The sequence below is a fragment of the Pseudomonas sp. BF-R-26 genome (genome assembly GCF_019947395.1).
In the GTDB taxonomy this organism is placed as follows: domain Bacteria; phylum Pseudomonadota; class Gammaproteobacteria; order Pseudomonadales; family Pseudomonadaceae; genus Aquipseudomonas; species Aquipseudomonas farris.
On sequence record NZ_JAGYGK010000004.1, the window covers coordinates 286,990 to 344,660 of the forward strand.

General features: G+C 60.5%; 50 protein-coding genes, 1 tRNA gene and 2 pseudogenes (2 of these 53 only partly in view). 40 read left to right on the forward strand and 13 right to left on the reverse strand.

Annotation, left to right across the window (positions count from 1 at the left end; all coding sequences use genetic code 11):
- Window positions 1-75: the 3' portion of a hypothetical protein gene (locus KGB18_RS07270; protein WP_223569604.1), read on the forward strand. Its footprint begins 300 nt before the window's first position; 75 of the gene's 375 nt are visible here — the last part of the coding sequence; its start codon lies off the left edge, out of view; its stop codon occupies window positions 73-75.
- A 231-nt stretch (window positions 76-306) separates the two neighbouring features.
- Here the strand turns inward: KGB18_RS07270 and KGB18_RS07275 are convergent, their stop codons facing one another.
- On the reverse strand, window positions 307-1,233 hold the full coding sequence (locus tag KGB18_RS07275) for a 2-hydroxyacid dehydrogenase (protein WP_223569652.1): 927 nt from the start codon (window positions 1,231-1,233) through the stop codon (window positions 307-309).
- A 272-nt stretch (window positions 1,234-1,505) separates the two neighbouring features.
- Here KGB18_RS07275 and gabT point away from each other — a divergent pair, with 272 nt between their 5' ends.
- From gabT to KGB18_RS07305, 6 genes are all read left to right on the forward strand, one after another.
- Complete coding sequence (gene gabT, locus KGB18_RS07280) at window positions 1,506-2,798, forward strand: 4-aminobutyrate--2-oxoglutarate transaminase (RefSeq protein WP_123722814.1); 1,293 nt, start codon at window positions 1,506-1,508, stop codon at window positions 2,796-2,798.
- Between the two features lie 95 nt (window positions 2,799-2,893).
- Window positions 2,894-3,550, forward strand: a complete 657-nt coding sequence (locus tag KGB18_RS07285) for a 2-haloalkanoic acid dehalogenase (protein WP_123722813.1) — start codon at window positions 2,894-2,896, stop codon at window positions 3,548-3,550.
- A 45-nt stretch (window positions 3,551-3,595) separates the two neighbouring features.
- Window positions 3,596-4,084 (forward strand): Lrp/AsnC family transcriptional regulator, encoded by a 489-nt coding sequence (locus KGB18_RS07290; RefSeq protein ID WP_008055821.1) that lies wholly within the window; start codon window positions 3,596-3,598, stop codon window positions 4,082-4,084.
- Window positions 4,085-4,593: 509 nt separating this feature from the next.
- Entirely contained in the window at window positions 4,594-5,367 is a 774-nt protein-coding gene (locus tag KGB18_RS07295; protein ID WP_223569605.1) for a DUF4198 domain-containing protein, read from the forward strand.
- Between the two features lie 39 nt (window positions 5,368-5,406).
- The gene (locus KGB18_RS07300) at window positions 5,407-6,612 is read left to right on the forward strand and encodes a DUF1624 domain-containing protein (protein WP_223569606.1); all 1,206 of its coding nucleotides are present in this window, start codon (window positions 5,407-5,409) and stop codon (window positions 6,610-6,612) included.
- Between the two features lie 114 nt (window positions 6,613-6,726).
- Window positions 6,727-8,070 carry an OprD family porin gene (locus KGB18_RS07305; protein WP_223569607.1) on the forward strand — a complete coding sequence of 448 codons (1,344 nt, stop codon included), beginning with the start codon at window positions 6,727-6,729 and terminating at the stop codon, window positions 8,068-8,070.
- 205 nt (window positions 8,071-8,275) lie between these two features.
- Here the strand turns inward: KGB18_RS07305 and KGB18_RS07310 are convergent, their stop codons facing one another.
- Both KGB18_RS07310 and KGB18_RS07315 read right to left on the reverse strand, forming a co-directional pair.
- Window positions 8,276-8,989, reverse strand: coding sequence for a cupin domain-containing protein (locus tag KGB18_RS07310; protein WP_223569608.1), 714 nt, complete (start codon window positions 8,987-8,989; stop codon window positions 8,276-8,278).
- Between the two features lie 69 nt (window positions 8,990-9,058).
- Window positions 9,059-9,916: a GNAT family N-acetyltransferase gene (locus KGB18_RS07315; protein ID WP_123722808.1), complete on the reverse strand. Its 858-nt coding sequence runs from the start codon at window positions 9,914-9,916 to the stop codon at window positions 9,059-9,061.
- A 240-nt stretch (window positions 9,917-10,156) separates the two neighbouring features.
- On the opposite strand from KGB18_RS07315, the gene KGB18_RS07320 reads away from it, so the two are divergent.
- The 13 genes from KGB18_RS07320 to KGB18_RS07380 all read left to right on the forward strand — a co-directional run bounded on the left by KGB18_RS07320 (window position 10,157) and on the right by KGB18_RS07380 (window position 26,368).
- Window positions 10,157-11,629 (forward strand): aldehyde dehydrogenase family protein, encoded by a 1,473-nt coding sequence (locus tag KGB18_RS07320; protein WP_123722807.1) that lies wholly within the window; start codon window positions 10,157-10,159, stop codon window positions 11,627-11,629.
- A gap of 538 nt (window positions 11,630-12,167) precedes the next feature.
- The gene (locus KGB18_RS07325; protein WP_123359468.1) at window positions 12,168-12,836 is read left to right on the forward strand and encodes a haloacid dehalogenase type II; all 669 of its coding nucleotides are present in this window, start codon (window positions 12,168-12,170) and stop codon (window positions 12,834-12,836) included.
- Window positions 12,837-12,881: 45 nt separating this feature from the next.
- Window positions 12,882-14,156, forward strand: a complete 1,275-nt coding sequence (locus tag KGB18_RS07330; protein WP_223569609.1) for an NAD(P)/FAD-dependent oxidoreductase — start codon at window positions 12,882-12,884, stop codon at window positions 14,154-14,156.
- Between the two features lie 94 nt (window positions 14,157-14,250).
- Window positions 14,251-15,888 (forward strand): ABC transporter substrate-binding protein, encoded by a 1,638-nt coding sequence (locus KGB18_RS07335; protein WP_201060413.1) that lies wholly within the window; start codon window positions 14,251-14,253, stop codon window positions 15,886-15,888.
- 47 nt (window positions 15,889-15,935) lie between these two features.
- Entirely contained in the window at window positions 15,936-16,892 is a 957-nt protein-coding gene (locus KGB18_RS07340; RefSeq protein WP_123359465.1) for an ABC transporter permease, read from the forward strand.
- Window positions 16,889-17,764, forward strand: coding sequence for an ABC transporter permease (locus KGB18_RS07345; RefSeq protein ID WP_123359464.1), 876 nt, complete (start codon window positions 16,889-16,891; stop codon window positions 17,762-17,764). Before KGB18_RS07340 ends, KGB18_RS07345 begins: the two co-directional genes overlap by 4 nt.
- A gap of 1 nt (window position 17,765) precedes the next feature.
- On the forward strand, window positions 17,766-19,607 hold the full coding sequence (locus KGB18_RS07350; RefSeq protein ID WP_123722804.1) for an ABC transporter ATP-binding protein: 1,842 nt from the start codon (window positions 17,766-17,768) through the stop codon (window positions 19,605-19,607).
- Complete coding sequence (locus KGB18_RS07355) at window positions 19,604-19,912, forward strand: (2Fe-2S)-binding protein (RefSeq protein ID WP_123722803.1); 309 nt, start codon at window positions 19,604-19,606, stop codon at window positions 19,910-19,912. Before KGB18_RS07350 ends, KGB18_RS07355 begins: the two co-directional genes overlap by 4 nt.
- Complete coding sequence (locus tag KGB18_RS07360) at window positions 19,894-21,285, forward strand: NAD(P)/FAD-dependent oxidoreductase (protein ID WP_201060416.1); 1,392 nt, start codon at window positions 19,894-19,896, stop codon at window positions 21,283-21,285. Before KGB18_RS07355 ends, KGB18_RS07360 begins: the two co-directional genes overlap by 19 nt.
- Window positions 21,282-22,451 (forward strand): NAD(P)/FAD-dependent oxidoreductase, encoded by a 1,170-nt coding sequence (locus KGB18_RS07365; protein ID WP_223569610.1) that lies wholly within the window; start codon window positions 21,282-21,284, stop codon window positions 22,449-22,451. Before KGB18_RS07360 ends, KGB18_RS07365 begins: the two co-directional genes overlap by 4 nt.
- Window positions 22,448-23,605, forward strand: coding sequence for an acetylornithine deacetylase (argE, locus tag KGB18_RS07370; RefSeq protein WP_123722800.1), 1,158 nt, complete (start codon window positions 22,448-22,450; stop codon window positions 23,603-23,605). Before KGB18_RS07365 ends, argE begins: the two co-directional genes overlap by 4 nt.
- A gap of 190 nt (window positions 23,606-23,795) precedes the next feature.
- Window positions 23,796-25,253, forward strand: a complete 1,458-nt coding sequence (locus tag KGB18_RS07375; RefSeq protein WP_201060417.1) for an NAD-dependent succinate-semialdehyde dehydrogenase — start codon at window positions 23,796-23,798, stop codon at window positions 25,251-25,253.
- A 35-nt stretch (window positions 25,254-25,288) separates the two neighbouring features.
- Window positions 25,289-26,368, forward strand: a complete 1,080-nt coding sequence (locus KGB18_RS07380) for a tartrate dehydrogenase (protein WP_123722798.1) — start codon at window positions 25,289-25,291, stop codon at window positions 26,366-26,368.
- 181 nt (window positions 26,369-26,549) lie between these two features.
- On the opposite strand, the gene KGB18_RS07385 is transcribed toward KGB18_RS07380, so the two are convergent.
- Window positions 26,550-26,774, reverse strand: coding sequence for a YgdI/YgdR family lipoprotein (locus tag KGB18_RS07385; RefSeq protein WP_038983339.1), 225 nt, complete (start codon window positions 26,772-26,774; stop codon window positions 26,550-26,552).
- A gap of 208 nt (window positions 26,775-26,982) precedes the next feature.
- Between KGB18_RS07385 and KGB18_RS07390 the strand changes: the two genes are divergently transcribed.
- The 4 genes from KGB18_RS07390 to KGB18_RS07405 all read left to right on the forward strand — a co-directional run bounded on the left by KGB18_RS07390 (window position 26,983) and on the right by KGB18_RS07405 (window position 33,997).
- Window positions 26,983-28,650 carry a VRR-NUC domain-containing protein gene (locus KGB18_RS07390; protein WP_223569611.1) on the forward strand — a complete coding sequence of 556 codons (1,668 nt, stop codon included), beginning with the start codon at window positions 26,983-26,985 and terminating at the stop codon, window positions 28,648-28,650.
- A complete protein-coding gene (locus tag KGB18_RS07395; RefSeq protein ID WP_223569612.1) occupies window positions 28,647-30,926 on the forward strand; it encodes a helicase C-terminal domain-containing protein in 2,280 nt (759 codons plus the stop codon). The genes KGB18_RS07390 and KGB18_RS07395 overlap by 4 nt, the downstream gene beginning before the upstream one ends.
- 127 nt (window positions 30,927-31,053) lie before the next feature.
- Window positions 31,054-31,974, forward strand: a complete 921-nt coding sequence (locus KGB18_RS07400; protein WP_223569613.1) for a zeta toxin family protein — start codon at window positions 31,054-31,056, stop codon at window positions 31,972-31,974.
- Window positions 31,975-32,074: 100 nt separating this feature from the next.
- Window positions 32,075-33,997, forward strand: coding sequence for a PAS domain-containing sensor histidine kinase (locus KGB18_RS07405; protein WP_123722793.1), 1,923 nt, complete (start codon window positions 32,075-32,077; stop codon window positions 33,995-33,997).
- A gap of 182 nt (window positions 33,998-34,179) precedes the next feature.
- On the opposite strand, the gene KGB18_RS07410 is transcribed toward KGB18_RS07405, so the two are convergent.
- From KGB18_RS07410 to KGB18_RS07420, 3 genes are all read right to left on the reverse strand, one after another.
- The gene (locus KGB18_RS07410) at window positions 34,180-34,656 is read right to left on the reverse strand and encodes a hemerythrin domain-containing protein (protein ID WP_223569614.1); all 477 of its coding nucleotides are present in this window, start codon (window positions 34,654-34,656) and stop codon (window positions 34,180-34,182) included.
- Window positions 34,657-34,867: 211 nt separating this feature from the next.
- Entirely contained in the window at window positions 34,868-36,214 is a 1,347-nt protein-coding gene (locus KGB18_RS07415) for a cation:proton antiporter (protein ID WP_201060423.1), read from the reverse strand.
- A 55-nt stretch (window positions 36,215-36,269) separates the two neighbouring features.
- Window positions 36,270-36,881: a Yip1 family protein gene (locus KGB18_RS07420; protein ID WP_123722790.1), complete on the reverse strand. Its 612-nt coding sequence runs from the start codon at window positions 36,879-36,881 to the stop codon at window positions 36,270-36,272.
- Between the two features lie 358 nt (window positions 36,882-37,239).
- Between KGB18_RS07420 and trbK the strand changes: the two genes are divergently transcribed.
- Complete coding sequence (trbK, locus tag KGB18_RS07425; RefSeq protein ID WP_123722917.1) at window positions 37,240-37,413, forward strand: entry exclusion lipoprotein TrbK; 174 nt, start codon at window positions 37,240-37,242, stop codon at window positions 37,411-37,413.
- A 78-nt stretch (window positions 37,414-37,491) separates the two neighbouring features.
- Here trbK and KGB18_RS07430 read toward each other — a convergent pair whose 3' ends face one another.
- Window positions 37,492-38,646: a MalY/PatB family protein gene (locus tag KGB18_RS07430; RefSeq protein ID WP_223569615.1), complete on the reverse strand. Its 1,155-nt coding sequence runs from the start codon at window positions 38,644-38,646 to the stop codon at window positions 37,492-37,494.
- Between the two features lie 234 nt (window positions 38,647-38,880).
- Here KGB18_RS07430 and fdnG point away from each other — a divergent pair, with 234 nt between their 5' ends.
- The 7 genes from fdnG (at window position 38,881) to KGB18_RS07465 (ending at window position 48,014) form a co-directional block, all read left to right on the forward strand.
- Window positions 38,881-41,946, forward strand: a complete 3,066-nt coding sequence (gene fdnG, locus KGB18_RS07435; protein WP_223569616.1) for a formate dehydrogenase-N subunit alpha — start codon at window positions 38,881-38,883, stop codon at window positions 41,944-41,946.
- Window positions 41,947-42,891, forward strand: a complete 945-nt coding sequence (fdxH, locus tag KGB18_RS07440; RefSeq protein WP_201060426.1) for a formate dehydrogenase subunit beta — start codon at window positions 41,947-41,949, stop codon at window positions 42,889-42,891.
- On the forward strand, window positions 42,888-43,541 hold the full coding sequence (locus KGB18_RS07445) for a formate dehydrogenase subunit gamma (protein ID WP_223569617.1): 654 nt from the start codon (window positions 42,888-42,890) through the stop codon (window positions 43,539-43,541). Before fdxH ends, KGB18_RS07445 begins: the two co-directional genes overlap by 4 nt.
- Window positions 43,542-43,545: 4 nt before the next feature.
- Complete coding sequence (fdhE, locus tag KGB18_RS07450; protein ID WP_223569618.1) at window positions 43,546-44,472, forward strand: formate dehydrogenase accessory protein FdhE; 927 nt, start codon at window positions 43,546-43,548, stop codon at window positions 44,470-44,472.
- Window positions 44,473-44,565: 93 nt separating this feature from the next.
- Complete coding sequence (gene selA, locus KGB18_RS07455; RefSeq protein WP_223569619.1) at window positions 44,566-45,996, forward strand: L-seryl-tRNA(Sec) selenium transferase; 1,431 nt, start codon at window positions 44,566-44,568, stop codon at window positions 45,994-45,996.
- Complete coding sequence (gene selB / locus KGB18_RS07460; RefSeq protein WP_223569620.1) at window positions 45,993-47,912, forward strand: selenocysteine-specific translation elongation factor; 1,920 nt, start codon at window positions 45,993-45,995, stop codon at window positions 47,910-47,912. The genes selA and selB overlap by 4 nt, the downstream gene beginning before the upstream one ends.
- A gap of 6 nt (window positions 47,913-47,918) precedes the next feature.
- A tRNA-Sec gene (locus tag KGB18_RS07465) sits at window positions 47,919-48,014 on the forward strand.
- Window positions 48,015-48,032: 18 nt separating this feature from the next.
- Here the strand turns inward: KGB18_RS07465 and KGB18_RS07470 are convergent.
- Both KGB18_RS07470 and KGB18_RS07475 read right to left on the reverse strand, forming a co-directional pair.
- Window positions 48,033-49,358 carry an OprD family porin gene (locus KGB18_RS07470; protein ID WP_223569621.1) on the reverse strand — a complete coding sequence of 442 codons (1,326 nt, stop codon included), beginning with the start codon at window positions 49,356-49,358 and terminating at the stop codon, window positions 48,033-48,035.
- A gap of 76 nt (window positions 49,359-49,434) precedes the next feature.
- Window positions 49,435-50,088, reverse strand: a complete 654-nt coding sequence (locus tag KGB18_RS07475; RefSeq protein ID WP_123722783.1) for a hydrolase — start codon at window positions 50,086-50,088, stop codon at window positions 49,435-49,437.
- A gap of 237 nt (window positions 50,089-50,325) precedes the next feature.
- On the opposite strand from KGB18_RS07475, the gene KGB18_RS07480 reads away from it, so the two are divergent.
- Genes KGB18_RS07480 through KGB18_RS07490 form a run of 3 tightly spaced genes read left to right on the forward strand, consistent with a single transcriptional unit; the run spans window position 50,326 to window position 53,317 of the window.
- Entirely contained in the window at window positions 50,326-51,291 is a 966-nt protein-coding gene (locus KGB18_RS07480) for a tripartite tricarboxylate transporter substrate binding protein (RefSeq protein ID WP_123722782.1), read from the forward strand.
- 1 nt (window position 51,292) lies between these two features.
- Window positions 51,293-51,784, forward strand: a complete 492-nt coding sequence (locus KGB18_RS07485) for a tripartite tricarboxylate transporter TctB family protein (RefSeq protein WP_223569622.1) — start codon at window positions 51,293-51,295, stop codon at window positions 51,782-51,784.
- 24 nt (window positions 51,785-51,808) lie between these two features.
- Entirely contained in the window at window positions 51,809-53,317 is a 1,509-nt protein-coding gene (locus KGB18_RS07490) for a tripartite tricarboxylate transporter permease (protein WP_123722780.1), read from the forward strand.
- Between the two features lie 214 nt (window positions 53,318-53,531).
- On the opposite strand, the pseudogene KGB18_RS29990 reads toward KGB18_RS07490, so the two are convergent.
- A pseudogene (locus tag KGB18_RS29990) lies at window positions 53,532-53,612 on the reverse strand (LysR family transcriptional regulator); the annotation flags it as partial.
- 87 nt (window positions 53,613-53,699) lie between these two features.
- Window positions 53,700-54,131, reverse strand: coding sequence for a nuclear transport factor 2 family protein (locus KGB18_RS07500; RefSeq protein ID WP_123722779.1), 432 nt, complete (start codon window positions 54,129-54,131; stop codon window positions 53,700-53,702).
- Between the two features lie 340 nt (window positions 54,132-54,471).
- On the opposite strand from KGB18_RS07500, the gene KGB18_RS07505 reads away from it, so the two are divergent.
- From KGB18_RS07505 to KGB18_RS07520, 4 genes are all read left to right on the forward strand, one after another.
- Window positions 54,472-55,113: a hypothetical protein gene (locus KGB18_RS07505; protein WP_123722778.1), complete on the forward strand. Its 642-nt coding sequence runs from the start codon at window positions 54,472-54,474 to the stop codon at window positions 55,111-55,113.
- Window positions 55,113-55,556, forward strand: a complete 444-nt coding sequence (locus KGB18_RS07510; protein ID WP_187326492.1) for a phage holin family protein — start codon at window positions 55,113-55,115, stop codon at window positions 55,554-55,556. The genes KGB18_RS07505 and KGB18_RS07510 overlap by 1 nt, the downstream gene beginning before the upstream one ends.
- Window positions 55,553-56,383, forward strand: coding sequence for a DUF3618 domain-containing protein (locus KGB18_RS07515; RefSeq protein ID WP_123722777.1), 831 nt, complete (start codon window positions 55,553-55,555; stop codon window positions 56,381-56,383). Before KGB18_RS07510 ends, KGB18_RS07515 begins: the two co-directional genes overlap by 4 nt.
- Before the next feature lie 115 nt (window positions 56,384-56,498).
- Window positions 56,499-56,783, forward strand: a complete 285-nt coding sequence (locus KGB18_RS07520) for a hypothetical protein (protein WP_123722776.1) — start codon at window positions 56,499-56,501, stop codon at window positions 56,781-56,783.
- Window positions 56,784-56,824: 41 nt separating this feature from the next.
- Here KGB18_RS07520 and KGB18_RS07525 read toward each other — a convergent pair whose 3' ends face one another.
- Window positions 56,825-57,382 carry an ATP-dependent Clp protease proteolytic subunit gene (locus KGB18_RS07525; RefSeq protein WP_123494699.1) on the reverse strand — a complete coding sequence of 186 codons (558 nt, stop codon included), beginning with the start codon at window positions 57,380-57,382 and terminating at the stop codon, window positions 56,825-56,827.
- Between the two features lie 288 nt (window positions 57,383-57,670).
- Between KGB18_RS07525 and KGB18_RS07530 the strand changes: the two are divergent.
- Window position 57,671 (forward strand): annotated as a pseudogene (locus KGB18_RS07530) (general stress protein) (its annotated part continues 158 nt past the right edge of the window); the annotation flags it as partial.

Below are 57,671 nucleotides of genomic sequence, written 5' to 3' on the forward strand. Positions count from 1 at the left end.
CGCATGCAGGAACGACTGATGCTCAAAGGAGGGCAATCCTTCTCCTGCGATAACAATATTCTGGGAACTCACTGAGCATAACGGGTGACCCTGAGCATAATGCCGGTTAGTTAAGCCGTAATGCGATCTGTAGCAGCTGCCGAAGGCTGCGTTCGGCTGCGCAGCAGTCGTAAATCCGGCTGATGCGATTTGCCTGATACACCGCAAGTTCGGGTTTGACGACTGCTGCGCAGCCGAACGCAGCCTCGCAGGCTCGACAGCTGCTACAAAGAGTGCGTCGTGGCTTAACTAACCGGCATTAGGCGATCAATAACCCTGCGCACGATCGATCTGACCGAGCATCGGATCCCCCCGTTGATGCCGGCGAATGTTCTCCAGCAACACCCCAAAGGCGCTTTCTGGCTGGGTCATCGCCGCGATGTGCGGTGTCAGCAGAATCTGCGGGTGGTGCCAGAACGGATGATCTACCGGTGCCGGTTCCTGCTGCAGCACATCAAGGACCGCGCCGCTCAAATGCCCGCTGTCCAATGCCTCAAGCAAATCACCTTCCACCAGATGCCCGCCACGGCCCATGTTGATCAGCGCCGCGCCACGGGGCAGTTGTTCAAACAACCTGCGATCAAGAATGCCCTGGGTCTGTTCGGTCAACGGCAATACACACAACAAAATGTCGCACTGGCTGAGGAACGCTGGCAGCTGCTGGTTGCCGGCATAGCAATCGACTCGCGGAATTTGATGGGCACTGCGCGCCCAGCCTGATAAGGCAAAACCCAGCGGTTGCAAGGTCGCCAGAATCTGCTGCGCCTGAGCGCCAAGCCCCATGATGCCGACCCGACGCCTGGCCGCCGGTTGCAGCAAGTGCGCTTGCCAGCAGCGGGCCAATTGTTGCTGGCGATAGCGCAGCATGTCCCGGTGCAGGCTGAGCACGGCAAAAGTGGCGTATTCGCACATGCCACGGGTGATGCCGGGATCCAGCAGGCGCACCACCGGCAAGCTCGTCGGCAGGCGATTGAGGTCGAGTTGATCGACGCCGGCGGACAAGGCAAACAGCACTTGCAGATTGGGCAGTACAACCTCGAGATCGTCGGGTGCCTGCCACGCGGCCAGGTACTGAATGTCCTTTGGGTCGCCGATGTCCGGCCACGCGCGCCATTCGATATCCGGGGCGTGTTCGGCGAACAGCGCTTTCCACTGTTCGCCGCGCACAGGGTCAGCTTTATACAGCAGGGCCATGGGCATTTCCTGATAGGTGAAGATGCTGCCCATCATCGCGCAACGCCAGCGCAGGATCTGTCGAAAGCAGCGGGTTTAACGCGTTGAGTAACGTTGTATCGGCCATGCACCGGCAGATTCGGCCGGCTAAAGGAATCTGCCGTTTGGCGGGGTGAAAACAGTCGATCCGAATTTCTCAGGGGGCAAGTTCGGCGTAGTTCGTTTCGCGCAAGCCTTAACCTGAACACCATCGCAACCACTTCCCGGTTGCCGGACTCACGATGGGAAATGCCATGAATAGCAAAGTCGACGAAACCCCTCATTTGCTCCGTCAGCGCGATCAATTCGTGCCACGTGGCCTGGTTACCGCACATCCGTTGGTGATCGATCGGGCCCAAGGCTCAGAATTGTGGGACGTGGACGGCAAGCGCTACCTGGACTTTGTCGGCGGTATCGGTGTGCTAAACATCGGTCACAATCACCCGAAGGTGGTCGCGGCGGTGCAGGCGCAGCTGCAAAAAATCTCCCACGCCTGTTTCCAGGTGGTGGCCTACAAGCCTTATCTCGATCTGGCTCAGCGCCTGTGCGAAATGATCGGCGGCCAGGAATCCTATAAAGCCGCGTTCTTCACCTCCGGCGCCGAAGCCGTGGAAAACGCGGTGAAGATTGCCCGCGCCCACACCAACCGCTCGGCGGTGATCGCCTTTCGCGGCGGGTTCCACGGCCGGACCTTGCTCGGCACCACGCTGACCGGCATGAGCCAGCCCTATAAGCAGAACTTCGGGCCGTTCGCGCCGGAGGTCTTCCACACTCCGTATCCGAATGCCTATCGCGGTGTCACCAGCGACATGGCGCTCAAGGCGCTGGACGAATTATTGGCCACTCAAGTAGCGCCTGAGCGAGTCGCGGCAATCATCATCGAGCCGGTGCAGGGCGATGGCGGTTTTCTCTCGGCACCGACAGAGTTTCTCCAGGCCCTGCGTGCCCTGACTGAAAAACACGGCATCGTGCTGATCCTTGATGAAATCCAGACCGGTTTCGGTCGCACCGGCAAATGGTTCGGCTTCCAGCACGCCGGCATTCAGCCGGACCTGGTCACTGTCGCCAAAAGCCTGGCCGGTGGTTTGCCGCTGTCCGGTGTGGTCGGCAAGGCCGAGATCATGGACGCGCCGTTACCCGGCGGCCTCGGTGGCACTTACGGCGGTAACGCGCTGTCGTGCGCGGCGGCGCTGGCGGTGATCGAGGCTTATGAGCAAGAGCAGTTGCTGGCGCGCGGTGATGCTTTGGGCGAACGTCTGCGTCAGGGCTTGTTGCGCTTGCAGGCTCGTTACCCGCGCATCGGCGACGTGCGCGGCAGCGGCTTCATGCTGGCGATCGAGCTGATCAAGGATGACGACGCGCGCACCCCCGATGCCGACCTGAACCAACGGCTGATCGACGAAGCCCGGGCCGGTGGCCTGCTGGTGATCAAGTGCGGCGTGTACCGCAACGTGCTGCGCTTCCTCGCGCCGCTGGTGACCACCGAAGCGCAGGTCGACGAAGCGCTGCAGATTCTCGACGCGGCGCTGGCACGAGTCTTGAACTGAGCTCACGCCTGCTCGGGGCGGTGCCACATGGCATCGCCCGTGAGCATTTATGGAGCATGGATTGATGGAATGCATCATCGGAGGCTTTACACACCATGGGGCTGACTGATTATCGAGCGTTGTTGATCGATTGCGATGAGGTCCTGGTGGATCGCGATTCCGGGGTCTGGACGGCGTTGCAGCCGCTGCTCGACAGCCGTGGCGGTCACCCGGACAAAACACAGGTGCTGGCCGAATTCAGCGAGGTGGTGCATGCGCTGTACCCGCGCTTCGGCGAACTGGGTTTCAGCGGCTTGCTGTGTTTCGCCCACCGTCAGTTGGCCGAGCGCTGGGGGCTGAAGGCCAGTTGGGAGGAGGGCATGAGTTTTGCCCGCTCGGTGGCGGGTTGGTCGTTGTTCGAAGACGCACCCGGCGCGATGCTGTACCTGCGCAAGTTCTATCGGCTGCTGGTGCACGGCGATCGCGATGCCGAGGATCGCGGCCTATTGTGCGAGCGCCTGGGGATCATGCCCGAGGATTTTATTTCACTGGCCAGTGATCCCCTGCGGGATCACGATTGGCTGGCGGCCAATGAGCTTGACGCCAAAACCATCCTCCAGGTGACCCGGCCTTCCGCCCGGCAGCAGGGCGCGGGCGCTGTCTGTCTGATCTGTCGCGGCCGGGGCAAACACCCGACGCCGTGCGCCGCGGATTACTGCATCAACAGCATGGCGGATCTGGTGGCTCAGCATCAGCTGTCTTTACGGCGCTGATTTTGCTAGAAGATTGTCTTACAAACGGCAGTCAAGAGGTACGCAATGGAAGGTTTAGTAAAACTGGACCGGATCGACATCAGCATCTTGGTTGAGCTGCAAAAGGATGGGCGCATGACCAACGTCAGCCTGGCCGATGCCGTGGGCCTGTCGGCCAGCCCCTGCCTGCAACGGGTCAAACGGCTTGAGTCGGCCGGGTATATCTCCAGCTACAAGGCTCACCTGAACCTGGCCAAGATCACCGACTCGGTCACGGTGTTCACCGAAATCACCTTGAGCGACCACAAGCGCGAAGACTTCGCCAAGTTCGAATCCAATATCCGTCTGGTCGATGAAGTGCTCGAATGCCACCTGATCAGTGGCGGCTACGATTACCTGGTGCGTTTCATGACCCGTAGCATCCAGCATTATCAGGAAGTGATCGAAAGCCTGCTGGACAAGAACATCGGCATCTCCAAGTACTTCAGCTACATCGTCATCAAATCACCCGTGCTCAAGGACGGCGTGCCGCTGCGCAAATTACTGCGTCACTGAAACTCCCTCCGCATATACACCATTCCCTTGCAACCTGCCGCGCCTGTAAAAAAGGCGCGAGACGGGCTGTTGCCGATCTGCGGCGCACCCCCTGTAGCAGCTGCCGAGCCTGCGAGGCTGCGTTCGGCTGCGCAGCAGTCGTAAAATCAGGCACCGCGGTCCGTCAGGCACACCGTGCATTCAGGATTCACGACTGCTTCGCAGTCGAACGCAGCCTCGCAGGCTCGGCAGCTGCTACACGCCGCGGCATTACGCGCGATGGGCTGCTCTGGGAATGCACCCCGATTGGACATCGGCCCCGCCAAACCTCTCAACACGCTTCATGCTGGCGCAGGCCGCATAAATAGCTGTTTACGCCACAAAAACAGTCTTCATTTGCGTTATGAGCGATGAATTCGGAGCGAAGCACAAAATAGCCTGCGTTGTAATGCGTTCAGAGAGAGGGGCCGATCGTTGCGGGGTTGCGACGATCCGTTGAACAACACCAATCGGAGCGCAAAAAAATGCGAATGAGCCACGCAAAAAAAGCACTGTTGGGTTACGGCGTCTTCATGCTGGCGAGCAGCAGCGAAGCGCATCAAATCTGGTACGAGCAGCCACCGGGGCAACCCCTGACGTTGTACTACGGGGAATATGACAAGAACATGCTGGAAGTCACACCGGGCGGGATGGACCGGTTCCGGCAACTCAAGGGGTGGTCGATCAGCAACAAGTCTCAACCGTTGAGCCTGACCTTGCAGCGCCAGGCATTTGCTGTGGCGCATCAAACCAAGGCGGATGACACGCTGCTGGCCGAGGACACGCATTACCCGATCTTCGACCTTCACGACGGCGATAAAACGCAAAAGGCTTACTGGACGCCCGCCACCCGTTGGGTTGGTGACTTGCGCGCCCGAACGCCGGAACTGACGCTGGATATCGTGCCCACCGGTGTCGCCGATGCCGGCAAGGCGCAGTTCCAGGTGTTCTATGCGCACAAGCCCTTGGCCGATCAAGACGTGGTGCTGGAAACCGGTTCCGGCGAAGTGTTTACCCGGCGCACCGATGCGACCGGCAAGGTCAGTTTCGAGCTGCCTTGGCAGGGCATCTATGTGGTGGCCGTCGAATACAAGGACCACACCGCCGGCGAGCGCATCGACCCTCAGGGCCAGGCCGAACCCTTTGACGTGAAGAGCTTCAGTTCGACGCTGTCGTTCTATCGAAAGGAAGGTCAGGTACCCTTGCCGCGGGCGCCGTCGCAGCTGCCGGCATCGGAAGTTGCCAGGCTGAAGAAACAGGGCTGAGCCAGCGGTAGTCCACTGACCACGACATGAGTGACTGATATGACCCTATCCACAAGCGTGGCAGGGCAGGCGGGAAGTGTTTCCCCTGCGCTTGCCTCCAGCGCTGCAAAAACCAACACCCGGATGCTCGCCATCGATGCCCTGCGCGGCTTCGTCATGCTCTGCATGCTCGTCGACCATGTGCGGGAAACCTTTTTGCTGCACCGCCAGGTGACCGACCCGATCGACGCCTTGAGCGTGACCCCGGACCTGTTCTTCACCCGACTGCTGAGCACCATCTGCGCCCCGGTGTTCATCTTCCTCACCGGTTTGTCGGCCTGGCTCTACAGCCAGAAACACACGGCCAATGAGACATCGGTATTCCTGCTCAAGCGCGGGCTGTTCCTGGTGCTTCTGGAACTCACGTTCGTGTGCTTTGCCTGGAACGCCGAGTTCCCGCCCAAGACGTTGTGGCTGCAAGTGATCTGGTGCATCGGCATCTGCATGATCGTGCTTGCCGGGTTGCTGCACTTCAAGCGCGGTTGGTTGATCGTGCTCGGGGTAGCGATTGTCGCCGGGCACAACCTGCTCGACGGCGTGACCGTGGGGCCGGATTCGCCGTTCTACGTGCCGTGGTCGATCCTGCATCAGCGGGTGTTCATCGACATCACAGAGTTCACCCGGGCTCGCACCACATATCCGGTGTTGCCGTGGATCGGGGTGATTCTGCTGGGCTGGGCCATCGGGCCATGGTTCGGTAAGGACATGGAAGCGGCCGAGCGGATTTCCCGTTTGCTGAAAGTCGGTGTCGGCCTGCTGGTGGCGTTCGTGTTCATTCGTTACCTGAACGTCTACGGCGAGAAGCCTTGGGTGCAGACCGGTGATTCCCTGCGCACGTTCATGAGCTTCATGAGCGCGAAAAAATACCCGCCATCGCTGATGTTCCTGATGCCGACCCTCGGCCTGGGGCTGATCCTTTTGGCGTTGTTCGAGAAGGCCCAGGATCGCTGGTCCACCGCGACTCTGGCGATCTACGGCGGTGCGCCGATGTTCTTCTATTTGCTGCACCTGTACGTGCTCAAGGCCATGTACCTGGTGTCCGTTGCGATCTGGGGCGCCAATCAGGGCACCTATTATGGTTTCGATAACCTGCCCATGGTCTGGCTGTGGAGCGTGATCCTCGGGGTGTTGCTGTTCTTCCCGACGCGCTGGTTCGCCAACCTCAAACAGCGCCGTCGCGACATCGCGATTCTCAAATACCTCTGATTTACAGGCGTTGATTTACAGACGCTGATTCCCAGAGTTGCCCCTCGGTGTCCCCCATTCGGCGGGACACCTTACAGACCCGCTATGCACGACTGATTTTCCAGGAGTCAAACTGTGAAGACGTTGACCACGCACGCCCTGCTTTTGGCCTTGGGAGGGCAAAGCCTGCTCGCTCAAGCATCGGAACAAGACAATGCCAAAGGTTTTTTAGAGGACGGCCAATGGAACCTGCTCAATCGCAGCGTCTATGACCGTCGCGATTATGAACACGGCTCGCTCAGCAATGGCGCGCGCAATGCCTATAAACCCAGGGCCCAGCGCAGTGATCTGGCGGAGGAATGGGCTTATGGTCTGATGGCCGATGTGGCCTCGGGTTTCACCACCGGCACCGTAGGCTTTGGGCTGGACGCACACCTGTATTCCGGCTGGCAACTTGACAGCGGAGGCGGGCGTGCCGGCAAGGCCCGACTGCTGGGCGTCGACAACGAAGGTCACCCCAAAGACGAGTTCAGCCGAGGCGGCGCGGTGGCCAAGCTGCGTTTCTCCTCCACCGAATTACGTTACGGCGAGCAGCGAGTGAAAACCCCGGTGTTCGGCTCTTCCGACAGTCGCTTATTGCCCGAGACCGCCACCGGTTGGCTGTTGACCAGCCGCGAACTGCCCGGCACCACGTTGTATGGCGGGCACTTCAACGAGAGTACCGACCGTAACGCCACCAGCCATGACCAAGGCTTCGTGGTCAATTACTCCAACGGCAAACAAGGCAACAGTTTCGACTTGATCGGTGCGCGCAACACCTCGATCAAAGGGCTCAACGCCAGCCTGTTCAGCGCGGTGTACGACGATACCTGGCGTCAGCACTATTTGGGCGCGGTCTACACGCAGCCGTTGGCCGAAGGCCAGGACCTGATCTTCGACCTCAATCTGTATCGAACCCAGGACACCGGCAAAGCCTTGTCCGGCCGTATCGACAACACCACCTGGAGTTTTCTCTCCACCTACAAGGTCGGCTCCCACAGCTTCGGCCTGGGTTATCAAAAGGTCGACGGCGACACGCCCTATGACTACGTGACCCGCGGTGCGATCTACCTGAGCAACGCGGTGGCGCTGTCCGACTTTAACGCACCCGAAGAAGCGTCCTGGCAAGCCCGCTACGATCTGAACATGGCCGGCTACGGCATACCCGGACTGACCGTCGGCGCACTGTATGTGCGCGGCAGCGGCATCGATGGCACTCACATGGACCCGAACGGCGGTTACAAATGGTTGGGCTACGGGCAGGGCGGCAAACATTGGGAGCGTGATCTGCAAGCCAAGTACGTAGTGCAGTCGGGACCGGCGAAAAACCTCGGATTCACCCTGCGGCATGCGGTCCATCGGGGGAATTCGGCGCAGGCCGAGCTGGATGCCAATCAGATTCGTCTGGCGATTGAATACCCGTTGGGTGGGAAGTTCTGAGGCGCACACCTTGTAGCAGCTGCCGAGCCTGCGAGGCTGCGTTCGGCTGCGAAGCAGTCGTAGAAATAAGCACTGCGGTCCGTCAGGCACACTGTGCATGTAGGGTTTGCGACGGCTTCGCCGCCGAACGCAGCCTCGCGGGCTCGGCAGCTGCTACAGGGTTAGCGCCATCGGCGACAGTTGCACTGTTTCAAAAAGATTTGAGCTATTTAACCGCATAAACCTTGCGCACATACTTCGCACTGCTCCAGGCGCACGGTGCGCCTTGCGGTACAAACACGGTGTCGCCGGGGTTGACGGTTACGCTGGTTCCATCCGGTGCCTGCAAGGTCACGCTGCCTTCGAGCAGGTGCATCAGCTCGTTGAGTTTGTGCGCCCGGCCATGGCGGGTGTACGGCGTCGAATCCCAGACACCGACGCGCAGATCAGTGGCGTCATCTTCGAAGGCATTGCGGGAGCGGCACTGCGGCGTAGGCCCGATCAGTATTTGCGGTTCCGGGGCCGTCGAAGGGGACAGCATCGCCAACGGGTCGAGGGCTGTCAGCCCCGGCGTCGCTTCGGCAGTGGGGCTGCTGACGGTGCAGAAGGCCCAGCAAGTGCCGGGTTGCGGCTGAACTCGCAGTGCCGTACCGCGACCGATCACGGCGCTGGCACCGACCCCCAGTTCCAGCGTCTGTTCCCGGGATTGCAGCACGACATGCCCAGCGTGGACCACGATCACTTCGGTGTGCGGAAAGTCATCGATATCGAGGGTTTCGCCTGTATGAACGATGCCCGCCGATACGCCGTCGGGCCCGGTGTAGGCGACCTGACGACCGTCCATGAACGGATCGATGGAGCTCAAGGGGGCTGCTTTGAAAGGCGTAGAGATACGGCTGCCGTCGGCGCGAGCCAACAGCAGAACGGTAGGTTGAGACATACGGGTGACGCTCCCTGCAAATGGGGGATAGAAGGTGTTGGATGGCGCTTGCTTCATCGCGCGCCGGGGTCAACCAATGGCTTGGGTGACGAGGGCAAATTGGCGGACGCCGTTGACCGCTTGCGGCGGTGTGCCGAGAGCCATTTGTGCCACCGTGTCGACCTGTTTGAGGCCGGCCAGCTCCAGCCATTCGCCCAAGCCACTGTCCGCCGGAATGTCGATCCGCACGAAGGCGTCCGGCACCTGGGCCAACAACATGGCGATCAGGTGTTTGGCCTGCTCGGGGGTTTCAGCGATGACCGGGCCGAGGCAACGACCACGACCGAAAGGGCGCAGCAGGGCGAAGGCACGCAATTGACCGTCGCGCTCGATGCCCACCGAATGCTCGACCACTCCGAACAGATCCGTAAGCACCGCTTGGCGGTCCAGCCCGCTGCCGGCGTTGGCCAGTTCCAATTGACGAGCCTGATCAGCCGCGCGCAGTGGACGACATTCTTCACCGTCCGCCAGTGCTTCCAGCGCGGGTGCTTGCGCCTGGCCTTGATGCTGCTGAACCCGGCCGAATTCGACAAAACCCTGGCTGGCGTAAAGCGGTGCGCCGGCGAGGGTGGCATTGAGCATCGGCGTGCATGAGTGGCAAGCCTCCAGCGCGTATTCCATCAATCGACGACCAATCCCCTTGCCCTGATAGTCGTCACTGACGATCACCAGGCCGATGGTGGCGAACTTGCCTTGCGGGCAAGTGAATGCGCTGCCGATTAATCGTTCGCCATCGAGCACCACGAAACCTTCGCTGACCCGCTGCAACATCGCCCAGTCTTCCTGGCGGTGGGGCCACTTCAACTGCACGGACAAGGCATGGGCCGAAGGAATATCGGCGGCGGTCATCGGCCGATAGACATAAGTGGAAGGTTGCGAGGCGGACATGGCGAGTCTCCGTTTTCAGTGTGCGCGATCAACCGGTTTTCCGGCGCTAGGGTGCCTGTATCCCATCTGCGTGAAGGCCTGACAAGGGGGCCTGGAAGATTCGGCAGATTCCTCACGTCGCAGGCCTGCAGACCACACTTACTACTTAATTGCCCCATAAGGTCGGCAGCAAATGCTTGGGCTTTTTTTCTACGATGGAAGCCTGAGTTCACGCCTCACCGTCCCTTTTTGGAGTGCTCCATGGATAGCTTCGATCCTCGCCTTATCGCTGTGCGCAGCGCTCACTTTATTGCCGGTCAATACCGCGATGCCCGACCGGGACTGGAGGTGGTTCGCCCTTCGGACGGCCAGGCCTATGCCCAGTTGCCGATCGCCGATGCCGACCTGGTGGATGAGGCGGTCAATGATGCCTGGCAGGCTTTTAATCACAGCGACTGGGCCAGTCGTCCACCCCGGGAACGGGCGCGTGTCATGCGCCGCTGGGCCGATCTGATCGAAGCCGATGCCACCATCCTGGCGCCGCTGGAAGCGGTGGGTTCGACCCGCCCGCATAAAGATGTGATCGCTTGGGATATTCCTTACGTGGCGGAAGGCATTCGTTTTTTTGCCGAACTGGCGGACAAGCACGGCGGCCATGTCGCGGCTACCCAGACTGATCGATTGGGCATGCAGATCGCCGAACCGTACGGTGTGATCGCGGCCATTGCGCCGTGGAATTTCCCGTTGAGCATGGCCTCCTGGAAAGTCGCTCCAGCACTGGCCGCCGGTAATGCCGTGGTGCTCAAGCCGTCGGAGCTGACGCCGTTCTCCAGCCTGCGCTTCGCCGAGCTGGCGGTGCAGGCGGGTATTCCAGCAGGGATTTTCAACGTGGTGCAGGGTGATGGCCGCGTCACCGGCGATGCCTTGTGCCGTCATCCTCGGGTGGGTAAGGTGACCTTCACCGGGTCCACGGCGACCGGGTCGAGCATCATGTCCACCTGCGCGCTGGTGGGGCCGAAACCGGTGACGCTGGAGCTGGGCGGCAAGAGCCCGCAGCTGGTGTTCGCCGACGTGCCGGACATCGCGAAAACCGCGCGCACCGTGGCACTGGCCATTACCGGTAACGCCGGGCAGGTGTGCGTGTCCGGTTCGCGGCTGTTGATTGAGCGCTCGATCATGGAGCCGTTCATTGCGCACTTGCAGGCGTATTTCGAAGAGCTGCGGCCAGGGCCGACCTGGTCTTCCGAGAGCACGCTGTCGCCGATCATTTCCCGGCTGCAGGCCAGCCGCATCGACGGCATCGTCCAGCGCTCGCGCCAGGCCGGGGCCGAGGTGTTGACTGGCGGTGGCTTGTTCGAAGGGCTGGGCGGGGCTTATTACCAACCGACCTTGCTGGCGGGTCTGGACAACCACAACCCGGCAATTTGCGAAGAGATCTTCGGCCCGGTGCTGACGGTGCAGACGTTCGATGATGAAGAGCAGGCATTGAGCCTGGCCGCACACGCCACCTACGGCCTGGCGGCGGGGGTGCACACCGCTGACATCAATCGTGCGTTGCGGCTGGTCCGGCGTCTGGAGGCGGGCACGGTGTGGGTCAACCGTTACGGACGCAGCAACGACTACATCCTGCCGACCGGCGGATACAAACGCTCCGGCATCGGCAAGGACCTGGGGCGCGAAGCGTTCGAAGCCAACTTGCGCTTCAAGAGCGTGCTGATCGATATCGTGCAATAACGCCTGACACATAACCCTGTGGTGAGGCGGCCTGTGGCGAGGGAGCTTGCTCCCGTTGGGCCGCGCAGCGGCCCCAAAACCATTCACCGCAATCCTTCAGGTAAAACGCGTCAGCCGGTTTTGCGACTGCTTCGCAGCTGAACGGGAGCAAGCTCCCTCGCCACAGGGATCCGCTGACCGTTGATCGTCGACAGGTTTCAAATCGCACCCAAACGGGCGCTTCCTCACCGAAGCGCCCGTTTTCGTTCCGCCCGGCGCAGGTTCTGCCGTGAATGCGGGCGTTTTTGAGCCTCGCGCGGCCATCAAGGTCCATAAAAGCGCACAAATACGGGGTTTGCCCAAGGCTGGAGCGAGCCGCAAAGTCTGCTGAGGGGGGTGGCTAAAACGGTGGTTTGTATCAAGCAGAGGTCGCTTTTAACGCCATCTGCTGGTTTCACGGTGTTGTAATGACGGTGTGCTGCAGCGTTGCATCGCCGCTCTCGAAACGCAGCGAATGCCTGTCGCGCCATGACCTCAACGAACTTCAGGACCGCACTCAATGAGCTTTCTTCGCCCCAAATTCATTACGTTCGACTGCTACGGTACGCTGACCAATTTCCACATGGGCACGATGACTCGCGAACTGTTCGCCGATCGCGTGGTACCCGAGCAGATGGATCAGTTCGTCAAGGATTTCTCCGCCTATCGTCTGGATCAAGTGATGGGTGACTGGATGCCATATGACGAAATCCTCAAGACCTCACTGGCGCGAGTCTGTAAGCGTTGGGGCATCGAATACCGTGACGAAGGTCAGCTGTATTACGACGCCGTGCCGACCTGGGGCCCGCACCCGGACGTACCGGCCGGCCTGTCGAAAATCGCCGACAAGATTCCTCTGGTGATTTTCTCCAACGCCAGCGACAGCCAGATCATGTCCAACGTCGACAAACTCGGCGCGCCGTTTCACAAGGTTTTCACCGCCGAACAGGCCCAGGCCTACAAGCCGCGTCTGGCCGCATTCGAGTTCATGCTCGACAACCTCAACTGCGGCCCGGAAGACATCTTGCATGTGTCTTCGAGTTTCCGTTACGACCTGATGCCGGCCCACGACATGAAGATCAAGAACAAGGCCTTTGTCGCCCGCGGTCACGAGGTTCCGGGCAATGCGTTCTACGGCTACCAGCAGATCACCGACATCGGTGGGCTGGCGGCGCTGGTCGGTCTCTGAGTCGAACGGTAACGGCATTCTTCATTTGGCATAGGCGGGTTAGACATGGGCAGTGAATCCTACTGGCTCGACACCGCACCGGCGTTTACCGGTGCTCAGCTCGGTGCATTGCCCGGGCAAGTTGACGTGGCCGTCGTCGGTGGTGGTTTCACCGGCCTGGCGGCGGCGCGGGCATTGGCGCTGAAGGGCGCCAGTGTGGTGGTGCTGGAAGCCGGAAGGGTGATCGGCGAAGCCTCCGGGCGCAACGGCGGCCAGTGCAATACCGGCGTTGCCCAGGACTACGCCGGGCTGAGCGCCAGCCTCGGTGCCGACAAGGCCCGCGCTTATTACCAGGCCTATGAAAGCGCGGTGCAGAGCGTGGTGTCGCTGGTGGAGCAGGAGCAGATCGCCTGCGACCTCAAGCGCAACGGCAAGCTCAAGCTGGCGGCCAAACCGATGCACTACGAAGGCCTGGCGCGTACCTGCGAATTGATTCGCCAGGAAGTCGATGCCGAGGTCGAGTTGCTGACCGCCGAACAGACCCGCGCTGAAGTGAATTCCGCTCAGTTCCACGGCGGCTTGCTGCAACGCAACGGCGTGCAGATGCACGTCGGGCGTTTCGGCGTCGGGCTGGCCGAGGCCGCGGCACGTCACGGTGCGCTGATCCATCAAGGCACGTCAGTGACGGACTGGAAAGCCCAGGCCGGCGGCTATCGGGTCAATACCAGCAAGGGTTCGCTGCACGCCGGGCAAGTATTGCTGGCGACCGGCGCCTGCCAGCACGGCGGCTTGGGCTGGTATCGGCGGCGGATTGTGCCGGTCGGCAGTTTCGTGATCGCCACTGAGGTGTTGCCACAGGTCCTGATCGATCAGCTGCTGCCCGGTCGGCGCGCCTATGTCACCAGCCGCATGATCGGTAACTACTTTCGCCTGACCCCGGACAACCGCTTGCTGTTCGGCGGGCGTGCGCGGTTTGCGATGTCCGACAGCGTGTCCGACGCCAAGAGCGGCAAGGTGCTGCAAGCGGCGATGGTGCAGATGTTCCCGCAGTTGGCCAACGTCAAGATCGATTACTGCTGGGGCGGACTGGTGGACATGACCTCCGACCGTTTGCCTCGCGCCGGTCAGCACGGCGGCGTTTATCACTCCATGGGCTACAGCGGCCATGGCGTACAGATGTCGGTGCACATGGGCCAGGTCATGGCCGAGGTGATGGCCGGCAAGGTCGAGGCCAACCCTTGGCGCGAACTCGACTGGCCGGCGATTCCCGGGCATTTCGGCAAGCCGTGGTTCCTGCCGTTCGTGGGCGCTTATTACCGTTTCCAGGACTATTTGCATTGAGTTGATGTTGTGGCGTCACCGTCGTTTGCGTTTCCAGGACGCCCCGGATATCCGTGGGCACTCGAGCCTCATTTTTTCGACAGGTACAACTGATATGACTGACAACAAAATCGACTCGACACTGATTTCCGGCCAGGAAAGCCTGCGGGTATTCGAAGGCCTCAATCGCGGCATGTCGCGCCGCAACGCCTTGCAGATGCTGGGTGTGGCAGGTGTCGCCGCAGCGGGGGCCGGTAGCCTGTTCGGCGCCGCCGGCAAATTGTTCGCCGAAGAAGCGGCGACCCCGGGCAAAGGCAAGCCGGGCGGGCGGATTCGCGTCGCCGGCATGTCCAGCTCCACCGCCGATACCCTGGACCCGGCCAAGGGCGCGCTGTCCACCGACTACGTGCGCCACTTCATGTTCTACAACGGTCTGACCCGTTTCGACAGCCACCTGGTGCCGCAACTGGAACTGGCCGAGCGCATCGACAACACCGACGCGACGCTGTGGATCATCACCCTGCGCAAGGACGTGACCTTCCACAACGGCAAAACCCTGAGCGCCGCCGACGTGGTGTACTCGCTGTCGCGCCACAAGGACCCGTTGACCGGTTCCAAGGTCATGCCACTGATGGCGCAGTTCGAGGAGATCAAGGCCACCGGCACCCACGAAGTGCAGATCCGCCTGAGTGCGCCGAACGCCGAACTGCCGTCGATCCTCGCCGTGTCGCACCTGATGATCGTTCCCGAAGGCACCACCGACTTCAATCAGGGCATCGGCACCGGGCCGTTCAAGGTCAAGGAATTCAAACCGGGCGTGCGCTCGATTGCCGCGCGCAACACCGGCTACTGGAAACCGGGCCTGCCGTACCTGGACGAGATCGAGTTCATCGCGATTGGCGACGAACCGTCACGGATCAATGCGTTGCTGTCGGGCGACGTGCACATCATCAACGAGGTCAACCCGCGCTCGACCACGCGGATCAAGGCCAGCACCACCCACCGCGTCGTCGATGCACCGTCGGGCAACTACACGGACCTGATCATCCGTCAGGACCAGATGCCGGGTAAAAGTGCGGAATTCACTCAGGCCATGAAGTACCTGCTGGACCGTGAGCAGGTCAAATCCGCGGTGTTCCGTGGCTTTGCCGTGGTCGGTAACGACCATCCGATTTCCCCCGGTTCGCGCTATTACAACGCCGACCTGCCGCAGCGGGTCTACGACCCGGAAAAAGCCAAATTCCTGCTGAAGAAGGCCGGCATGGAAAGTATCAGCATGCCGCTGATGTGCTCACCGGCCGCGACCGGTTCGGTGGACATCGCCGTGCTGCTACAGCAATCGGCGAAACAGGCCGGGCTCAAACTCGACGTCAACCGCCTGCCCAGCGATGGCTACTGGTCCAACCACTGGATGAAGCACCCGCTGAGCTTCGGCAACATCAACCCACGGCCGAACGCCGACGTGATGTTCTCGCAGTTCTTCCAGTCGAGCGCGCCCTGGAACGAGTCGGGCTGGAAGAACGATCAGTTCGACCAATTGCTGATGCTCGCCCGCGGAGAAACCGACGACGCCAAGCGCAGCAAGATGTACGCCGACATGCAGGCCCTGGTGCACGACCACAGCGGCATCGGCGTGCCGGTGTTCATCAGCAACATCGATGGCGTCGACCAGCGCATCAAAGGCTACGGCAGCAACCCGTTGGGCGGTTTCATGGGCTACATGTTTGCCGAGCAGATCTGGCTGGATGCTTGATCGGCCGCACACGCGTGTAAGCGGGGATATTGCATGAGGGTAGGGCGATGAATAGCAACACACTATGGTTGATCGGCCGGCGCCTGGGCGCGGCGGTCGTGACCTTGTTGATCGTGTCCATGGTGGTTTTCGCCATCACGGCGGTACTGCCGGGGGACGCGGCGCAACAGGCTCTCGGGCAATTCGCCACGCCGGAACAGGTGGCGGCCTTGCGCCTGAAACTGGGGTTGGATCAACCCGGTGTGGTGCGTTACCTGCATTGGTTGATGAACCTGCTCAGCGGTGACATGGGGCAGTCGGTGTCCAACGCCATGCCGGTCAGCGACTTGATGGCCGGGCGGGTGCCCAACACGTTGATGCTGGCGGCCGTCACGGCGCTGGTGTCGGTGCCGGTGGCGCTGATCCTCGGCATCGGTTCGGCCATGGGCCGGGGCGGGCGCATCGACAGCTTCCTCAGCTTTGTCACCCTGGCCCTGGTCGCGGTGCCGGAGTTTCTGGTGGCGACCCTGGCGGTGCTGATCTTTGCGGTGAACCTGGGCTGGCTGTCGGCGTTGTCCTATGCCAGCGACATCACCTCACCGCTGCAATTTCTGCGCACCTACGCCTTGCCGGTGATGACGCTGTGCTGCGTGATTGTCGCGCAAATGGCGCGCATGACCCGGGCGGCGGTGATCGATCAACTCGACAGTGCCTATGTGGAAATGGCCCGGCTCAAAGGCGTGAGCCCGATGCGAATCGTCCTGCGTCATGCCTTGCCCAACGCCATCGGGCCGATTGCCAATGCCATCGCCCTGAGCCTGTCCTACCTGCTGGGCGGGGTGGTGATCGTCGAGACCATCTTCAACTACCCCGGCATCGCGAGCCTGATGGTCGATGCGGTGACCAACCGCGACATGGCGCTGGTTCAGGCCTGCACCATGCTGTTTTGTACGGCGTACCTGGGGTTGGTGCTGATTGCCGACCTGTGCGCGATTCTTTCCAATCCGAGGCTGAGAAACCAATGAACGATCTCATTGCGAAATCGGCGCCTGCCGGCCCCGAACTGGCGCTGGGCAAGGTCTCCCATGGGCCGTCGTGGCTCGGTCTGGTTGGCGCTGCGATGTGTGTGATCTGGTTGCTGGTGGCCATCTTCGGTCCGTGGCTGGCGCCGCACCCGGTGGGCGAAGTGATCTCCGACAACGTCTTCGACAGCCTCAGCGCGGCTTACCCGTTGGGCACTGATTACCTGGGCCGCGACATGCTCAGCCGCATCCTCGTCGGCGCGCGGTTCACCGTTGGCCTGGCGTTGATTTCGGCAGTGCTGGCCAGCACGCTGGGCACCGGATGTGCGTTGCTGTCGGTGGTCTCGCCGAAGTGGCTGGACGAGGTGATCAGCCGGTTGATGGATGCCTTTATTTCCATTCCGAGCAAGATGCTGGCGCTGATCATGGTCTCGGCTTTCGGCTCCTCGGTGCTGTTGCTGATCTGCACCGCGGTGCTGAGTTTCACCCCCGGTGCATTCCGCATCGCCCGCAGCATGGCGGTGAATATCGAAGCGTTGGAATACGTGCAAGTGGCCCGCACCCGTGGCGAGCGTCGGCTGTACATCGCGTGTGTGGAAATCCTGCCGAACATGCTTAACCCGGTGTTGACGGATCTGGGGTTGCGCTTCGGTTTCATCGTGCTGCTGCTCAGTGGCATGAGCTTCCTCGGCCTGGGTGTGCAACCACCGGATGCAGACCTTGGCTCGCTGGTACGGGAAAACATCGGCGGTCTCAATCAGGGCGCGCCAGCCATCGTGATTCCGGCGCTGGCCATCGGCACTCTGACCATCGGCGTGAATCTGTTCATCGACCGACTGTCGTCACGGCGTAGTCGACGTGCGGGAGGTCATTGAAATGAGTGATTTGATTCGAGTCGAAGACCTGCGCGTGGTCGCTTGTGGTGAGCGCGGCGAGGTGGAAATCGTCAAGGGCGTGAGCTTCTCCCTGGCAAAAGGTGAAGTGCTGGCGCTTATTGGTGAGTCCGGTTCCGGCAAGACCACCATCGCCCTGGCGTTGCTCGGCTATGCCCGGCGCGGTTGCCGGTTGGCGGGCGGGGTGGTGCAGGTAGGCGAACACGACATGCTGGCGTTGAGCGAAAACGAGCTGCAAGGCCTGCGCGGCAACCGGGTGTCGTACATCGCCCAGAGTGCCGCCGCCGCGTTCAACCCGGCGAAAAAGCTTATCGACCAAGTGGTGGAGGGCGCCTTGATTCATGGTTTGGGCAGTCGGGTCGCGCTTGAAGCCAAAGCCATCGAACTGTTCCGCGACCTGGCCCTGCCGGACCCTGATCACATCGGCCAGCGTTATCCGCATCAGGTATCCGGCGGGCAGTTGCAACGAGTGATGGCGGCCATGGCGCTGATCAGTGATCCATTGCTGGTGGTGCTCGACGAACCGACCACTGCCCTCGACGTGACCACCCAGATCGATGTGCTGCGCGCCTTCAAACGCGTGGTCCGCGAGCGTGGCGCGACGGCTGTCTATGTGTCCCACGACTTGGCGGTCGTAGCGCAAATGGCTGATCAGATTGTGGTGCTCAACGGCGGGCAAATCTTCGAGCAGAGCGCCACCGCGCCGTTGCTCAAAGCCCCGGCCCACGAATACACCCGCAGCCTGCTGCTGGCGGCCCGTCCGGACACGACAATTCGCCCGCCTTGCGGCATCGCCGAAGAAACGCCGCTGCTGACCATCCAGGGGCTGACCGCCGGTTACGGCAACAAGAATATGCAAGGCATGCCGGCAATCCGCGTGCTGGAAGACATCGACCTGACCGTACGCCGGGGCCAGGCCATCGGCGTGATCGGGGAGTCGGGTTCCGGCAAGTCGACCTTGGCGCGGGTGGTGGCCGGGTTGCTGACGCCGGCGTTGGGCGGCCTGACCTTCGATGGCCAGCCATTGGGCGGCAGTTTGTCCGAGCGCACTGACGAGCAGTTCCGACGGATTCAAATGGTGTTCCAGAACGCCGACACCGCGCTCAACCCGATGCACAGTGTTGGCACCATTCTGAGTCGTCCGCTGAAGATGTACTTCGGCCTCAAGGGCGCCGCACTGCGCGAGCGTATCGGCGAACTGCTGGACCTGGTGCGCCTGCCGCGAGCCATGGCGGAACGACGCCCGAATGAACTGTCTGGCGGGCAAAAGCAGCGGGTCAACCTGGCGCGGGCCCTGGCGGCGAAACCGGATCTGATCCTCTGCGACGAGGTCACCTCGGCGCTGGACACCGTGGTCGGCGCGGCGATTCTTGAACTGCTGCGCGATCTGCGCCAGCAACTGGGCGTGTCGTATCTGTTCATCAGCCATGACATCTCCACGGTGCGGGCGCTGTGCGACGACATCGTGGTGATGTACAGCGGCCACAAGGTTCAGGCCGGCACTCGGCAGTCTTTCGCGCAGGCACCGTTCCATCCTTACACCGACTTGTTGATCCATTCGGTGCCGGAGCTGCGACAGGGCTGGCTGGAAAACTGCGGCACCACTTGCGGCACGCTGCCGCCGATCGGCGCCAAGGCCAATGTGCCAGAGCTGTGCACCTTCCTCAGTCGTTGCCCGGTGCGGGTCGACGGCCTGTGCAATCACACCGCGCCGAACCGCCGGATCATTGATGGCGGCAGTGAAATCCTTTGCCATCACGACAGTGCCGAGTTGCTCAAGACTCAACAGGATTTGGAAAACATAACCGTGGGAGCCTACGCATGAACGGGCGTTTTGTGAGGCTGGCCGAGCAGGGCCGACCGACCGTCAAACTAATGGTGGACGGCGCGCCCATCGAGGCATTGCAGGGCGACACCCTGATGGTCGCATTGCTGACCCAGGGCAACGCGCTACGCCAATCGGAATTCGATTCGGGCCGTCGCGCCGGTTTCTGCCTGATGGGCGCGTGCCAGGATTGCTGGGTCTGGACCCGCAGCGGCGAACGTCTGCGCGCCTGTTCCAATGAAGTCCGCGAAGGGCTGGACATCGTCACCACACAACCGGAGGCGATATGGCCACTGCACGGCTGAGCACTCATCGGGTCGTTATCGTCGGCGCCGGGCCGGCCGGCATTCGCTGTGCTGAAACACTGTTGGCGGCTGGCCTCAAACCGATCCTGATCGACGAGAATCGCCGGGATGGCGGGCAGATCTACCGTCGCCAGCCTGAAGGGTTTACCCGGGATTACGTCACCCTGTATGGCACCGAAGCCGCCAAGGCCAAGGATTTGCATCAGAGCTTCGACCGTTTGCGCAGGCAGATCGACTACCGCCCCGACACGCTGGTGTGGAACCTGACGCCGGGGCAATTGTGCTGCGTCAGCCAGGGCAAGCACTCGACGGTGGATTACGACGAACTGATCCTCTGTACCGGCGCCACCGACCGTTTAATGCCGATTGAAGGCTGGCAGTTGGCGGGCACCTACAGCCTCGGCGGAGCGCAGATCGCACTGAAGTCCCAGGCGGTTTCCATCGGCCATCGCGTGGTGTTCATGGGTAGCGGGCCGTTGCTGTATCTGGTTGCCAGTCAATACATCAAAGCCGGGGCCATGGTTGCGGCGGTGCTCGACACTTCGCCGCTGATCAAGCGCATCGGCGCCTTGCCCAAGTTGTTGGCGCGGCCGGGGTTGCTGTTCACCGGGATGAAACTGCTGGCGCAGCTCTATCGGGCGAAGATACCGGTGCATTTGGGGATCACCCCCCTGCAAGTACTGGGTGACGCCGCCAGTGGGGTCAGTGGTGTGCGGATCAGCACAGCGAAAGGCGAAGCCCTGACGATCGATTGCGATGCTGTGGCCTTGGGTTATCACCTGCGCCCGGAAACCCAATTGGCCGACCTGGCCGGTTGCCGCATGCGCTTCGACGAGGCCTCCAGCCAATGGTGGCTGGCCGTCGATGAAGCGGGCCGGACCTCGGTCAGCGGTGTGTATGCCGCCGGGGACGGTTCGAAGATTCGCGGTGCCGATGCCGCCGAGCACGCCGGGCGACTGGTGGCGATGGCGTTGCTGGAAGATTTGCAGCAACCGGTGAACATCGGATTGCGCGACGAACAACGGCACGCGCTGGCGGTCATGGATGAGTTTCGCCTCGGCCTGGCCCAAGCGTTTCCCTGGCCTGCGGCGCAAGCCAAAGCGTTACCGGATTCAGCCATCGTCTGCCGCTGCGAGATGATCAGCGCCGGCGAGTTGCGCCGTACTGTGAATGAGAAGGGCGCCTGTGAAGTCAATCGGGCCAAGGCCTTCAGTCGGGTCGGCATGGGCCGTTGTCAGGGCCGTTATTGCTCCCAGGCCGGGGCCGAAGTGATTGCCGCCGCTGCGGGCGTCAGTGTGCAACAGGTCGGCCGGCAACGCGGCCAGGCGCCGGTAAAACCCCTTTCGATGCTCACCGAGGAGGTGTCGCCATGACCCTACACAAAGCCGATGTGGTGATTGTCGGCGGCGGCCTGATGGGCTCGGCGGCGGCGTTTTTCCTGCGCCAGCGCGGGCAGTCGGTGATTTTGCTGGAACGCGACCAGATCGGTCAGTACGCCAGCGGCGTGAACTTCGGCAACGTCCGTCGCCAGGGGCGATTCCTCGGGCAACTGGAATTGGCCAATCGGTCCTGGGCGTTGTGGAAACGCCTGCCGGAATTGATCGACGACGACCTCGAATTCATCGCCAGCGGGCACATGCGTGTGTGTTACCGCGAAGACGAAATCCCTGAGCTTGAGGCCTACGCGGCGGCGCCCGAAGCGGCTCAGCTGGACTTGAAGATCTATCGCGGCGCCGAGCTGCACGAGCGCTTCCCATTCCTCGGGCCGGATGTGAAGGGCGGTTCCTATGCGCCTCATGATGGCCACGCCAACCCGCGTCTGGCCGCGCCGGCCTTCGCCCGGGCGGCACGACGCCTCGGTGCGCGGATCGAGGAACAGACCGAAGTCGCCGACGTGCAGAAGGTCGGCGGCGAGTTCACGGTGACCACCACCGATGGCCGTCAATTCATCGCCGAGCGCTTGCTGATCACGGCTGGTGCCTGGGGCCAGAAACTCTCGGCGCAGTTCGGCGAACCGGTGCCGCTGGACACCCACGGCCCGCAAATGGCCGTGACCGAACCGGTGCCTTACGCCTTGCCGACGGTGATCGGCGTGTACACCAAAATTCCCGAAGAAGTGATCTACTTCCGGCAGATTCCGCGCGGCAACATCATCATCGGCGGCGGTTACCGGAGCAAACCGGACATGCTCAACCGCCGTGCCTATGTCGAGCCGCGCAGTATTCTCAATCAGATGGATCAGATGCGTCGCCTGTTGCCGGGTGTCGGCAACCTGAACATCATCCGCGTGTGGAGCGGCATCGAAGGCTACATGCCTGATTCCCTGCCGGTGATGGGACAGAGCGGCAACGTTGACGGCTTGTACTACGCGTTCGGCTTCTGCGGTCACGGCTTCCAGCTCGGCCCTGGCGTCGGCGATGTGATGGCTGAATTGATCAGCACCGGCAGCACTAGCACCTCGATTGAGCCGTTCTCTATCCGCCGGTTCGCCCCTTCAGCCGAGCAACGGACAACTGAGCAAAGGAGCAGGGCCTCATGAAACCCCGTGTACTGGATATTCTCAAACGCCTGATGGCCTTCGACACCGTTTCGTCGGAGTCGAACATGGCCCTGATCGAGTACGTGCGCGACCTGTTGCTGAGCAAGGGCATCGAGTCGCTGATCGTCAAGGACGAAACAGGCAAAAAGGCCAACCTGTTCGCCAGCACCGGCCCCAAGGAATTGCCGGGGATTTTGCTGTCCGGGCACACCGATGTAGTGCCGGCTGCGGGGCAGGCCTGGACCTTTCCGGCGTTTCAGGCGACGGTGCAGGACGGGCGGATTTACGGCCGTGGCAGTTGCGACATGAAGGGTTTTATTGCTTTGGCGATCGACGCCATGCTCGACGCCGCCGACCACTCCTTGAACCGACCGTTGCAAATCGCCTTGTCCCATGACGAAGAGACCGGTTGCGTGGGGGTGCGACGCTTGCTCGACGTGCTGCATCTGGCGCCGGTGCGGCCGTTTTTGTGCCTGATCGGTGAGCCGACCAATATGCAGTTCGTGCTGGGGCACAAGGGCAAGGGTTCTTACCGCACTTACTGCCGTGGGCTGGAGGCCCATTCCTCCCTGGCACCGCGTTCGGTCAACGCGATTCACGTGGCCTGCGATTTCATCGCGGCACTGCGCCAAAGCCAGCAGCAACTGCAAGCGCAGGGCGCGCAGGATGCCGACTACGACGTGCCTTATAGCACCGTGCATGTCGGGCAGATTGTCGGCGGCAAGGCGCTGAACATCGTGCCGAACCTGTGCACCCTGGATTTCGAGGTGCGTAACTTGCCGGCGGACAATCTGGACCAGTTCCTGGAACAGATGCGCGAGCGTGCCGAAGTGATCGTGCGCGAGGCCAAAAAACTGTCCAGTGTCGCAGCGATCGACATTGAAACGGTCAACGTCTATCCCGGCCTCGATACCCACCCGAGCGTCGAAGCGGTGCGCTTCCTGAAAAACTTCGCCGCCCCGGACACCGGCACCGCCAAAGTCTCGTTCGGTACCGAGGGCGGGTTGTTCAAACAGCGTCTGGATGTGCCAGTGGTGGTCTGCGGCCCTGGCTCGATCGAACAGGCGCACAAGCCGGATGAGTTTATCGAGATCAGCCAGATGGAGGCTGGGGAGCGGTTTTTGGATGGCCTGCTCGGTTCCTTGAAACTGTGATTTCCTTGTGGGAGCGGGCAAGCCCGCTCCCACAGGGTTTTGTGTTTACCCTGAAAGACCAAATTTCTCCCCGGTAGAGCCTGCCGTCCCACCGCAAATTTCAGCATCCAACACTGCCCATCAGACGCTTTCAGCATCCTCATCCGTGGCATCTCCCTAGACTGGAAATGTCTCGGATCAGGACTCGACCATGCTCAAGAATCGTTTGAAAGACCCCAGCCTACTGACAGAACTCGCTTACCTCGACGGGCAGTGGATCGGCGCCGATAACGCCGCAACCCTGGACGTCATCGACCCGGCCACCGGCCAATTGCTTGCCCGGGTCCCGGCCATGCAAGGCGCGGAAACCCGGCGTGCCATCGAAGCTGCCGAACGCGCCTGGCCTGCATGGCGCGCACGCCCGGCGGCGGAACGTGCGGCGCTGCTGGAGCGCTGGTATCAGGCGATGATCGACAACCTCGACGACCTCGCCTTGATCATGACCTGCGAGCAGGGCAAACCGCTGAACGAGGCCAAGGGCGAAATCCGCTACGGCGCCGGGTTCGTCAAGTGGTTCGCCGAAGAGGCCCGCCGGGTCTACGGCGAAACCATGCCGGCCCCCAGTGGCGACCGCCGCCTGCTGACGCTCAAGCAACCGGTGGGCGTGTGCGCCGCCATCACCCCGTGGAATTTCCCCAACGCGATGATCACTCGCAAGTGCGCGCCGGCCCTGGCTGCCGGATGCCCGATCATCGTCAAACCTTCGGACCTGACCCCGCTGTCGGCCCTGGCCCTGGCGGTACTCGCCGAGCGTGTCGGCATTCCGCCTGGGGTGTTCAACGTGTTGACCGGGATGCCCGCCGGCATCGGCGAAGAGCTGACCGGCAACCCGACGGTGCGCAAAATCTCCTTCACCGGCTCCACCGCGGTCGGTCGCCTGCTGATGCGCCAGAGCGCCGAACACATCAAGCGCTTGAGCCTGGAACTGGGCGGTAACGCACCGTTCATTGTGTTCGACGACGCCGATCTGGAACAGGCAGTCGCCGGCATCATGCTCAGCAAGTTCCGCAACGCCGGCCAGACCTGCGTCTGCGCCAACCGCATTCTGGTGCAGGACGGCATCTACGAACGCTTCGCTCAGCGATTGGTGGAAGAGGTGGGCAAGCTCAAAGTCGGCAATGGCCTGGACGCCGACGTCACCATCGGCCCGCTGATCAACCCGGCAGCGGTGAGCAAGGTCGCCCGGCACATCGACGATGCCCTGAGCCAGGGTGCGCGTTTGCTCTGCGGCGGTATTCCCGAAGGCGACAATCAGTTCGTTCAGCCAACCGTCCTCGGCGACACCCACGCCGGCATGCTCCTGGCCAACGAAGAAACCTTCGGCCCGGTGGCGCCGTTGATGCGTTTTACCCTTGAGGCCGAAGCGCTCGCATTGGCCAATGCCACGCCTTATGGCCTGGGCGCCTACTATTTCACTCAGGACTTGCGTCGTTCATGGCGTTTCGGCGAGGCGCTGGAGTTCGGCATGGTCGGTCTCAACACCGGGATCATTTCCATGGAAGTCGCGCCGTTCGGCGGCATCAAGCAGTCGGGCCTTGGCCGTGAAGGCAGCAAGTACGGCCTGGACGAATACCTTGAAGTCAAAGCCTTCCACATCGGCGGGCTGTGATAACGATTGCACAGCCATTTTGCGAGGCATGATTAATGAGTAAACCATTCAGAATCGCCGCGATTGCCGGCGATGGCATCGGCAAGGAAGTGTTGCCGGAAGGATTGCGAGTACTGGAGCAGGCCGCGAAGAAGTGGCAGCTCGACTTGAGCATCGAAGTGCTCGACTGGGCTCACTGCGATTACTACCTGGAACACGGGCAGATGATGCCCGATGACTGGTTCGAGCAGCTCAAGGGTTTCGACGCCATCTACTTCGGCGCCGTGGGCTGGCCGGACAAGGTGCCGGATCACATTTCCCTGTGGGGTTCGCTGTTGAAGTTTCGCCGCGACTTCGACCAGTACGTGAACATTCGCCCGGTGCGTTTGTTTCCCGGCGTACCGTGCCCGCTGGCAGGGCGCAAACCGGGCGACATCGATTTCGTGGTGATCCGCGAGAACACCGAGGGCGAGTATTCCTCGGTCGGCGGCAAGATGTTCGAAGGCACCGAGCATGAATTCGTGCTGCAAGAGTCGGTGTTCACCCGGCGTGGCGTGGACCGGATTCTAAAGTTCGCCTTCGACCTGGCCCAGACCCGACCGCGCAAACGCCTGACGGCGGCGACCAAGTCCAACGGGATTTCCATCAGCATGCCGTACTGGGACGAGCGCACGGCGTTGATGGCCGCGCAGTACCCGGACATCACCTGGGACAAGCAACACATCGACATCCTCTGCGCGCGTTTTGTGCTGCAACCGGACCGGTTCGATGTGGTGGTGGCGTCGAACCTGTTCGGTGACATCCTGTCCGACCTCGGTCCGGCTTGCGCCGGCACCATCGGCATTGCGCCATCGGCCAACCTTGATCCCGAGCGGCGTTTTCCGTCGCTGTTCGAACCGGTGCATGGTTCGGCCCCGGACATCTACGGGCGCAACATCGCCAACCCAATCGCCATGATCTGGTCCGGTGCATTGATGCTGGATTTTCTGGGGAACGGTGATGAGCGTTATCGCGCCGCGCACGACGGGATTCTGCAGGCGATTGAACGGGTGATTGCCGAGGGGCCGATCACACCGGATCTGGGCGGGAAGGGCTCGACCCAGGAGGTCGGAAAGGCGATTGCAGAAGCGCTTTAAAACCCGCGGCGCACTCCTTGTGTAGCAGCTGTCGAGCCTGCGAGGCTGCGTTCGGCTGCGCAGCAGTCGTGAAATCAGACACTGCGGTGTTTCAGCTAAACCGGGGGGCAGGACTTGCGACGACTTCGTCGCCGAACGCAGCCTCGCAGGCTCGACAGCTGCTACAGCCGAACGCAGGGGATCAGTCTTCCTTGCGAACCGTGGCCACTTCATCGGCCCGGACTTTCACCTTCGCTCCGGAAATATCTTCAAATTCGTAGAAGCCATCCTCGGTCTTGGTGTTCGGCATGTCCTTGGTCAAATACTGGGTGCCGTTCTGCAGGGTCACGACCGTTGGCGTCGAGCAGCCGGCCAGGGCCAAAAAGGCCGCTACTGCCAGGGGCAAACCCAGAGTCTTGATATTCATACACACCTCTCATCACTGAATAAAAACAGCGCGACAGCCCCGCTTGAGGTCAATCGTCGCTGTGCCTCTACCGCGGTTTGTGCGATGGAATGGCAGAAAGTTCGATGGTCACCCGAAAATTACCGAATAGCGTCGCCACTGATCCTTTTCCGTTTGCACCGGGTAGGGCATAGCTGGTATCTGTACGCATAACCAGTATTCGTTTGCCATGGCCCTATTGCCCGTGATTGTAAATCCTCTCGATGATCCGTTCTATTACTTGAACAACTTCATGCAAGTGCTTGATTGGCTTGAACATCGTTATGCCGATGTATTGAGCCTCGAGGAACAGGATTTCATCCGCGACTTCAGTCGATTGCCCCGCGAGTCCCAAGCCTTGCTGGTCAGACTGGTGATGCGCAAGGGTGTGCATTTCAGGGCCGGCAAACTGAGTTACGTCGAGATCGGCGACATCGACAGCGCTGCGGCGCCGCTACTGGCATCGGGCTGGATCGACCAGCAGTCTCCGTTGCACATCGAGGACTTGTTCGAGGTATTGCTCAAGGCCGAGATTCTCCAGTGCTTTGGCAGCGCCATCGATCAGCCCAAGGGCAAAAAAAACGATTGGCTGCCGACCCTGAGCGAGCAGTTTCCCGAAGCGCAAAGTTTTGCCCAATGGTGTCCGGCACTGAATGACCGGTTGTTCAGCCTGACCGTCATGGGCCTGTGCGACCGGCTGCGACTGATGTTCTTCGGCAACCTTTACCAGGACTGGTCGGAGTTCGTGCTGGCCGACCTGGGCATCTTTACCTACGAAAAAGTCGAGTTCTGCGCCGAGTCCCGAGGCTTGCGCAGTCGCGAGGACGTCGATGCCTGCCTGTTCCTGCACAACTGTCAGCAGCGTTTCGAGGCCGGTGAAGACGTGACGACGATTGTCGAGCAGATCAACGGTCTGCCGCTCGACAATCCCTGGCTGCAAAGACGTCGCGGCAAACTGCTGTTCCAGATCGGTCAGCATTGCGAGCGCGTCGCGGATTTTTCCACCGCCCTGAGCCTCTACCGCGAATGCGCCTACCCCGGCGCGCGTCTGCGGCTGATTCGCGTGCTGGAGCGCTGTGCTGAATACCAACTGGCTATGGACCTGGCCACCCACGCCGAGCAAGCCCCTGAAAGCGCTGCCGAGCATCAGCATCTATCGCGTGTGCTGCCCAGACTGCGGCGCAAACTGGGCGGGCCGCCGATCAAGCGGCCAGCCCCTCGGGCCATGCAGCGTCTGGACCTGCAACTGCCCAGGCACGATCCGGCGTTGTCGGTGGAGTCTTACGTTCAGGCCCACCTGGCGGACGATTCGGCGCCGGTGCATTACGTCGAGAACAGCCTGATCAACTCACTGTTCGGGCTGCTGTGCTGGCCGGCGATCTTCGCGCCTTTGCCGGGGGCGTTTTTTCACCCGTTCCAGCGCGGGCCGGTGGACCTGCTCAATGAAGACTTCCATGCGCGGCGCGCGGATCTGTTCCAGGCCTGCCTCGCCGAACTCGATGACGGACGTTATGTGCAAACTGTCCGCGAGCGTTACAGCGCCAAGTGGGGCGTGCAGTCGCCGTTCGTCTTCTGGGGCGTGCTGAGCGAGGAACTGCTTGAGCAGGCACTCGACTGTCTGCCCGCAGAACACCTCAAGCACTGGTTCAATCGACTGTTGCTCGACATCAAGGCCAACCGCGCCGGCATGCCGGACTTGATCCAGTTTTGGCCGCAAGACAAAACCTACCGCATGATCGAAGTCAAAGGCCCCGGCGATCGGTTGCAAGACAATCAATTGCGCTGGCTGGAATTCTGTCACGAGCACCAGATGCCGATCGCCGTGTGCTACGTGCAATGGGCGGAGCAGGGCGCGTGAGCTACAGCATTGCGGTGCGGGCGCTGTGTGAATTCACCGCCAAGGTCGGCGACCTCGACTTGCGCTTCACCCCGTCACCGACTGCGCTGGAAGGCATCGTCGGGCATCGCACCGTGGCGTCACGGCGCAGCGAGGGTTACCAGAGCGAGGTCGCGCTTGAGGGCCAGTATCGAACCTTGACCGTGAAAGGCCGGGCGGACGGCTACGATCCGGCGCAAAACTGCCTCGAAGAAGTCAAAACCTACCGTGGCGACCTGGGCAAGCAACCGGCCAACCACCGGCAGTTGCATTGGGCGCAGGCGAAGATCTACGGTGGGTTGATGTGCCAGAAACTGCAGTTGGAGCAGATTAATCTGGCGCTGGTGTACTTCGACATCGTCAGCGAAAAGGAAACCTGTCTGGTCGAGGCCTTCAGCGCCACCGAATTGCAGCTGTTTTTCGAGCAGCATTGCGGATTGTTCCTGCACTGGGCCGAGCAGGAAATGGCCCATCGCGAAGGGCGCAATCTGGCGGCGCAACAGCTGGCATTTCCCCATGCCGATTTTCGTCCCGGACAACGGCATCTGGCCGAATCGGTGTTCAAGGCTGTCAGCACCGGTCGGTGCCTGATGGCCCAGGCACCGACCGGTATCGGCAAGACGGTCGGCACGCTGTTCCCGATGCTCAAGGCGCTGGCGCCGCAACAATTGGACAAGGTGTTTTTCCTCACGGCGAAAACCCCGGGGCGCAAATTGGCGCTGGACGCCGCGCAGGTCATCCTCGACAGCGCCGACGCTCCGCCATTGCGAGTCCTTGAGATGATCGCCCGGGACAAGGCTTGCGAGCACCCGGACAAGGCATGCCATGGCGAGTCGTGCCCGTTGGCCCAGGGCTTTTATGATCGTTTGCCGGTCGCGCGTCAGGCCGCCAGCCAACTGAGCCTGCTGAACCAGAGTGCCTTGCGCGAGGTTGCCCTGCAGCACGACGTTTGCCCCTACTACCTGAGCCAGGAAATGGCCCGCTGGGCAGACGTGGTAGTCGCTGACTACAACTACTATTTCGACTTCAGCGCATTGCTGTTCGGGCTGGCCCAGGCCAATAACTGGAAAGTCGCCGTGTTGGTGGACGAAGCCCACAATCTGGTAGAGCGTGGCCGGCAGATGTACAGCGCCAGCCTCGATCAGGTGACGTTGAACAGCGTGCGAAAAACCGCGCCTGAGCCACTGAAGAGATCCTTGCAACGGGTCAATCGCGAATGGAACGCCCTGCATGATCAGCAACTGAGCCCCTATCAAGCCTACGACAAAGCCCCGGAAAAACTGCTTCAGGCGCTGTCCTTATGCTGCGCGAGCATCGGCGACTACCTCAATGATCACCCTCAGGGCCTGGACAGCGGGTTGCAGAATTTTTACTTCGACATGCTGCAATTCGGCCGTGTGGCTGAACTGTTCGATGAGCATTTCCTGTTCGACATCAGCAAACGCGACCTCGACCGCAAGCGCAACCTGTCGCAACTGTGCCTGCGCAATGTTGTGCCCGCCGCTTTCATTCGCCCGCGCCTGACTGCTGCGCGTAGCTCCGTGCTGTTTTCCGCCACCCTGAGCCCTCGGCATTACTACGCTGATTTGCTGGGAACACCGGCGAATACAGTCTGGATTGATGTGGAGTCGCCGTTCAGCGCCGAACAGTTGCAAGTGCACATCGTCAGCCAGATTTCGACCCGCTATGTCCATCGTCAGGCATCCCTTGAACCCATCGTCGAGCTGATCGCCAAACAGTTCACCCAGCGCCCCGGTAACTACCTGGCGTTCTTCAGCAGCTTCGATTATTTGCAGCAAGTGGCCCAGTTGTTGGCCGAACGGCATCCGCACATCACGCTGTGGTCGCAGTCCCGGGGAATGGGGGAAGGGCCTCGTCAGGCGTTTCTCGATCAATTCACCGTCCATAGTCAGGGCGTAGGGTTTGCGGTGCTGGGTGGCGCATTCGGCGAAGGCATCGATTTACCCGGCGCGCGGCTGATTGGTGCATTCATTGCCACCTTGGGGCTGGCGCAACTGAATCCGGTCAACGAACAGATGAAACAGCGCATGGCGGCGATTTTCGGTGCCGGGTATGACTACACCTACCTGTTTCCTGGGGTGCAGAAAGTCGTGCAAGCAGCGGGGCGGGTGATCCGCACTCAGCAGGATCAAGGGGTAGTGATGCTGATCGATGACCGGTTTGGCGAGAGCAAGGTCAAGCAATTGTTGCCGCGCTGGTGGTCAGTTGAATCGACGCAATCTCCTTCTGTTCTGTAGGAATATTTACTTTATAAAACAGTGACATATCTTGAAAGACACGCTCATTTGAACAAACCACGAAACAGCGCTTTATTCAAAGGGCAGCAATCACTTTCAAGCGAATCTTTGATAAGGAAATCAAGGTATGTCAGCAGCCCCGAATATAACCCCGAATTACACTTACACCCCAGAGCAGGTCACTGCAGCATTCACTGAAATCACCGCGACGCTGTTCACCGGCATCACTACTGAGGCAACCCCGAAAATGCTGGTCGTTGCCGGGCTGCAAGGGTCAGGTAAAACGTATCTGTTGGAAAAAAGCCTCCTGCCCTCGAAACGCTACGACAACTACGTTCGTCTGTACCTGCCCGACTACCGAAAAAAACACCCTCAATACGCCGAGCTGATCAAACTCGGTGTCCTGCACGCTTATGAGCATACGGAAGCATTTGTCCGGGACGTCATCACGAAGATCTTCGCAGAGGCGTTTACGCGCAAATACAACATAATCATGGAATGCGCATTCGACAGCACCGATTTCATTGCTTTTCCACCCGTGGTGACGGCAGCCGGCTACCAGGTCGAGACCCATATCGTCGCCTGCAATCAAGAGTTCGCTCATGCATCGAGCATCAAAAGAGCACTCAAGAGCCTGGAAAAGCAGGAAATGGAAAGGTTCGTCACTGTGTCGATGCTGGATGCCAGCATGAGTAACGCACAGGCGATCATCCTGGCCTGCGAGACGGCTGCCAAAGCGGTCAGCGGCTCGCAAATTACCTTGTACGAGCGCGGGTTCGGGGCATTGAAGGAACGGACCTTGCGCGCTCAAAGCACTTATACCAAAGCCGCCGACGGGAGCTTGACCATCGCAGGAACAACGGCGCCTTATACGTACAGCGCCTACGGGAAGATCGTCGACAATCACATCTACACCATGAGTGATCGCGACGAAATGATAAAAGAGTGTCATCTGGCACTGCTCAAAACCCAGACCTACGCTGAGCACGTGCCGGACTTTGTCTACAACGATCTGTACGCCTATATCGTCAAATACGTGTACCGATAATCCATCGCGCCACTGCGGCATACCAACGTATTGGTTTTTTGAATTTCCAAACGTGCGGTTTGTCGCATACTCCAGAAGAACAACAATAAGGGCGGGATCCATGAGCGATGACCGGACCAAGACCAATGCCATCGAGGAGATGCGCTTTCGTCTGTTGATCGATGCCGTGGTCGACTATGCGATCTACATGATTGACCCCGATGGCATCATCACCAGTTGGAACGCTGGCGCCAAGCGTTTCAAAGGGTATGAGGAAGCGGAAATTCTCGGCCAGCATTTCTCGCGTTTTTATACCGAGGAGGATCGCAAGGCCGGTTTGCCTCAGCGCGCTCTTGATACCGCTATTCACGAAGGGCGTTTCGAGGGTGAAGGCTGGCGGGTTCGCAAGGACGGCACGCATTTTTGGTCCCACGTCATCATCGATCCCATTTTAGATCCGTCGGGCAAATTGCTGGGTTTTGCCAAGATCACCCGGGATTTGACCGACCGCAAAATCGCTGAAGAAACCCTCAAACAAAGTGAGCAGCAGTTCCGGCTGCTAGTGCAGAGCGTCACCGACTATGCCATCTATATGCTCGCCCCGGATGGACGCCTGACCAACTGGAATCTGGGGGCTCAGCGAATCAAGGGATATCGGCCCGAAGAAGTGATCGGCCAGCATTTCTCGATGTTCTACACCCCTGAAGACCGTGAAGCCGGTGAACCGCAACGGGCGCTGGAAATTGCTACGCGCGAGGGGCGATTCGAAAACAAGGCCTGGCGCATGCGCAAGGACGGCACGCGGTTTTTCGCGCATGTGGTGGTCGACCCGATTTGGGGCGAAACCGGCACGTTGCTGGGATTTGCCAAGATCACTCGGGATATCACCGAGGTCACCCAGGCCCAGCAAGCGCTTGAAAAAACCCGAGAAGCGTTGTTTCAGGCGCAAAAGATGCAGGCCATCGGTCAACTCAGCGGAGGAATTGCCCACGACTTCAATAATTTGCTGACCGTTATCCTCGGCAATCTGGAAATCATTCGCAAACGTGCGGCGGACGACCCGAGAATTACCCGTTTGCTCGACAATGCCACTCAAGGCGCCTTGCGTGGCGTTTCCTTGACCCAGCGCATGCTGGCGTTTGCCAGGCGTCAGGAACTCAAGACCGAATCCGTCGAGATACCAACACTGATACAGGGGATTACCGGGCTGTTGCGCAGCTCTCTGGGGCCGTCGGTGAGCATAGAAACGCGCTTTGCGCCTGGACTTGAACCGGTCATGGCCGACGTCAATCAGCTCGAATTGGCGGTACTGAACCTGGCGACCAACGCCCGCGATGCCATGCCCGACGGTGGAAAACTCATCATCAGAGCCCAGACAGAAGAGGTCTGCGATCAGTCGAGATTAGCCCTGGCGCCAGGCCGCTATGTCTGCCTGAGTGTCACGGATATAGGGGAGGGCATGGATGACGCTACCCTGGCGTCGGCAATGGACCCTTTCTTCACTACAAAAGGCGTCGGCAAAGGCACTGGCCTGGGGTTGTCGATGGTTCACGGGTTTACTGAACAACTGGGTGGACGTTTCATCCTCAAAAGCCAGAAAGACGTCGGCACCACCGCCGAACTCTGGTTACCTGTTGCGCTAGCCGACTCGACCACCGAACCCGCTGTTGAGGAGGCCGCCATGTCGCGGGTGCCTCGTCTGTGTGTGTTGGTCGTGGACGACGACAGTCTGGTGTTGACCAGTACCAGCCTGTTGCTTGAGGACCTGGGCCATCGGGTAATCAGTGCAGCATCCGGCGCACAGGCACTGGAGCTGTTCGACAGCGAGCACGACGTTGACCTGGTCATTACAGACATGGTCATGCCCAAGATGAGTGGCGCGCAATTGGCGCAGGCTATTCGGGTGATAAGGCCACACCTGCCGATCATTCTCGCCACCGGTTACACCGAGCGCCTGGAAGGCTTCGCGACCAGACTTCCACGCCTGTCCAAGCCCTTTACCCAACTTAATCTGGTAGAAGTCATTGCCTTGGCGATGAAGTGAGTGCTCCTTTGTGGCGAGCGAGCTTGCTCGCGCTGGCCTGCATAGCGGTCCCAAAAATCTGACAACCATTGCCGATTTTTATGAGCGCTACGCACTCAAGCGGGAGCAAGCTCCCTCGCCACAGGTTTCTCACTGACTCAAGACTCTCGCAAGTCATTCGCCGGGCTTTGCTATTCCCTCCATCAAGCAGCGAGATTGGGCGCGCCCAGCTCTTTTTTGTATCGGGCTTTCAGGCTTTCCATCTCCGCCCCCAATTCGTCGAGCGTCGTTTTGCCCAGCAGTTTTTTGGCCTGAGGAAACATTTCCTTTTCCTCTTCTTCAATGTGATGTTCCAGCAACTCCTTGACCACTTTCACTCGACCGGAAAATTCGACGGTAGAGGGATCAGTGGTTTTCAGGTCGGGAAGCACCAGCTTGTCGACGGTGCGATGTTCTTCCTTGGCTTCGTAATACATGATGTCCTGCTCCTTGCCCCCGGCTTTTTTATACGCCGGATACAAGACTTCCTCTTCCAGACGGGTATGGATCTTGATTTCCATTTCCAGTTTTGCCAGCAACTCGGTGCGCTTTTTAACCCCACGCTCGGTGGATTCGCTCAACTGGGCCAGGATTCCTTTTACGCGTTCATGGTCGGCTTTCAACAGGTCAATGGCGTTCATGGTCAAACCTCTTGTCTAGTCACGGGGCACGCGCAAACGGTCTTGCTGCCGTTGTCGCTCACACTGCTGGAGCATTTCTCGTGCCTGTTTCAAGGTTTACCAAAAAACCATGAAAAACAGAGGGATGTGATCGAATAGAAACGACGTTTGTCGTGCAACCTGCATGAATATTTGTTGCTGTCCAATGCAGGTTGACCGAAGGGGGAAACCGTCAGACGTCTTGCTGATTGCGCCGCTCATAACGGGCCAGCATCGGTTGAGTACTGATGCCATGCGCCAGAATGCTCAGCGCCACCACCGACAACGTCAGGTCGGTGCACAGCGTCGCCGCCGCCGGACCGAGGTCATGGTTCAAGGCGTAGAACAGGTAATAAAAGCTCCCGATCCCGCGAATCCCGAACCAGCCGATCAACAGCCGCTGACGGCTGTCCAGCAAGCGCCCCCACGGTATGAGCCATACGCAAAAGGGACGAATGACACAGAACAACACCAGCGCAACCACCAACGCTCGCCAATCCCAGTGGCCCACCAGCACGACGCCCAGCAGGGTGACCAGAAACACTTCCATGGCGCGCTCCACCAAACTGCCGAATGCCAGCATGTCGCCCATCATGATGCCGGCCGCGACTTGGGTTTCTGGCAAATTCGTTACGTCGCCGTGGACGGCAGCCGCAGGTTCGACGTTCTGGTGGCCAACCACCGGTTGCACCAGATGCTCGGCGGGAATCCGCGCGTCGCCGGTGGATTTGACTTCGGCCTGCCGCAACCCGAGGCCGGCGGCGAATACCGATAAAAAGCCATAGGCATGGATCTCCTCGGCCGCGACATAAGCGAGGGCGATCAGCGCCAGGGTCAGGTAATCGTTGGGAGAAATGGTGCTGTCGGCATTGCGGATGCGCATCGACAAGGTCAAGCGACCTATGCCGTGGCCCATCCAGTAACCGGTGAACAAACCGGCAGGCACGGCCCACAGCACACTTTTCAATGCCCACTCACCGAGCCAGGCCTCGCTATTGCCGCTCTGTTGCACAAACAACAAACCGAGGATCACGAAGGGGAAGGCGATGCCGTCGTTGAGGCCCGCCTCACCGGAGAGCCCGAAACGCACCGAATCGTAATCCCTGGCGTCGTTGACTTGCACCAGCGAGGCCAGTACCGGATCGGTGGGGGCCAGAATCGCTCCGATCAGCAGCGAGGGCCCCCAGGCCAGGGCAAAGCCGTAATGCAGCAAAAGGCTCACGCCAATGATGGTCAAGATCATCACCGGTCCCGCCAGGCCGAATGCTATTCGCCATTGGCGATCCTTGAGCGGCAGGCGCAATTTGAGTCCGCAGACAAATAGCGAAAAGAGCACCGCGACCTCAGTCAGGTGCTCCATCCAGACCGCCGCGTCCTTGATGTCCAGCTTCAGCAAACCCAAGCCCGCCGGACCGATCGCCACGCCCAGCGCCAGGCACACCGCCGACGTGGTCACCGGCATCCAGCGCAGATAGGACGAGGTCAGTGCCAGGGTCAGCAGCACCGCACCCAACACCGCCACCCATACAATGAAGCTCATGCCCGGTTCTCGGAGGTGTACCGCCGATCGCCGGCGGATGGCGGACTCAGGATAATCACACGCCGGTCACGCGCACGTACTCAGGTCCCAGATAGTTGAACCAGAGCAGAATCATCTCCACCAGGATAGTCACTAACACCAATAGCCCGACGCCCCATACGCTCGCCGCATTCAGCAGGCCTTCCTCCTTGCGCTCGTGCATGAAGATCGGCAAACCGACGAACAGCAGAAACGTTGAATAGAGGGAGGCGGCTCCCAGCACCGTAATCGCCAGCCAGCGACTCGGGTAGAGCCCGGCGATACCTGCGAGGAAGAATGGGGTAACGGTGTAGGCGGCAAAACCGATGCACTGATTGACGTTGGGGCGTGAGTCGAAGGTGCGCGACATCCAGCGGATGAACAGCCCCATCAGCACCACGCCGACAATGATGCTCAGGTACAGCAGCCCGCAGAGTTGCAGGGCGCTGGAGGCACTGAGTTTGACCGTTTCGTTCTCGGCCAGGCTCCAGCCGACGTAGGTGGTCCCGATAAACAGACACACCGCGGGGATCAGGGCGAGCAACAGCAAATGAGCGAGGTAATGGCGCGGATGCGCTTCCTCTTCCTTACGAATATCTGTCCAGACGAAATTGGGCTGAGTGAACAGCCTGACGAAAGGTGCGGACATGACGACCTCCATACAGCGAGTGGCCCGGCATAGGAGCCCCTAGAAGTATTGAGGTGCATCCATCGCCGGGGGTTCATTTTTTATCAGGGCATCATGGGCGGTCTGCCGGAGCCTGCGATCGGACCTGTAGCAGCTGCCGCAGCCTGCGTTCGGCTGCGAAGCAGTCGTAAATCCTGAATGCACAGTTTCTGCTCAAACACTGCGGTGGATGGTTTGGCGACTGCTGCGCAGCCGAACGCAGGCTGCGCCAGCTGCTACAGGTCAGGTCAGGTCAGAGCATCGGCTTCGCTGTTCCTGCATACACTCAACTCATGAGTTAGGCTCAATGCGATGCAAGAAACTCGATGAGGAGTTGCTCATGAACACCCAATCGCTCGTTGCACTGGCACTATCGTTGGCATGTCTCGCAGGCTGCGAAAACAAATACGAAGTGAATGAGAAAAATTGCGAGCCGAAAAACTTCATGAAGCTGCCGGACGATCAGAAGCGGGAAGCCTTCATCAAGGCTTGCATGGAGCGCATAACGCCTTGAACGGGATTCGATACTGCGCATATCGCCCATAAAAAACCCGATGCACTGGCATCGGGTTTTCGGCGTCTAGCTGAGCCGTCAGGCCTGGCGGTTACGCAAACTACGCTCCATCCGTGCGATCCCTTCCTCCAGCAGCGCCCGCGGGCAACCGAAGTTCAGGCGCACGAACTGCTGGGCGTTATCGCCGAAATCCAGCCCGGCGCTCAGGCCGACCTTGGCTTGTTCGAGGAAGAAGTGCTGCGGGTTGTCCAGCCCCAGTGCCGTGCAGTCGAACCACGCCAGGTAAGTGCCTTGGGGTATGTTCATGGTCACTCCCGGCAACCGCGTGCGAACCGCCTCCACCAGATAATCCCGATTGCTTTGCAGGTAGGCCATGAGCTCGGTCAGCCACGGGCCGCCTTTACTGTAGGCAACGCGGGTGGCTTCCAGGCCCAGCGGGTTGACGCTGTCGACCATGCCGCAACGGGCGCTGTTGACTCGATGGCGCAGTGCCGCGTCCTGAATGATCATGAACGCCGTCTTCAAACCGGCGATGTTATAGGCCTTGCTCGCCGACATCAGGGTGATGGTGCGCTTGGCGATTTCTGGGCTGAGCGAGGCGGTCGGAATGTGTATGCGCCCGTCGAAGCACAGCTCGGAATGGATCTCGTCGGAGATGATCCAGGCGTCCTGCTCCAGGCAAATGTCGGCGACTGCTTGCAGTTCCTCGCGCGGGAAGACTTTGCCCAGCGGGTTATGCGGGTTGCTCAGCAGCAGCGCGCCGCCCCCTTGCAGCGCCTGGCGCAAGGCATCGAGTGGCGTCGCATACGTACCATCGGCCAACGCGTCGAAGTCCAGTTCGACTTTGTTCAACTGCCAGTGGCCCGGTGCATGGCGCAGCGGCGGGTAGTTTGGCGTTTGCACGACCACGTTCTGCTGCGGCTGAACCAGCGCATGCAGGGCCATGTTGAAACCCGACTCGATACCCGGCAGGAAGACCAGCTCCTGAGGTTGCACACGCCAGGCGTACTTGTTCCAAAGGTCGGCGACGATGGCGTCGCGCAAGTCATCCTGAGCCACGCTGTAACCGAGCATCGGGTGTTCCAGGCGTTTTTGCAGCGCCTGAATGATCGCTGGCGGCGCGGCAAAGTCCATGTCGGCGACCCACATCGGCAACACGTCGGCCGGGTAGCGGCTCCATTTGGTACTGCCGGTGCCATGGCGGTCGAACACCTGATCAAAATCGAAAGTCATGCTCAGTCTCATAAAAGGCAGGGGGTTAATCCGGCGGTCATGATAAGCGCCAACCTTTGCCGCTGGCGAATTGCGCAGCAGTGTGTGACCGATAAGCCGCCGACGGTCGGTTTTCAGACCGTGCACGGCAATACTGTCTAAAGTTCTAATTGGCGGTAGCTGCGCTGCCGTCACCGTGATCGTCCAGAAAAATCCGGTCAACGCACCGGGTTTCCACCTGATCAGGAGTGCACGATGGACCTCAACCGTCGTCAGTTCTTCAAGGTCGCTGGTCTCGGCCTTGCGGGCTCAAGCCTCGGCGCGCTGGGCATGGCCCCGACGCCAGCTTTCGCCGAACAAGTGCGTCATTTCAAGCTCGCCCATACCCATGAAACCCGCAACACCTGCCCGTATTGCTCGGTCGGTTGCGGCTTGATCATGTACAGCCAGGGCGACAACGCGAAGAATGTCGCCCAGAGCATCATCCACATCGAAGGCGATGCCGACCACCCCGTCAATCGCGGCACGCTCTGCCCCAAAGGCGCAGGCCTGCTCGATTTCATTCACAGCCCCAGCCGTCTCCAGTACCCGCAGGTACGCAAGCCCGGCACTACGGAGTGGACGCGAATCTCCTGGGATGAAGCGCTGGATCGCATCGCCGACCTGATGAAGGCCGACCGCGACGCCAACTTCATCGAGAAGAACGCCCAGGGGCAAACGGTGAACCGCTGGCTGACCACCGGTTTCCTCGCGGCGTCGGCGTCGTCCAACGAAGCGGGGTACATCACCCACAAGGTGATTCGCAGTCTCGGCATGCTGGGGTTTGATAACCAGGCACGTGTCTGACATGGCCCGACGGTGGCAAGTCTTGCCCCGACGTATGGCCGTGGTGCCATGACCAACCACTGGACCGATATCGCCAACGCGAATCTGGTTCTGGTGATGGGTGGCAACGCCGCGGAAGCGCACCCTTGCGGTTTCAAATGGGTGACCGAAGCGAAAGCCCACAACAAGGCGCGGCTGATTGTGGTTGACCCGCGTTTTACCCGTACGGCCTCGGTGGCCGACTATTACGCACCGATCCGCACCGGCACCGACATTGCCTTCATGGGCGGGCTGATCAATTACCTGCTGACCGAAGACAAGATCCAGCACGAATACGTACGCGCCTATACGGACGTGTCGTTCATCGTCAAGGCCAACTACGGCTTTGAGGACGGGTTGTTCAGCGGTTACGACGCAAGCAAGCGTACCTATACCGACAAGTCCGGCTGGGGCTATGAAATCGGCGAGGACGGTTTCGCCAAAGTCGACCCGACCTTGCAAGACCCACGCTGCGTCTATCAATTAATGAAGCAGCATTACAGCCGCTACACCCTGGAGCTGGCCAGTCAGGTCTGCGGCATGCCCGTGGACGCGATGCAGAAAATCTGGGAAGAAATCGCCACCTGCTCGCAACCGGGCAAAACCATGACGATTCTTTACGCGCTGGGCTGGACCCAGCACTCGACCGGCTCGCAGATGATCCGCAGCGCGGCCATGGTGCAACTGCTGCTGGGCAACGTCGGCATGCCGGGCGGGGGCGTCAACGCTCTGCGCGGGCACTCCAACATCCAGGGCCTGACCGACCTGGGCTTGCTGTCCAACCTGTTGCCCGGTTACCTGACCCTGCCGGCCGAAGCTGAACAGGATTACAACGCCTACATCGCCAAGCGCGCACTCAAGCCGCTGCGTCCTGGGCAGATGTCCTATTGGCAGAACTACGGCAAGTTTCACGTCAGCCTGATGAAAGCCTGGTACGGCGCCAATGCCACCGCAGAGAACAACTGGGGTTACGACTGGCTGCCCAAGCTGGACATTCCTGGCTACGACATCCTGAAAATGTTCGACATGATGGGCAAGGGGCAGGTCAATGGCTACATGTGCCAGGGCTTCAATCCGATCGCCGCCTTGCCGGACAAGAACCGGGTGATGAAGGCGCTGGCCAAACTCAAATGGCTGGTGGTGATGGACCCACTGGCCACCGAAACCTCGGAGTTCTGGCGCAACGTCGGGCCATACAACGATGTGCAAACGGCCGAGATCCAGACCGAAGTCATCCGTCTGCCCACCACCTGTTTCGCCGAAGAAAACGGTTCACTGGTCAACAGCGGTCGCTGGCTGCAATGGCACTGGAAGGGCGCCGATGGCCCGGGGCAGGCGCACACGGACGTGAAGATCATGGCCGAGTTGTTCTTGCGCCTGCGCAAGCGCTATCAGGCCAATGGCGGTGCCTGGGCCGAGCCGATCCTCAAGCTCGACTGGCCCTACAAAGTGCCGGATGACCCGACGCCAGAAGAGCTGGCCCGGGAATTCAACGGCTACGCCGTATCCGATGTCACCGACGCCTCGGGCGCGGTGGTCAAGGCCGGTCAGCAGCTGTCCGGCTTTGGCCAACTCAAGGACGATGGCAGCACGGCTTCCGGGTGCTGGATCTTCTGCGGCAGCTGGACCGAGCAGGGCAACCTGATGGCCCGGCGTGACAACAGCGATCCTTTCGGCATGAAGCAGAACCTGGGCTGGGCCTGGGCCTGGCCGATGAACCGACGGATCCTCTACAACCGCGCCTCTTGCGACCCTCAAGGCAAACCATGGGACCCGAACAAACGGCTGGTGTGGTGGAACGGCAAGGTCTGGACCGGCACCGACGTGCCTGACTACAAGGCCGATGTGCCGCCGGAAGCCGGGATGAACCCGTTCATCATGAACCCCGAAGGCGTGGCGCGTTTCTTCGCCCTCGACAAGATGAACGAAGGGCCGTTCCCGGAACACTATGAGCCGTTCGAGACGCCCATCGGTATCAACCCGATGCACCCCAACAACAAGCAGGCGACCAGCAACCCGGCCGGGCGGATCTTCGATTCAGTCTGGGAAACCCTCGGGCAGGCCAAGGACTTCCCCTATGCGGCGACCAGCTACCGGCTGACCGAACACTTCCACTTCTGGACCAAGCATTGCCCGATCAACGCCGTGACCCAGCCTGAGCAGTTTGTCGAAATCGGCGAAGTGCTGGCCAAGGAGAAGGGCATTGCTGCCGGTGACCGGGTTCGGGTCAGTTCCAAGCGCGGGCACATCGAAGCGGTGGCAGTGGTGACCAAGCGGATTCGTCCGCTGCAGGTCAACAATCAGGTGGTGCACCAGATCGGTATCCCGTTGCACTGGGGCTTCACCGGCGCCACCCGCCACGGTTACCTGACCAACACCCTGGTGCCGTTCCTCGGCGATGGCAACACACAGACCCCGGAATCCAAGTCATTCCTGGTCAACGTGGAGAAAGTCTAAATGGCCAGCCAAGACATCATCGCCCGTTCGGCCACCACCACCATGCCGCCCTCGGTGCGCACGCAAGAGGAAGTGGCCAAGCTGATCGACACCACCAAGTGCATCGGCTGCAAGGCCTGCCAAGTCGCCTGCTCGGAATGGAACGAACTGCGCGACGACGTCGGTCACAACCTCGGCACTTACGACAACCCTCAAGACCTCAGCGCAGATACCTGGACCTTGATGCGCTTTACCGAGCATGAAACCGACGCCGGAAACCTCGAATGGCTGATTCGCAAGGACGGCTGCATGCACTGCGCCGAGCCCGGCTGTCTGGCGGCGTGCCCGAGCCCCGGCGCGATCATCAAGCACGCCAACGGCATCGTCGATTTCGATCAGGACCATTGCATCGGCTGCGGGTATTGCATCACCGGTTGCCCGTTCAACATTCCGCGCATCTCGCAAAAGGACCACAAGGCTTATAAATGCACACTGTGTTCGGATCGGGTGGCGGTGGGGCTGGAGCCGGCCTGCGTGAAAACCTGCCCGACCGGCGCCATCGTTTTCGGCACCAAGGAAGACATGAAAGAACACGCCGCCGAACGTATCGTCGACCTCAAAAGTCGCGGATTCGAAAACGCCGGTTTGTATGACCCCGCAGGCGTCGGCGGCACCCACGTCATGTATGTGCTGCACCATGCCGACACGCCCAGGTTGTATGCCGGGTTGCCGGATCACCCGGCGATCAGTCCGCTGGTGGACCTGTGGAAAGGCCTGAGCAAACCCCTGGCGTTGCTGGCCATGGGCGCGGCGGTGCTGGCCGGGTTCTTCCATTACGTGCGCGTCGGGCCTCAACTGGTCGAGGAGGACGAACATCCAGTCACCCTCGACCCGGCGGTGCATGAATTCGATCCATCGGTGCACACCTTTGATCCGACGAAACCCGGCGGGGAGGACAGGCCATGAACGAAAAACCGATCCTGCGCTACACCTCCAACCAGCGCACCAATCACTGGCTGGTGGCAATTCTGTTTCTCATGGCCGCGCTGTCGGGGCTGGCCTTGTTCCATCCGGGGTTGTTCTGGCTCAGCAACCTGTTTGGCGGCGGTTCGTGGACGCGCATTCTGCATCCGTACATGGGCGTGGCGATGTTTGTGCTGTTCCTCGGCCTGGTGTTCAGTTTCTGGCGGGCGAACTACTTCAGCGCCAACGACCGGTTGTGGCTCAGGCGCGTCGGGACTGTCATGCGTAACGAAGAGGAGGGCGTGCCGCCAATCGGCAAATACAACCCGGCGCAGAAACTACTGTTCTGGGTGTTGCTGATCTGCATGCTGGTGCTGTTGTTCAGCGGGCTGGTGATCTGGCGTGCCTGGTTCAGCGCGTACTTCGGCATCACCGGTATTCGCTGGGCGATGCTGCTGCATGCGCTGGCGGGGTTCATCCTGGTGCTGAGCATTATCGTCCACGTCTATGCCGGTATCTGGATTCGCGGCTCGGTCCACGCCATGGTGCGTGGCAGGGTCAGCCGCGCCTGGGCGAGAAAACACCATGAGCTCTGGTACCGGGAAGTGACCCAAGACGAAACGCCTGAGCGACCGATCACCAAAAAAGGATGACCCCTTGGCCACGATCCTCGAGCCTGGGCAGATAGAAGCGGCGGCGAGTTCACCGCCGTTTCTGTACCTGCCACCGAACAACCTGTTCACCTTGCGCGCGCTGCGTCTGGAACGCCTGGCCGATGGGCATCCCATGGCGGACTATCTGCGCTTGATCGCGGGTCTGTGCCACGCTCAGCAGAACCTGATGGACGATCCGCCCGTGGCCGCCATGCCCGATCCCGAACGTCTTCGGGTGTGCGTAGAACATGGCTTGCCACCGTTTGCCGCCGACAGTCTGGTGCGTGAAAATGTTTGGCTACCCTTTCTCGAAGCCTTGTTGCAACGCTATCAGCCACCGCCAAAATCAGCGGTAGAAAACGCCGTGGCGACGTTGCGCAGTGCCAATCCGGGGCTGCTCAAAGCCTGGGCAATTGCCTTGGTCAGCGGCCAGTATTCAATGCTGCCGGCAGAGCTGGTGCCGTTCCTCGGTGCAGCGTTGCAAGCGGCCTGGAGCCATTGGCTGCTGAGTTCACCGAACCTTGAACTCAAGCGCGGCGACAGCCTCAGCCAATGCCCGGCCTGCGGTTCGCCGGCGATGGCCGGAGTGATTCGTCATCGCGGCAAATACAACGGATTGCGTTATCTGGTGTGCTCGTTATGCGCCTGCGAATGGCATGCGGTGCGGGTCAAGTGCGTGTATTGCGAACAGAGCAAGGGGCTTCAATACGTCAGCTTCGAGGATGACCGTCATGCTGCCAATCAGGCACCGTTGCGAGCGGAAGTCTGCCCCGGCTGCAACAGCTACCTGAAGCTGATCTACCTGGAAAACGACGCCGAAGCCGAAGCACTCTCGGCGGACCTGTCCAGCCTGATGCTGGACATGCGCCTGGAGCAGGAAGGCTACCAGCGCCCATCGCCCAATCTGATGCTGGCACCGGGAGGTGACTGAGCTTATCCCTTTGAGCCTATCCCCCTAAGCCTATCCCTATGAGCCCAGCGGCTACACTCAGACGCGACGGTCATTCGCTTCCGGGAGCCTCTGATGTCTGCAACCTCCGCCAGCCACGCCTTGCGGCTGCCCTCCATCGACAGCTTGCTGCGCCATCCCGCCTGCCAGGCGCTGGCCGAGCGTTATGGGCGTGACGCGCTGCTGGCCAGCCTGCGGCAACTGCTTGATGACTTGCGCGAACCGGTGCTCAAGGGTGAACTCAATGCCGTTGAAATCGCCCCCGATGTATTGGCGGGCAGGGCAGGCGAGCGCCTGGCGATCCAGCACCGCAGCCAAGTCCGGCGGGTGTTCAACCTCACCGGCACGGTGCTGCACACCAACCTCGGGCGCGCGTTGTTGCCGGAGTCGGCTATCGAAGCCGTGCAACTGGCCGCCCGCTATCCGCTCAATCTGGAATTCGATCTGCACAGCGGCAAGCGCGGCGACCGCGATGATTTGATCGAAGGCCTGATCCGCGAGCTGACCGGTGCCGAAGCGGTGACCGTGGTCAACAACAACGCCGCCGCTGTGTTGCTGACGCTCAACAGTCTGGGCGCGCGCAAGGAAGGCATCATTTCCCGTGGTGAACTGATCGAAATCGGCGGTGCCTTTCGCATTCCCGACATCATGGCCCGCGCCGGGGTGCGGCTGCACGAAGTGGGCACCACCAACCGCACCCATGCCCGCGATTACGAGGCGGCCATCGGTCCGCGCAGTGGCCTGGTGATGCGCGTACACGCGAGCAATTACTCCATTGAAGGTTTCACCGCCCGGGTGCCGACGGCGGAATTGGCGGAACTGGCTCACCGTCACGGGCTGCCGCTGCTGGAAGATCTGGGCAGCGGCAGTCTGCTGGACCTGACCCGCTGGGGCCTGCCTGCCGAACCGACGGTGCGCCAGGCGCTGCTCGATGGTGCGGACATCGTCACTTTCAGCGGTGACAAACTGCTCGGCGGCCCCCAGGCCGGGCTGATAGTCGGCCGCAAAGACCTGATCGCGAAGATCAAGAAGAACCCGCTCAAGCGCGCGCTGCGGGTCGACAAATTGACCCTCGCTGCCCTTGAAGCCGTATTGGCGCTGTACCGCGATCCTGATCGGCTGGCCGAACGCCTGCCGAGTCTGCGCCTGCTGACCCGGCCCCAGGCCGACATCTTCGCCCAGGCCGAACGCCTGCAACCGTCACTGGCGCAGGTGTTGGGTGACGGCTGGAGCGTCAGCGCGGTACCGGCACTGGGCATGATCGGCAGCGGTAGCCAACCGGTGGCTCGCTTACCTGGCGCTGCGTTATGCCTGCGGCCCAACGTTTCCAAACGTCTGCGCGGGCGGCGATTGCTGGGGCTGGAGGCAGCGTTTCGCCGGTTGCCGATTCCGGTGCTCGGGCGCATCGACGGCGATGCGCTTTGGCTGGACCTGCGCCAACTCGACGACGAAGCCGTGTGGATGGCGCAACTCGATCAGCTGCAGGAGGAGGGCCGGGACGGGTGATTGTCGGCACCGCTGGGCATATTGATCACGGCAAGACTTCCTTGCTCCAGGCTCTGACCGGCCAGGCCGGCGACCGTCGCCGGGAAGAACGCGAACGCGGCATGACCATCGACCTCGGCTACATCTACGCGGCGCTGGAGCCGGGGGCCGCCCTGACCGGTTTTATCGACGTACCCGGTCATGAGCGCTTCACCCACAACATGCTGGCCGGGGCTCAGGGCATTGATCTGGTGTTGTTGGTGGTGGCGGCCGATGACGGCGTCATGCCGCAGACCCGCGAACATCTGGCGATTGTCGAGTTGCTGGGCATTCCTCGGGCACTGATTGCAATCACCAAATGCGACCGCGTCGACCCTGCTCGTGTGCAAGCCGTCCGGGAACAGATCGAAGCATTGCTCGCACCCGGCCCTTATGCCGACGCGCCGCAAATCGCGCTGTCGAGTGTGACCGGCGAAGGCGTCGAGGCACTGCGTCAGGCCTTGCTGGGTGCGCAACATGAGGTGCTTCAACGCAGTTTCAGCGGCGGTTTCCGCTTGGCGATTGATCGGGCTTTCAGCGTGGCCGGCGCCGGGATCGTGGTGACCGGCACCGCGTTGTCTGGTCAGGTGGCCGTGGGCGATACGCTGATGTTGAGTCCGCTGGGCAAACCGGTACGGGTGCGAGGCCTGCATGCGCAGAACCAAGCGGCCGACAGCGCGACGGCCGGGCAGCGAGTCGCGCTGAACCTGAGTGCCGACCGTTTGGCCCTGGAGCAGATTCACAGGGGCCACTGGCTGTTGGCCGAATGGCTGCATGCGCCGACCCAGCGTCTGGATATCGAGATGACCTTGTTGGTCAGCGAGGCGCGAAGCTTCGAGCACTTTCAGCCAGTGCACGTGCATCTCGGCACTCAGGACGTGACCGGGCGAGTGGCGTTGCTGGAGGGTGTCAGCCTGGCACCGGGTGAGCAGATGTTCGCGCAATTGCTGGTGAACGCGCCGGTGCTGGTGGTGAAGGGCGACCGTTTGATCCTGCGCGATCAAAGCGCTCAGCGCACCCTCGGCGGTGGCCGGGTGCTCGACCCGTTTGCCCCGGCCCGACACCGTCGCAGCCCCGAACGATTGGCGCAGCTACAGGCGCTGGCCACCACGACCAGTCTGGAAGAAGCACTGCCAGCGCTGCTGGCCAACAGCGACACCGGACTCGATCCGCAACGTCTGGAGCGTCAGTTCAATCGTCCGCGCGATAGCTGGGAATTGCCCGATGACGTGCGTTTGATCGATACGCGGCAGGGGCCGTTGCTGTTCAGCGCCGCCCGCTGGGAAGCCTTGAAAGCGCCACTGTTGGAACATCTCGCACGCTTTCATCAACTCGAACCGGATCAAATGGGACCGGACAGGGATCGCCTGCGTCGCTTCGCCGGCACCGCGCTGGACCGGCCGACCTTTATCAGCCTGCTCGACGAATTGCTGGTCAGCGGTGCGATCGTCGCCAGTGGCCCATGGTTGCATTTGCCCGATCACCAAGTGCGGTTGAGCGAGGATGACGAAACCCTGTGGCAACAATTACAGCCGTTGTTCGAACAGGCGGGTTTCGATCCGCCATGGGTGCGTGATCTGGCTAAAGCGACGGGCCATGAAGAGGCCGCCGTGCGCCTGCTGCTGCGCAAGATGGCGCGGCTGGGGTTGGTGCACCAAGTGGTCCGTGACTTGTTTTATACCGAGACACTGGTGCGCCGATTGGCGGCTATGCTGGTGCAACTGGCCAGCGATGACCCGGTGATTCAGGTCACCGCGTTTCGCGATGCCGTGGGCCTGGGGCGCAAGCGCAGCATTCAGATTCTTGAGTACTTCGACCGAATCGGCCTGACCCGGCGCTTTGGCGATCGGCGCCATATCCGGCTCGACAATGCATTGGCCCAACAAACAGAAAACTGAGTTCAAGGAAGGCAATCGCGCCCGGTGGCGCGGCCGGGCTTCAAACCCGGTTGGGGACGGCATCCGTTCCCGGGCAGGTTCGACTCCGGCTGCCTTCCGCCATTTCCATCGTGACGCTGATCATAGGTGCCCGAAGGTCAGCGGATACTGGATGACAACGTAAACCCTGTCGATGTCATCGCCCGCCTGGGCGCTGTTAGCTCGGTGAGACACATGGGACAGTTGCAACGACAAACCCTTGGCGGCACCTGATTGCACGATGTAGCGCAGGTCTATGTCGCGCTCCCAATGCCGCCCGCCATCGCCTTGTTGAGGTACGTACTCGCCGACAGTCGGGTCGAACGGGTTGTAGGTCCCACCCTTGGGCGCACGGGTGCCATCGATGTCGCTGCCCCTGACATAACGGGTCATGAAGCTTAGGCCGGGTATTCCATAAGCGCCGAGATCGAGGTCGTAGCGTGCCTGCCAAGAGCGTTCGTGGGCGCCGTTGAAGTCGGCGTATTTGATCGAGTTGGCCAGGTAAATGGAGTCGCCACCGACGAAGTCGAACGGTGTGTCGCCATCGATGCGTTGCCAGGCCAGGGTAAAGGCATGCGCATCAACGGTGTATTTGCCCGACAGGCTGTAGGCGGTGTTGTCGATGGTACCGGCCAGCGCCTTGCCGGTGTCTTGCGTGCGATACAGGTTGGCGTCGAGGAACAATCCGGACTGTTTCAGGTGCAGGTTGCCGTAGTACTGACGCCAGGTATCGCTCAGTTCGGAGGCATACAGGGCGCCGCCGACAGGACTGTGTGTGAACAGGTCGGCGCCCAGAAGCGTGATGCCTCCGGCCTCGGTGTTGGCACCGTAGCCGTAAAAGTTGCCCTTGCCCGAGGTGTTGTCTTGATTCTTGAACGCCGTGAAATGACCGGTCACCAGATTCACGTTGTCGATTTCGCCGCTGTTCAGCAGAAAACCCGTGGCGTATTCCGGTTGCAGGCGTTTGTCGGCGGTGTCGAACACCGGGGTTTCGACGGTCATTTCACCGAAGGCCAGGGTGGTTCGGGAGGCCCTGATTTTCAGTGCGCCACCGGCACTGGAATAGTTGCTTTCGCTACGACCGTCACTGTCCAGTGGCAGTAACCCCGTTCCCGAATGCCCTTTGCCGCCGTCGAGCTTCAGCCCCGTAAAGGCGTGGCTGTCGACGCCGAAACCTAGCGTGCCGGGTGTGAATCCGGATTCAAAAGAGCCGATAAAGCCTTGAGCCCACTCTTGTTTGTAGTTCTTGCCCGAAGGCGAGGGTGAACGGTAGTCGCTGTTGAGGAAGAAATTTCGACTGAGCACCTCAAGCTGCGCGCCCTCGAGGAATCCTTGCGCGGTTGCCGGTGCTTCATCCGCCAAGGCCGTTCCGGCGAAAAGCACGCAGAGCCAGAAGGACGCTTTGGCCACGTCCTCCCGACCGGGCATGAGCGGGGGGGGCTTGTAAAGAAAACATCATTGATCGCCCCCTGAAACAGCGACTCCAAAGAGTCGCTGTTTTCTCTCAATGGCCTTCAGAGGCGTTGAACATGGTCTTGGCGTAGATCAGGCCCAGACCATAGGCACCACCGTTGGCGATGGAGGTTTTCACCGTCTCGTCGTAAGTCTCGGTACGTGCCCAGTCGCGCTGGAGCTCAAGCAAGTACTGCAACGATGTCATGGGACGGGCGCCGATCTGGATCATGCGTTGCAAGGCCATTTCATGGGCCTCGGTGGTGACATCGCCACAGGCGTCGGCAATCACGTAGACCTCGAAACCCTGGTCAATCGCCGAAAGGGCCGGGCCAACGATGCATACGGAAGTCCACAGGCCGGCCAGAACGATTTTCTGCTTGCCGGCTGCGTTGACTTCGACGGCAATACGCTCGTCCTCCCAGGTGTTCATGCTGGTGCGGTCGATCACCTTGTGTTCCGGGAATACCGATTTGATTTCGTCGAAAATCGGGCCGGAAAAACTCTTCTCGGCGACGGTGGTGAGGATGGTCGATACCTTGAAGCCCCTTGCGGCTTTGGCGACAAGGGCGGCGTTGTTGCGCAGGGTGACGGCATCGATGGACTTGGTCGCAAACGACATCTGCGACTGGTGATCGATCATGATCAGGGTGTGGTCGGTCGGGGTCAGCAGGGTTTTACCGGGAACAGCTTTTGCAATGGCCATGGTGAATGTCCTTACGGATTAAGTGAGAGGTGATTCGCGAGGCCATGGTTGCGTAGATTCGGGCGGGAATATTGAGTCGATGTGCTGTTTTTTTCGTAGGAATAGTGGCGGCAGGCAGGCCATTGAAATACCGCCAACAAACACAACTATGACCTACGCTTATTCCAGACGCATGTTCAACGAACAGGGGCTTCTCCCTGATCGAAAACAACAAGAACAGCTATCCGGAGACGACTCATGTTTGCATTGGCCCGTCGATTCAGCAGCAACCTCGCCGTTTTAGTTACCGCCGCCGCGCTCGCATCACCGGTTTTTGCGCTGGACACCGTCAAGTTCATGGCCCCCGGTTCGGTCGGTGGTGGTTATGACCAGACCGCACGCGTCCTGGGCAAGGCGATGGTCGAGGCGAAAACGGCAAAGTCCGCTACCTTCGAGAACAAGGGCGGCGCCGGTGGCACCCTGGGCTTGGCGCAATTTGCCAACGGCACCAAGGGCGACGCCAATGCCCTGCTGGTGGTCGGCGCAATCATGGTCGCGTCCATCGAGCAGAACAAACCGCAAATCACCTTGAAGGACGTGACGCCGATCGCCCGGCTGTTCACCGAATACAACGTGATTGCCGTGCGTGACGACTCCCCATACAAAACCCTGGACGACTTGATCAAAGACTTCAAAGCCAACCCGTCCAATATCAAATGGGGCGGTGGCTCCAAGGGGTCGATCGACCACATCGGCATCGCCGAACTGGCGAGCAAAATGGACGTCCCCGTCAACAAGGTGAATTACGTGGCCTTTGCCGGTGGCGGCGAAGTCGTCGCCGCGACGCTGGGGGGCCACATCACGGTGATCACCGGCGGCTACGCCGAGCTTGCCAAATACGTGCAGTCCAAGCAGTTCCGGCTACTCGCCATTGGCGCACCCAGCCGCGTTGAAGGCATCGATGCACCGACTCTCAAAGAAAGTGGCTATGACGTGACGATCGGCAACTGGCGTGGCGTTTACGGCGCAGCGGGCCTGACGCCTGACCAGCGCAAAGAACTGACCGAAGCCGTCCTGACCGCCACCAAAAGCAACGTCTGGCAAGAAAACGTAAAAACCAATGCATGGTCACCGAGCATTCTGACCGGGGATGACTTCGGCAAATTCGTCGAAGAAGAACATGGGCGCCTGCGCGCAATGCTGGTCAAGGTCGGGCTGCTTTGAGATGGCCGGGCGCTGGAGAGTCATGCCGGCCCAACTGGCAATTGGCTTAGGTGTCGTCGCCATCAGCGCGGTATTGGCGTTCGGCGCCTCGCGGTTTCCTCCCGAGATGGGCTTCGTCATCATGGCGGCGTACGTCTACCCCTACGCCGTCGCGGCGTTTCTGGGCGTCGTCGGTCTGTTGATGTGCTATCAGGCGCTCACCGGAGGTTTTCGCAATCTTCCCGACGACCATGAGACCACCCTGGCTCAGCCCGGCGGCAAGCTCGGCGCAACCTGGGTCACGGCGGGGCTGGTGGGCGTTGCCTTGCTCATTACCTACATCGGCTTCGTATTGGCGGCAGCATTGCTGTTTGCCTGTTCTGCACGGGGTTTTGGCAGTCGCAGCCCGCTGCGGGACCTGGCCATCGGCATCGCCCTGACACTGCCGATTTACTGGCTTTTCACCGCCGGGCTAGGGGTTTCCCTTCCGCCCTTGATCAACGCCTGGATCTGATCCGGGCCGAAGGAGGTCGACAAGGTGGACATTCTCTCGAGTCTGGCAAGCGGCTTCGGTGCCGCGTTGGCGCCGATCAATCTGATGTGGGGTTTTATTGGCTGCTTGCTGGGTACTGCGATCGGTGTTTTGCCGGGAATCGGGCCGGCGCTGACCGTCGCCTTGCTGCTGCCGATTACCGCCAAGGTCGATCCTACCGGCGCGCTGATCATGTTCGCCGGTATCTATTACGGCGCTCAGTTTGGCGGCTCCACCACCTCGATTCTGCTCAACACCCCGGGGGAGTCGTCCTCCATGGTCACGGCCCTGGAAGGCAACCTCATGGCCCGCAACGGACGGGCAGGCCCGGCCTTGGCGACGGCCGCGATAGGTTCATTCGTGGCCGGCACCATCGCGACGATCTTGCTGACGCTGTTCGCCCCCCTCGTGGCCACGCTGGCGCTGAAGTTCGGGCCCGCGGAGTATTTCGCGATTCTGGTGCTGGCCTTCACCACGGTGTCGGCGGTGCTCGGTGCGTCGATGCTGCGCGGCTTCGCCTCGTTGGGGATCGGGCTGACCATCGGCTTGATCGGCCTGGACTCGACCTCGGGCATTGCCCGCTACACCATGGAGGTGCCCGAACTGGTCGATGGCATTGAGGTCGTGCTGGTGGCGGTCGGCTTGTTTGCCGTCGGTGAGGCCTTGTACAGCGTGCTCTACCAAAAGGAAGAAACGGGCAGCCGACATCGCCTGACCTCGTTGTGGATGACCCGTGCCGACTGGAAACGCTCGGTTCCCGCGTGGCTACGGGGCACCTTGATCGGTTTTCCCTTTGGCTCGATTCCGGCCGGTGGCGCGGAAATTCCGACGTTCCTGTCTTATTCGACCGAACGCAAACTCAGCAAGTACCCGCAAGAGTTCGCCGCCAGCAAAGGCGAGGGCGCCATCGAGGGTGTCGCCGGGCCGGAGGCGGCCAACAATGCGAGCGCGACCGGTTCTCTGGTGCCGTTGCTGACGCTGGGCATACCGACCTCCGCCACGGCGGCGATCCTGTTGGCCGCATTCCAGAACTACAACCTGCAACCGGGGCCGCTGCTGTTCCAGACCTCGGGCGAGCTGGTCTGGACGCTGGTGGCTTCGCTGTACATCGGCAACGCCATCCTGTTGGTGCTGAACCTGCCGTTGGTGGGCCTGTGGGTCAAACTCTTGCAGATTCCACGACCGTACCTGAACGCCGGCATTCTGGTGTTCGCCACCATTGGCGTGTACGGCATGCGCCACTCGACGTTCGACCTGTTTCTGATGTTGGCCATCGGCTGGGCCGGGGTGTTGATGCGGCGTTTCGATTTCCCCGTCGCCCCGGTAATCGTGGGCATGCTGCTGGGGCCGATGGCGGAAAAACAACTGCGCAACGCCTTGTCCATCAGCCAGGGCGACTGGATGATATTTGTGACGCAACCGATTGCGGCGTCGGTCCTGGTGCTGACGCTGTTGGTGCTGCTGGTTCCGTATCTGCTGCATAAACGCGGCATCAAGTTGCATGAGGATGATTGAGCGCTTCGCGAGCGGGGTTGATGATGCTTTGCCCTAGGAGCATGGCTCAAAAATCCCCACGTAGATCGTTCCCATGCTCCGCGTGGGAATGCCTCAACGGACGCTCCGCGTTCGGCTCCGCAAGGGACACGGAGCGTCCCGGGCTGCATTCCCACGCAGAGCGTGGGAACGATCTTCGAGCAATCCACAAAATTTCGGAAGTTTCTGACAGAGTCGCCTCTGTCGGCGACACGCTGCGCGTCGTACGGGTCAGTAAACACAGCCTCAAGCGAGCTTCCAGGTCCCTCCCTCGATGATCAGTCGAGAACTATCGCTCCTGACGGAGCGATAGTCGAGATACAAGGAGGTGCCGAAGGCTGCGATCTTTTGAGCCAAGCAAAAATCAGAAGCGGAACGCTTGTCGTCCTACCAGTAGCCATTTGCCTTTCTGTTTCTGCCAGATCTGGAAGTTCTCGATTTCGGTCGGGACGATCTCTTCACCCTTGAGGGCTTGTGCCGAAAAATGATGCCGTACCAAAGCCACATCACCCGACAGCGTAATGGTCTGCCCCTGCATTTCCAGGGTCTTGAAAGCGCTTTTGCCGGTTTCGATGTCGGCGATGAACGCTTTCTTGTCCTGGATTTTCCCGCTGGAATGGCCGTAGGTGAGGTTTTCAGCGGTGAGCGCATTCAGTTGGGGAATGTTCTTGGTCAGCATGGCTTGCGTCAGATGATCTACCGCCACGGCGACATCCTTCTCGCCCGATGAAGGGGCTGCCATCACATAGCCGCTGAAGAGGCACAAGAAGCCGATAAGCAATTTCGTTTTTTTCATGGGTATTTTTCCTTGTTGTTATAGGGATGACAGACGAGATATACGCATCTCGTCTGTCATCGTACAACTTAGCAGGTTTTTGCTGGGCAATGCATCCAGCGAACGCAATCCTGTGGGAGCGGGCTTGCCCGCGATAGCGATGTGTCAGCCGACATCAATGTTGAATGTGCCGCCATCATCGCGGGCAAGCCCGCTCCCACAGGTTCCGCAGCGTACTTTTCATCACTTCATCATCTGCTTGGAACTCCCCGCCAGACACCCTCGTCATCTGCAATGAAGCACCACCGCGGACACCCCGCGGCCACTTCCTGACGTGTTCATTACGAAGGCGATGGATGACATGACTATTCCAGACAGCAGAACCGGACAACCGGATGCCCCACGGGATTCCGCAGGCTCCGAACAAAACTTTCAGCATTTAAAGGAGGAGGTTACCGAAGCGATAGGCGGTGCGCGGCATCAGGCCGATGAGCAGTTCGGCCAATACCGCGATACCGCAGCGGATCAAATTGAAGCATTGGCCAGAGGCGCCCAGTCAGTCGTTTCCGAGATCAGGACTAACGATACGTTTGGGATGTCCGATTACCTGGCAGACATGGCCGACAGCATGAGCAGCCTGGCGGGAAAACTGCGCAGCAAAAGCGCCGAAGAGCTTTTGCACGATGGCGCTGACCTGGCACGCGACAATCCGGGGCTGTTCATTGTCGGCAGCATCGCGGTGGGGTTTGGTCTGTCGCGGTTCCTGAAAGCGGGCACGGCGACCCTGCCGACAACAACCGACCGTGAGTTTGCTGCCCAGAGCAGCACAGCCACGTTCACTGGCGATGGCTCGCAAGGACTTTATGAAACTTCGATGCCGCCCGGAGGCGAGCTGTCGCCCGGGTTGGCCTCTAGCATCACGCCGTCCTCGCCGAGCGCGCCCGACCATCGTGGCGACAGTTCCTCAATGTCGGGGTCCAGCCCCTTCTCAGGAGAACGGTGATGAACAGAGAAGATCCAGAACTGCAACGCACACCACCCGTCACACCGTCTGTCACGACAGTTGATCATGACGCTTCCGTGGTCGGTTTATTGCGGCAGCTAACTCGGGAAGTACCGGCGTTATTCACCAAGGAGCTGGCGTTGGCCAAAGTGGAATTGCAGGCCAGCCTGACGACATTGAAAGCAGGGATTGCCGGGGTCGCCGGTGGCGCCATTGTGCTGCTTGCCGGGTTCATCATTCTGCTGATGGCTGTGGTCTATGCCTTGAGCCTGGTGATGGCGCCCTGGCTGGCCGCGCTGATTGTCGGCGTCGTGGTGATGGTCATCGGGTTTGTGATGCTGCAGGCAGGCAAAAAACAATTCGAGCCTTCCCACTTCAAGCCTGATCGCACCCTGGACGCCTTGAACAAAGACCAGGAAGCCCTGCGGAGGAAAGTGTCATGAACCGAGAATTTGAAACCGAAGCGGCCAAGAGCCCGGAAACCATCGAACGTGAAATCGATGCGCAACGGGAGAACATCGGGCATATCGTCGACGCGCTGGAAAGCAAGTTTACCCCCGGCCAGATGTTCGATCAGGCACTGCTGCTGATGAAAAGCAACGGCTCGACTTTCCTGACCAATCTGGGCACCAGCGTGCGCAACAACCCCGTGCCCGCGGTGCTGACCTCGGTCGGGCTGATGTGGTTGATGATGAGCCAGAATCGTCCGCCAACGCCCAGGGAATATCGCGTCGAGCCGGAGCCGGATATCGACTGGGCCGATGACTTGGGTGAAGGGCTCTCTGAGGGGCTGGACAGCGCGCGACAGCGTCTTCACACCACCACCGATTCGCTCAAGGACAGCTATCAGGCGGTCAAGGGTAAGGCCGCGCACCTGAGCGACAGCCTGCATGCGAAGACCGATCAGCTCAGTCACACCGTCCATGACACCAGTGATCGCCTGTCGCGCAGGACTCATGAAATGAGCGACCAGTTCAGTCATCTACTCAAGGAGCAACCCCTGCTGATGGCCGCGATGGGTATCGCTGTGGGCGCGTTGCTGGGCGCGGCGTTACCCACCACCGCAACGGAGCGCCGTTATCTGGGCAGGACCAGCGCAAGCCTCACCGGCAAGGTCAAACAGCAAGCACGGGAGGGCTATGAGGCGGTGCGCGAAAAGGTGATGGAAACCACAGAGCCCCGCGATGCAATCGCTGGAGAAACGGGCGAGATGCGCAAGACCGCGGCCGAAACCCCGGCCGATCTGTCGCGTGGGCTGGGAACTTCTTGACAGGTATCAGGGCAAGGCGGGAGGTCTGATGCACAGACGTCCCGTCGAGCCCGCTTTGTCGACGCCTTGAAACAGGTAGGGCGCCAAGTTCAGACACCATGACGAGGTACGCATCATGATTGATGAATCCACAGGAATGACTCCCGGCGTGCGCTACGAAGTCGAGAATCGGGAAAGGGTAGAACCGTTTGCCGGTTTTTTTCTGGACGGCAAGTATTACCTCACCCCGGAACTGCAAACGGCCATCGGCTGGCTCGAGGGCAACCGCTTTATCTACGATGAACTTGATCCCGAGGGCGAACCGGTTTTCAAGGACCGTGTGGCCGGCACTATCAAGGATTTGAAACTCACGCTGAGTGACGGAATGACCCTGGACATTCAGCCCATTGCTGGCACCTGACGCATCGGTAACGAAAAGCTCAGGTCCGTCTCGAACATGCGTCAGCCGCCACTGATTTTCCAGTGTTTGACGTTATCGGCAAACACCATCTGATGCATTTCGTGGGCGATTCCGTACGCCAGGGATTCATGCGCCGCAATCACTTTCTCTTCCGCTGAAAGGCAATGAAAAATATCCAGTTTGGTATCCGCGTTGGCCGTTTCCAGGGCAAAGATTTGCACATAACGCGCGAGGTCGTTATCCAGGCTCAAGAGGTATTCGCGCAGGCGTTGATGGTCGACCGAGCTTTGGGGGAAGTACCAATTCATGGGGTGAATCAGAAACCGCGAATGGGGCGCGGTGATACGTCGGCCGGCGGCCAGGTACATGATGATGCCCATCGACTCGATGTTGCCGGCATTAATCGCGCACAGCGGCACTGGCAGGGATTTGAGGAAGGTGTAGAGGGCGAAGCCAAAATTGGTGCTGCCACCGCTGGTGGAAAGATTCAGCAGTAACGATGAGGCGCCCTGGTCGATGGCGTCGAGGCAGCAGTCCCTGAAGCGTTCCATCGTGCCCTGATCAATCTGGCAATGAAAGTGGACGATGTGCTCTGTCATCGACGTACCTCCATACGGGATAAATTAGAGAGCTGATGATTCAGTGCAACTGCTTTGAATGATGCCAGACCTCACCGCTCTTTTCTTTCATGAATTTGTCTAAGCGGAACCCGTTTTTATACTCGTTTTAATCACACCCATTAGTCGCCGTAGCAGGAGTTTTCTGGAACTAATCATTCCAATCCGCTTGTCGCAAGAATCACGCATCAGTTCAAACTTTCAATCACAGAAACCCTCGGAATTAGACGGGCCGACAAAGGTTCGCGCGAAACAATGAGGAGAACGAAAA

Bases quoted from the DNA above. Each gene is read 5' to 3' on its own strand.
- KGB18_RS07275 (WP_223569652.1), bottom strand. From the start codon at position 1,233: ATGGCCCTGCTGTATAAAGCTGACCCTGTGCGCGGCGAACAGTGGAAA.
- gabT (WP_123722814.1), top strand. From the start codon at position 1,506: ATGAATAGCAAAGTCGACGAAACCCCTCATTTGCTCCGTCAGCGCGAT.
- KGB18_RS07285 (WP_123722813.1), top strand. From the start codon at position 2,894: ATGGGGCTGACTGATTATCGAGCGTTGTTGATCGATTGCGATGAGGTC.
- KGB18_RS07290 (WP_008055821.1), top strand. From the start codon at position 3,596: ATGGAAGGTTTAGTAAAACTGGACCGGATCGACATCAGCATCTTGGTT.
- KGB18_RS07295 (WP_223569605.1), top strand. From the start codon at position 4,594: ATGAGCCACGCAAAAAAAGCACTGTTGGGTTACGGCGTCTTCATGCTG.
- KGB18_RS07300 (WP_223569606.1), top strand. From the start codon at position 5,407: ATGACCCTATCCACAAGCGTGGCAGGGCAGGCGGGAAGTGTTTCCCCT.
- KGB18_RS07310 (WP_223569608.1), bottom strand. From the start codon at position 8,989: ATGTCTCAACCTACCGTTCTGCTGTTGGCTCGCGCCGACGGCAGCCGT.
- KGB18_RS07315 (WP_123722808.1), bottom strand. From the start codon at position 9,916: ATGTCCGCCTCGCAACCTTCCACTTATGTCTATCGGCCGATGACCGCC.
- KGB18_RS07320 (WP_123722807.1), top strand. From the start codon at position 10,157: ATGGATAGCTTCGATCCTCGCCTTATCGCTGTGCGCAGCGCTCACTTT.
- KGB18_RS07325 (WP_123359468.1), top strand. From the start codon at position 12,168: ATGAGCTTTCTTCGCCCCAAATTCATTACGTTCGACTGCTACGGTACG.
- KGB18_RS07330 (WP_223569609.1), top strand. From the start codon at position 12,882: ATGGGCAGTGAATCCTACTGGCTCGACACCGCACCGGCGTTTACCGGT.
- KGB18_RS07335 (WP_201060413.1), top strand. From the start codon at position 14,251: ATGACTGACAACAAAATCGACTCGACACTGATTTCCGGCCAGGAAAGC.
- KGB18_RS07340 (WP_123359465.1), top strand. From the start codon at position 15,936: ATGAATAGCAACACACTATGGTTGATCGGCCGGCGCCTGGGCGCGGCG.
- KGB18_RS07345 (WP_123359464.1), top strand. From the start codon at position 16,889: ATGAACGATCTCATTGCGAAATCGGCGCCTGCCGGCCCCGAACTGGCG.
- KGB18_RS07350 (WP_123722804.1), top strand. From the start codon at position 17,766: ATGAGTGATTTGATTCGAGTCGAAGACCTGCGCGTGGTCGCTTGTGGT.
- KGB18_RS07355 (WP_123722803.1), top strand. From the start codon at position 19,604: ATGAACGGGCGTTTTGTGAGGCTGGCCGAGCAGGGCCGACCGACCGTC.
- KGB18_RS07360 (WP_201060416.1), top strand. From the start codon at position 19,894: ATGGCCACTGCACGGCTGAGCACTCATCGGGTCGTTATCGTCGGCGCC.
- KGB18_RS07365 (WP_223569610.1), top strand. From the start codon at position 21,282: ATGACCCTACACAAAGCCGATGTGGTGATTGTCGGCGGCGGCCTGATG.
- argE (WP_123722800.1), top strand. From the start codon at position 22,448: ATGAAACCCCGTGTACTGGATATTCTCAAACGCCTGATGGCCTTCGAC.
- KGB18_RS07375 (WP_201060417.1), top strand. From the start codon at position 23,796: ATGCTCAAGAATCGTTTGAAAGACCCCAGCCTACTGACAGAACTCGCT.
- KGB18_RS07380 (WP_123722798.1), top strand. From the start codon at position 25,289: ATGAGTAAACCATTCAGAATCGCCGCGATTGCCGGCGATGGCATCGGC.
- KGB18_RS07385 (WP_038983339.1), bottom strand. From the start codon at position 26,774: ATGAATATCAAGACTCTGGGTTTGCCCCTGGCAGTAGCGGCCTTTTTG.
- KGB18_RS07390 (WP_223569611.1), top strand. From the start codon at position 26,983: ATGGCCCTATTGCCCGTGATTGTAAATCCTCTCGATGATCCGTTCTAT.
- KGB18_RS07400 (WP_223569613.1), top strand. From the start codon at position 31,054: ATGTCAGCAGCCCCGAATATAACCCCGAATTACACTTACACCCCAGAG.
- KGB18_RS07405 (WP_123722793.1), top strand. From the start codon at position 32,075: ATGAGCGATGACCGGACCAAGACCAATGCCATCGAGGAGATGCGCTTT.
- KGB18_RS07410 (WP_223569614.1), bottom strand. From the start codon at position 34,656: ATGAACGCCATTGACCTGTTGAAAGCCGACCATGAACGCGTAAAAGGA.
- KGB18_RS07415 (WP_201060423.1), bottom strand. From the start codon at position 36,214: ATGAGCTTCATTGTATGGGTGGCGGTGTTGGGTGCGGTGCTGCTGACC.
- KGB18_RS07420 (WP_123722790.1), bottom strand. From the start codon at position 36,881: ATGTCCGCACCTTTCGTCAGGCTGTTCACTCAGCCCAATTTCGTCTGG.
- trbK (WP_123722917.1), top strand. From the start codon at position 37,240: ATGAACACCCAATCGCTCGTTGCACTGGCACTATCGTTGGCATGTCTC.
- KGB18_RS07430 (WP_223569615.1), bottom strand. From the start codon at position 38,646: ATGACTTTCGATTTTGATCAGGTGTTCGACCGCCATGGCACCGGCAGT.
- fdxH (WP_201060426.1), top strand. From the start codon at position 41,947: ATGGCCAGCCAAGACATCATCGCCCGTTCGGCCACCACCACCATGCCG.
- KGB18_RS07445 (WP_223569617.1), top strand. From the start codon at position 42,888: ATGAACGAAAAACCGATCCTGCGCTACACCTCCAACCAGCGCACCAAT.
- selA (WP_223569619.1), top strand. From the start codon at position 44,566: ATGTCTGCAACCTCCGCCAGCCACGCCTTGCGGCTGCCCTCCATCGAC.
- KGB18_RS07470 (WP_223569621.1), bottom strand. From the start codon at position 49,358: ATGCCCGGTCGGGAGGACGTGGCCAAAGCGTCCTTCTGGCTCTGCGTG.
- KGB18_RS07475 (WP_123722783.1), bottom strand. From the start codon at position 50,088: ATGGCCATTGCAAAAGCTGTTCCCGGTAAAACCCTGCTGACCCCGACC.
- KGB18_RS07480 (WP_123722782.1), top strand. From the start codon at position 50,326: ATGTTTGCATTGGCCCGTCGATTCAGCAGCAACCTCGCCGTTTTAGTT.
- KGB18_RS07485 (WP_223569622.1), top strand. From the start codon at position 51,293: ATGGCCGGGCGCTGGAGAGTCATGCCGGCCCAACTGGCAATTGGCTTA.
- KGB18_RS07500 (WP_123722779.1), bottom strand. From the start codon at position 54,131: ATGAAAAAAACGAAATTGCTTATCGGCTTCTTGTGCCTCTTCAGCGGC.
- KGB18_RS07505 (WP_123722778.1), top strand. From the start codon at position 54,472: ATGACTATTCCAGACAGCAGAACCGGACAACCGGATGCCCCACGGGAT.
- KGB18_RS07510 (WP_187326492.1), top strand. From the start codon at position 55,113: ATGAACAGAGAAGATCCAGAACTGCAACGCACACCACCCGTCACACCG.
- KGB18_RS07515 (WP_123722777.1), top strand. From the start codon at position 55,553: ATGAACCGAGAATTTGAAACCGAAGCGGCCAAGAGCCCGGAAACCATC.
- KGB18_RS07520 (WP_123722776.1), top strand. From the start codon at position 56,499: ATGATTGATGAATCCACAGGAATGACTCCCGGCGTGCGCTACGAAGTC.
- KGB18_RS07525 (WP_123494699.1), bottom strand. From the start codon at position 57,382: ATGACAGAGCACATCGTCCACTTTCATTGCCAGATTGATCAGGGCACG.